This window comes from Marinobacterium lutimaris (genome assembly GCF_900108065.1).
Lineage (GTDB): Bacteria > Pseudomonadota > Gammaproteobacteria > Pseudomonadales > Balneatricaceae > Marinobacterium_D > Marinobacterium_D lutimaris.
On the sequence record NZ_FNVQ01000008.1, the window covers coordinates 56,663 to 112,603 of the forward strand.

Consider the following 55,941-nt stretch of genomic DNA (forward strand, 5'->3'; position numbering starts at 1 on the left):
ATCGCCAACGCCCTGTTCGACGCCACCGGCGTCCGCTTTTACGAGGCTCCGTTTACGCCGGAAAGAATTCGCAAACGTTTGGCTGCGGCGAAGGTTTCAACCCGTAGCCAGCCGGTACCGGCCTAAGCCGATAATCCCGGTCCGGCGGTTCGCCCCGCCGGACGCTCGCCGGACTGCGCCCTAAAACAAAAACCGCCCGCCGCCTTGTTCTCTCTCGAGAACTCAGCGACGGGCGGTTTTGTGTAAGCCCGTCTCTAAAAGAGCAGGTTTAGAGGCTCAGCACTTTCTCGCCACGGGCGATACCGGAAACACCCGAGCGCACCACCTCCATGATGCTGGCCATATTGCCCAGCGAGGCGATAAACGCGTCCAGCTTGTCGGAAGCGCCAACCAGCTGCACGGTGTAGGTGTTCGGCGTGACGTCGATGATCTGACCACGGAAGATATCGCAGGTACGCTTGATCTCCGCACGCATCTGGCCGTTGGCCTTCAGCTTGATCATCATCAGCTCTCGCTCGATGTGCTCACCTTCGGACAGATCCACCACCTTGACCACGTCGATCAGCTTGTTCAGCTGCTTGGTGATCTGCTCAACCACGCGATCGTCACCGGTAGTGGTCACGGTCAGGCGAGACAGGGTGGAGTCTTCGGTGGGCGCCACGGTCAGAGACTCGATGTTGTAGTTGCGCTGAGAGAACAGGCCAACTACACGCGACAGCGCACCCGGTTCGTTTTCCAACAGAACTGAAATGATATGACGCATGATCAGGTCCTCTCCGTCTTGCTCAGCCACATGTCACGCATGGCGCCGCGCGGCACCTGCATCGGATAAACGTGTTCGAACGGATCGACCGCGATATCCATAAACACCAGCCTGTCTTTCAGGGAGAACGCTTCGCGCATCGCACCTTCGAGGTCAGCGTACTTGTCGACTTTCATGCCGACGTGACCGTAGGCTTCAGCCAGCTTGATGAAGTCCGGCAGAGACTTCATATAGGACTGAGAGTGACGCGATTCATAGTTCATATCCTGCCACTGACGCACCATCCCGAGGGACTGGTTGTTGAGGCAGAGAATCTTCACCGGCAGATCGTACTGCTTGCAGGTGGACAGCTCCTGGATGTTCATCTGGATACTGCCTTCACCGGTCACGCAGGCTACGTCGGCATCGGGGAAGTTCATCTTCACGCCCATGGCCGCCGGCAGACCGAAGCCCATGGTGCCGAGGCCACCGGAGTTGATCCAGCGGTTGGGCTTGTTGAACTTGTAGTACTGGGCCGCGAACATCTGGTGCTGGCCAACGTCGGAGCAGACATAAGCGTCGCCGCCGGTGACCTTGCTCAGCATCTCGATAACCTGCTGCGGCTTCATCAGCTCTGAGTCAGCGGTTTCATAGCGGCCGCCGTGACGGCTGCGCCACTCTTCGATCTGCTTCCACCAGGTTTCCAGTGCAGCCGCATCCGGCTGCTTCTTGCTGTCCTTGATCTGCTCGATCATCTCTTCCAGTACGACCTTGGACGGACCAACGATAGGCACGTCAGCACGGACGGTCTTGGAGATGGAAGCCGGATCGATATCGATGTGAACGATACGCGCGGTCGGACAGAACTTGTCGACGGCGTTGGTCACACGGTCATCGAAGCGGGCGCCAATGGCGAGGATCAGATCCGCATGGTGCATCGCCATGTTGGCTTCGTAGCTACCGTGCATCCCCAGCATACCGACGAACTGACGGTCGGTACCGGGATAACCACCCAGACCCATCAGAGTGTTGGTAACCGGGAAGTTCAGCATCTTCGCCAGTGCGGTCAGCTCGTCGCTGGCACCGCCAAGAATGACGCCGCCACCGGAGTAGATCACCGGACGGCGCGCCTGCAGCATCATATCCACAGCCTTGCGGATCTGGCCGCTGTGACCGCGGCTGATCGGGTTGTAGGAGCGCAGTTTGACCGACTTCGGATACTCGTACGGGTAGCGATCGGTCGGCGAGGTCATATCCTTGGGGATATCCACAACGACGGGGCCCGGACGGCCGGACTCGGCGATATAGAACGCTTTTTTGATGATCGTCGGGATATCTTCGGCGCGCTGAACGCTGAAGTTGTGCTTAACCACCGGACGGGAGATACCGAGCATGTCGGTCTCCTGGAAGGCGTCTTCGCCGATCAGGTGGCTCATCACCTGTCCGGTGATAACGACCATCGGGATCGAGTCGGTGAACGCGGTCGCGATACCGGTAACCGCGTTGGTGGCACCAGGACCGGAAGTAACCAGCGCGACGCCGGCCTTGCCGGTCGCACGGGCATAGGCATCAGCCATGTGAGTGGCGGCCTGCTCATGGCGCACCAGGACGTGCTTTACATCGTCCTGCTGAAACAGCGCGTCGTACACATGCAGCAGCGCGCCGCCGGGATAGCCATAGATATGTTTCACGCCCTCATCACGGAGTGCGCGAACCACCATTTCTGCGCCTGAAAGTTGTTCCACTTGTATTACCCTCTACTCAGCACCGACAACCCAGTGTGCCGGTGGCAAACAGTTCGATTAAGTTGCGTCTGAAAACACCCGCGAGCGCAGCGATAGTGACGCCTGCGAACGCAAACCGCGCAAAATCAGCCTCGGATGCCCATCGGAATGGACGGTGAATTCGGAGCCGGTCGGTACGGGGATCGCCCACACGGACCTGTTTCTGTTCTGAGCCCTAAGCCGGGTACTGCTTAATTAGCCACAAAGAGTCGTTGGGATCGGGATTTCCTGGCCCCAGCGACAGAAAAGAGCCGGCTATTCTGTCACCCTGTCGTTTTTTGATCAACCGAACAACTCTATTTTCTGCCGCTGTATTAGCGGTTCAGACGAAAGTAGCGCTTAAAAATGCCAGCAGCAGGCGAGCCCTATCGAGTACAGGAGCAGCTCAGGGAACTGACGGGCTGCAAAGAGTAAACATGTATCCAAACGTATACATATTAATCATCTATACCTATAATTTTGCACTCCTACCAATAACAACAGTTCCGCTCCACGCTTCACAATCCTCGCAACCCACATACCAACCAAGGATCATCCCGGGCAATGGACTCTATCACCCGTGCATTCGCAAACCTGAAGATAGCCAAAAAGCTGGGCGCCATACTCTCCCTCATGGTGTTGATCATTATCATCACCAGCCTGTTCAACGGCGCCAATATCCGCGAAATAAAACAAGGCGGAGCAGACCTGGGAACAACCAGCCAGATTTCCAAGCTTATGTCCGATGCCCGGTTCCTGCGCATCCAGTACGTGCAGTCCGGAAACAGTGAGGATTTTTCGGCGCTGCAAAGCAGCGGTAACCAGATCCTCTCTCTACTGCAGGCGGAGGCAGGCAGCGCAGACCAGGCTGATTTGAAGCAGATGTTCAACGCCATGTCGAAGCAACAGCTGAGCTTCGCAGAGACCTTGCACGAGCTGTTCTCTATTCGTGAGCAGAAGCAGTCGATCCGCGCCGGCCAGGTTATCGCTCCCAGCATAAAACTGCGCGAAACTCTGGAGGAGATTCACAGCACTCTTGCGTCTGAAACCAACGACAGCGGCGACTGGCAGCGACTGGCCCAGTTCCGGGTGGCGATAAAGACGATGGCCGACGTGCGCTACAGCATCAAATCCTACATGGCGTCGAGCCTGTTTGAGTCCCAGTCCACCGCCAGCGCCTCGGCTGACAAGCTGTACAGTGACTCACTCGAATCACTGCGCCAGATAAAAACGATCATCAACGACCCAGCCCTGCGCCTTAACACCGCGAAGGTCAGCGCAGCGTCCGCAGCGATCGATACCTATATCAGCGGCTTCACCGCCGTCTATCGGCTCGACGGCCAGATCAAGACGCTCTCTGACGAACTGGGCGTCAAGGGACGTGAACTGGCCGACGATCTTGCCAGGATCTATGAGTTCGAAACCCTGCATCAGCAGGAAACCATCGAAAACGCCCTCTTCATGTCGATCGCTGCCTGCTTGGTCGGTCTGGGCGTCGCTCTGTTGTTCGGCACTATCATGATTCGCGCGATCAACAAACCGCTGCTCGCCAGCGTCAATCTCGCCGAAGCAATCGCAGACGGTGACCTGACCCAGGAGATCGACACCGAGCGCAAGGATGAAGTCGGTCGACTAATGCATGCCATGGCTCAGATGCGCGTCACGCTACGCGAGATGATCATCAACCTGCGGGAGAATATCGACCAGGTTTCCTCCGCCTCCACTCAGTTATCGGCCACCGCGGAACAGAACAGCAGGGGTATGGAGCATCAGCGCCGGGAAACAGACCAGGTGGCTACCGCAATCAACGAGATGACGGCCGCTGTGCAGGAGGTTGCACGTAACGCTGAAGACGCATCCGGCTCTGCCGATCAGGCAGATGAGATCACCCGACAGGGTGTTGCCGGCATTGGCGAGGCATTGACACTGATTACCGAGCTTTCCAGTTCCATCACCCAGACCGCCAATGCGATGGATGATCTCAGTGACCAGAGCAACAACATCAGCCAGTTCGTCGAGGTGATCAGTGGCGTTGCAGAACAGACCAACCTGCTGGCGTTGAATGCGGCGATCGAAGCAGCCCGCGCCGGCGACTCCGGCCGCGGCTTTGCCGTGGTGGCGGAAGAGGTGCGCAAACTGTCGCAGCGCACCCAGGAATCCACCCAGGAGATAGAGTCTCTCGTCATTGAACTGCAGCGCAACGTCAGGACAGCCCAGCAACGCATGGCCAGCAGTCAGGAGCTGAACGCTCGCAATGTAGAAAACGCCAAGGGCGCGGGCGCGAATCTGAACGAGATCGGCCGCGCCGTCAGCCTGATCCAGCAGATGAACCAGCAGATCGCCACCGCCTCCGAGGAGCAGGGAGCGGTCGCCGAGGAGATCAACCAAAGTATCGTCAGGGTGCGCGATGTCACCGAGCAGACCGCCGAGGCGACCAGCGAAACCGTCAGCGCCACCGAAAGCCTGGCGCAGATGGGACAACGACTGAGACAGCTGATCGAACGCTTCAAGGTCTGAGCCTCTGCGGCACGAGCGCCCTGCCCCAGCCAATTCGCTAGCCGGTCAGGCAATAATTCACCTGGCCCGCTGGCGAAAATTGCCGCCACGGGGGTATAGTTCGGGAAACACTGCTTGAGAGGTTTGCCATGAAACCGGTTGAAATCAAACACCCACAGCGCGTAATCGATGAGCTTCTGCGGTTTATCCGCAAGGTGATGAATGAGCCGGAGATCTGCGAGAAGGCCAAGGAGATCGCCCGTCGACACAGCGGTAAAGCCAACGCGGCCCAGCTGATCGCCGAAGAGCTTTCGGCCACCACCAACGTCAACATCCCTATCGAGCACAGCGACGCTGATCGCCTCTTCCTCGAAGTGCTGCAGGAACTGGTCAAAGACGAAAAAGCGCTCTACTGAGCGCTTTTTTAGAAAACATTGGAGCCAGTCAGATCTAGACCGGCTCCCGCAGCCACTCCAGCAACACCGCATCTGCCGTCAGCCCCAGCGCCTTCGCCAGCTCTGGCATCGCCGTTTCCAGCGTTTTATCCAGCTGCCAAGGTGGATTAACGATCAGCATACCTGAGCCGTACATCCGACCGCAGTCTTCATGGGCCACTCGCAGCTCGCTGCGCAGCACCGCGCCATCCACCGCATCGACCACGCTTTTGATCAGGCCCTGCCAGCGGTTGGCCGCCAGCAGCGGGTACCAGATGGCAAACATGCCCACAGGCCAGAGACGCTGTGCCTTACGCAGAAAACGCCCAACCTGCTCATACTCATCCTTCACCTCGTAGGCTGGATCGATCAACACCAGTCCGCGGCGGGGATCCGGCGGAAGCAGTGCTGATACGCCCTCGTAACCATCGCGGTGATGCACGGCAACCCGGTCATCACGTTTAAATACGCTACGCAGTGCTTCCACCTCGGCCGGGTGTAGCTCCATCAGGGAGATACGGTCGTTATCCCGCGCCATGGCGGCAGCGATACTGGGCGAGCCGGGATAGCGGGCCAGCTCATCACCGCTGTTTACACTGCGCACCAGGTCAAGATAGGCCTGGATCAGCGGATCGTTGCTGCCGGCCTGCCAGAGCCTGGCGATACCCTCGCGGTATTCACCGGTCTTCTGCGCCTGATCATCCGCCAGATCATAGATGGCCCGGCCGCTGTGAGTTTCCAGGTAACTCCAGGGCTTGGCCTTTTTGTTCAGGGATGAAAGCAGGCCGACCTGCAGCAGATGCTTGTGCAGGTCGGCAAAGTTTCCGGCGTGAAAGCCGTGCTGGTAGCTGAGCATGTTAAGGAGTTCCGGTTTTACTGCGGCGCAGGATTAACGAATCTTCGGCACCTGCAGATTGGGGAAAAGTGCGGCCATACCGTTAGCCACGGCCTGCAGCAGCGGCCAGCGCTCATCGTACAGCACGGTATCGCCGGACTCAGCGTAGGCACCCATCATACCGGGCATGCCACTGTAAGACTGGTAGAGCGAGCCCTTGGTCTGGCCGCTACATTCAAAGCGCCCAGGACCGGTTTGTGAGAACGCCCAGCCGCTGCCACCCCAGACAGGTGGATTATCCGCCCCTTCGACGGTGCATATACGGGCGTTTTTCAATACCAGGGCATAACCGGGCTGGCCGTTTCTGACCACGTCAAAGGCGTTCATCACCGCACCGGGCTGTACCGACAGAGTCACCATTGCCCAGCGCTGGGTATCATCAAGAGCACGGAACAGAATCACCGCCTGGTTGCCATTGGGAGACTTCATGGCGCCACCGATACGGTAATCGCGGCTGATCTGCATCGGGTTGCTCACGCGGTAGAGTGGCGCCCCCAGATAATGAGACACCAGCGCCAGCGCCAGCTGCTGCTCCTGGCCATAGCCCTGCAACTGGCCGACCTGGAGCGGTTTAGGGGTAACAGAATTTTCAAGCTTGGGCTTAACCGGGGCTTCCGGCGTTTTGCCGGCACAGCCGGCAAGCAGGGCACCGATGACAGCGGTGGAAACAAGGGTTCTCAACAGGCGGCGGCCGGTCATCAATATTCTCCTATCAACGCACGCTGGCGATATATTTCGACAGATGTGCCATCTTGTCCGTATCGTCATCCACGAACTGCACCCTGACATCAACATAGGGTGTATTCTGGCGCGGTTCCACTGCCTGCATCGACAGTACAAAACCGTTGATACGTGCGACCGAATCGCCGGAGAGTTGTTCAATATCGACCACTACCTGATCAAGCAACACAGGGAAGCGCCCTTCGTTCTTGATCACCACGCGCACTTCGCGCAGGTTCAGGTCCCGAATCGCGCACTTGAAGGTGTAATCGGAGCAGCGCAGCTGGGCCAGCCCCTTGGGTTTGGGCATCGACTTGCCGGACGGCGCGCCCATCTCCTTACGGACCTTGTCCTCCTGCAGCATTTTCGACGCACGGGCCTGCTGTTCCGCGCTTAGCGCTCCGCCTTTCGACAGCGCCTTGACCACCTTCTGTACCAGCTGTTCGCTGGTAAACGGCTTGCCGAGGTAGTCATTCACCCCGGCCTGGATTGCCTTGAGCACATACTCGCGCTCGCCACGGCTGGTGACCATCAGGAAGGGGGTGGATTTATAGCTCTCCTGGGCCCGGGTCCACTGCAGCACTTCAAGGCCGCTCATCTCCGGCATTTCCCAGTCGCACAGCAGAACATCATAGTGAGTCTGCTGCATCGCCCGCGTCGCATCCTTGCCGTTCTCGCAGGCGTCGACGGACGAATCGGGAAAAGCTTCGCGAATCATGGCGGTGACCCGCTCACGAATAAACTTCGCGTCGTCGATCACCAGTACTTTGAGTTTGCTCATCTGTCAGGTTTACATCCGCTGCGTCATGACTGTTTTACACTCTCCCATAATCCAGCCCTGGACTGAAGAGTTGACTGTCGTCAAACTGAAACAGATCAGTATTTTATGACGATTTTAGCTGCCGACCGCTTGGCTCGCTCCACCGCCTCTTCCACCGACTCAGCCCGCGCCAGGGCAACACCCAGACGGCGGCTGCCGGCGATCTCAGGCTTGCCGAAAAGACGCAGCTGGGTATCGACGTCAGCCAGCGCCTCGGCCATGCCCTCAAACCTAAGGTTAGTCGACTCTCCGTCACCGAGGATAACCGCTGAAGCACTCGGGCCCCGCTGACGGATCGGGCCGATAGGAAAGCCAAGAATAGCGCGCACATGCAGCGCGAACTCCGACAGGTCCTGGGAGATCAGCGTCACCAGCCCGGTATCATGCGGACGCGGCGAGACTTCGCTGAACCAGACCTGATCGCCTTTAACGAACAGTTCTACGCCATAGATTCCGTAACCGGCCAGGTTTTCCACCACCGCTTTGGCCACCTGCTGGGCGTTTTGCAGCGCCTGTTCGGTCATCGCCTGCGGCTGCCAGGATTCGCGGTAGTCGCCACCTTCCTGACGGTGCCCGATCGGCGCGCAGAACTGAATCCCGTCTACGGCGTTCACGGTCAGCAGGGTGATCTCGTAATCGAAGTCCACGAAGCCTTCGACGATGACGCGTCCACGGCCAGCACGGCCACCCGCCTGAGCATATTCCCAGGCCGGAGCGATATCGGCATCGGCACGCACCAGTGACTGCCCCTTGCCAGATGAGCTCATTACCGGCTTCACCACGCAGGGCAGACCAACGGCCTTGATCGCCTCGTTGTACTCTGCTTCCGTATCGGCAAAGCGATAGGCAGAGGTAGGCAGCCCCAGCTCTTCGGCGGCAAGGCGGCGGATCCCTTCGCGATCCATGGTCAAACGAGCGGCACGGGCGGTCGGTACTACCTTGTAGCCTTCGCTTTCCAGCGCCAGCAGGGTTTCCGTGGCCAGCGCTTCAATCTCTGGCACGATCAGATCCGGCTTTTCAGCCTCGACCACAGCACGCAGCGCAGCGCCGTCGAGCATGTTGATGGTATGGCTACGATGGGCCACCTGCATCGCAGGCGCATTGTCGTAGCGGTCAACAGCGATCACCTCGATGCCGAACCGCTGCAACTCGATAACCACCTCTTTGCCGAGCTCTCCACATCCACAAAGCAGTACACGGGTTGCGTCCGGGGTAAGGGCTGTTCCCAACATTGATCGTCCTCTCGACAAAGCCTGAAATGGCGCCATTGTACCAGCGCCACCGAGGAAAGCACCGACCGCCGGAAATAGAAAAGGCCGATGCACCTGTTGTTCAGGTCCACCGGCCTTTTACGTCAGCTAAGACGTTGGCAGATTCGGGCTAAGCCGGAGATACACCGGCAGAATCAGCGCGCAGACTTCAAAGCCCCGCTAGGCCCTCGTCACAGGATTCCTCAAAGAATCGCAGCCACCTGATCAAACGCGAGGCGCTGACCGCGGGGATGATGGCCACCCTCGGTGGCGTAACCCAGATTGACGATGAAGTTCACCTTCCAGCGACCTTCCGGGAAAAATTCGGCATTCACCTTCTCTTTGTCAAAACCGCTCATCGGACCGCAGGCCAGCCCCAGCGCCCGGGCTGCGGTAATCAGGTAAGCGCCCTGCATGGAACCGTTACGGAAAGCAGTTTCCTCGGCCAAAACGCTGTTTTCACGAAACAGGGGGGCTGCGTCATAGGCGGTAAACTGGGTCGGCAGGTGCTCGTAGAACTCGCTGTCGCTGGCGATAATCACCGTCAGCGGTGCGTTGCGGGTCTTTTCCGCGTTACTGGCGATCATCGCCGGCAGCAGGCGATCCCTGGCTTCGTCACTCTGGATAAACAGGTAGCGGGCCGGCTGGGTATTCATGGAGGTGGGCCCCCATTTCAGCAGCTCGTAAAGCTCGGCGATGATCTCTTCACTGACCGCCTTGTCGGCAAAACTGTTATAGCTGTGAGCCTGGAAGAAGAGCTGGTCAAGCGCCTGCTGGCCAAGAGCGTTGGACATTAAATTCACCTCGAATCGGAAGACATTTCAATGTCGTCACTTTACGGGCCGGGGCGGACAGGAAACAGGCCAAAAACCTAGACTGATTGATTCATTAATCTGATCATCCCGTAAAGGATGGGAGCGCTTAGATTTAATTCATCGATAATTGTAGTGGTCAACTAATCCCGGACACCGTTTTAAGTTTTTCTTCCGCCGCCTGGGGAAACCTGTCCGCATCTATTGTATCTTTGCCGATTGAGCAGAATGCGCGAAAAACCCCGTTTTAGTGCGGGGCTAAGCTATCTTGACGGGATAACGTCAGGGGGAGCGGTGGCAAGGCTTCGCGCTGGCACCAGTCGAGAGTCAACGCGGCCTTGTTCCATTACCTCCCGTCAGAGACGGGAGTCTGTAGTGCGCGGATCGGCGGCTGAGCGTGTAGCTTGGCCTGTGCTAAATCATAATTCACCTGCATGGCAAGCCAAGCGCGGGCGGTACTGACACCGGCCATTTCCAAGCGTAGCGCCAAATCGGGGCTGATGGCTGCTCGACCATTCAACACACGGGACAAGGCCACACGGGACATGGCTAGCCGGTCAGCCGCCTCTGTCACAGACAAGCCAAGCTCGGCGATCACATCTTCGCGTAGCATCTCGCCGGGGTGCGGAGGGTTCATCATGGCGTGGTCTCCTCTAGTGGTAATCAACATAATTGACCAATTCGACATCGACGCCTACAAACCGAAAGGTCACTCGCCAGTTGCCGTTCACCCAGATCGACCAGTAACCGTTCAACTCGCCCTTCAGCGGGTGCAGCTTGAACGAGGGGATATTGAGGTCATCCGCGCCTGCAGCAACGTCCAGTAAAGCCAGAATTCGACGCAGCTTCGCAGCATGTGCTGACTGGATGCCTCGAGTCGTCCCTGTTCGGTAGAAGGCTTCAAGCCCCTTGTGTCGAAATCCGGTAATCATGAGATAAATGTATCGCGTAGCGATACGATATACAAGCAGCATGAAACTCTTTAAACGTTCCCCGGTTGATCACCGACTATATCCTTGAAACGCTGCTCCGCCAGGTAATGGGCAATATCCCTCACCTGGGCAAATTTCCCTCAGCGGTGTTCTAGCTCGAAAACAGGCATTGGGGTCGTTTTGCGACCCAGAGACTGGCTAAAAGTAGCCTTGGAGATATAGCCGAGCACAGTATAAAGCGCCTCGCCGGTCACTTTCACCGGCCCCCCCCACTTCGGTTGTCAGCCCCGTTCAGCGGCGTACGGTGCGGCCACCGCCCTGCCCTAAAGCCAGATATTCCGGCGCTTTGCTGCCAGAGAACCCCGCAAGTTCTAAGGCTTTGTGGACCTCATCCGCGGTTGGTCGCACCCAACCATCAACGGCAGGGCATCAGCATTCAGGGCGGATTCCGTGTGATTCCATGCTTCAAACCTCCACAAAAAAACGGAGCCGAAGCCCGCCAGGGCTACTTTAAGAGCCCACACCTGGCTTATTGGGTTTCTTATACCCAGCCCAGACACGCTTAACCTGGGCTGCGCTGCAGCCAAGAAATCGAGCAGTCTGAGAGATAGAAACGCCCCTTAAACGAAGCTCGATAATCTTCTGATTTTTCTCAGTATCCGGCCTCCTGCCTTTGTACCTCCCCTCACTCCTTGCTATTTCAATCCCCTGACGCTTGCGGCGATCTTCATAATCATCCCTAGCGATCTGTAACGTGACTTTCAGGAGCATCTTTTGCATTCCTTCCAAGACCACCCTTGAAACCCTTCGGTTTCAGCCGACAGCGCCAAAAGATCCATCACCCCGGGACTGCCAGTCCTCGCACCTATCCCTCTAATCACTGCAATAAGCTGTTCAGCGTCATCCAGGGGAAGCCTTGATATTCTGTTCATTTTTTTCGGCGATCACTACATTCCCCGATTGAAGGTCTTCAATCATCCGGAGCAGTTCAGGGCGGCCTGATCTAGCACCTGATGCTGTTTCTCGGTAAATCCCCGCGATGTAGTACCCGGTATTGAGGGCATCATCGATAATAGTTTCTTGTCTTTTGAGATCCTTGCCTTCGGTACTGACCAGGAGGTAAACCCTTGCTACGTTAAATTCACTCTCCCACATAGGCGGTGCCATTTGTAGTCGTTGTTATGTAGTCGTTTCTCACTCTGCTTATCTCGCTCTCTGTCGGGCTTATTAGGCTATGAGCGCCGTAGAATGCCGAAAGCTGCGAACTGCTCGGTGAGGATGTCTGGTTCGCGCACCTGGTCAAGGCCGACACCGACGCCATTGCGAAGCTGGCCCGCAGCGGCACCTCAATCGCTCACTGCCCCACCTCCAACTGCCGCCTGGGCAGCGGCATCGCACCGGTACTGGCGATGCGCGATGCCGGAATGCGGATCACCCTGGGGGTAGACGGTTCAGCCTCGAGCGAGTCTGCCTCGATGATTCAGGAGATGAACCTGGCCTGGCTGATTCACCGCAGCCAGGGCGGCGCCAGCGCCACCCGTGTAGAGGAAGTAATCGACTGGAGCAGCCGCAACGGGGCCGACCTGCTGGAGTTGCACACCGGGCGCATCGAGGTTGGCTATGCCGCCGATCTGGCCATCTACAGCCTGGATTCTCTGCGTTTCAGCGGTATGCACTCGGCGCTGGAAACACCGCTGATGTGCGGCGAGCCGGTAGATCTGAAATACAGTTTCGTCAACGGCCGGATGGTGGTGAGTGATAACCAGGTTCTCGGCGTCGATGAGCAGGTGCTGCGCGCCTCGGTCCAACGCGGGATCGGAAAACTGCTGCAGCGGGCGCCCCACTGCTGAAGCTGGCGGAGGCATCCGCAGCAGACTACCTTGCAAGTGTCGGGTCGGTGCAGTTGCGACTCTCACTCAATCAGCATGTAACCCAACCATATGCAAAGGTACGGATGTTTGACTATGAAAAAACTTCTCGTCACAGCAGGGCTCGCGGCATTTCTGAGCAGCGGCGCTTTCGCCGCATCAGCACCGGAAGGCGCCGAGGCCTACATCATTTTACCGGCTGACGGCGCCACCGTGCCGGCCACCTTCACGGTCACCTTTGGCCTAAAGGGGATGGGCGTGGCCCCTGCCGGTACAGACAAGGAAAACACCGGGCATCACCATCTGCTCGTCGATGGCGAACTGCCACCGATGGATGCCCCCATGGGCGACCAGGTAAAGCATTTTGGTGGTGGCCAGACACAAACCGAACTGACGCTGGAACCGGGGACCCACACCCTACAGCTGATTCTCGGCGATATGGCGCATCAGCCCCACGAGCCGCCCGTGGTTTCGGAAAAGATCACCATCACGGTGGAATAGTCACCTCGGCTTTTATCCCAAGCCCCCGCCAGCGGGGCTTCGCTTCGGCTCAACCTGCTTAAACTTTCTAACCTCCTTACAAGTCGCTTCTCTGACTTGGCAAAGCCAGCAGCGGCGTATATCCTGCGCGCCCTTGTGCTGAAAATAGCCAAAAGCCAGTTCCGCCCGCGCTGCATCTCGTGCTCCCGCACCTGTTCCCCGAAGTGCCCGCCGAGCCAATCCCGTGATCCGGACCCGCTCAGATTCAGCATCACAAAAACCAGACGACGGGACCGCCCCTCAGAAGAGCTGCCTGCCTGTTTAACCCAACTAGCTCGAACCCGGGAGTTCAAATGATTGCCAGAATTACACAACTGTTCCCACTCTGGGCCCTGCTGTTTTCGGTCACGGCCTTCTTCCAGCCTAACCTGTTTGTGGATCTGAAAAGCGCCATCGTGCCGCTGCTGACCATCATCATGCTGGCGATGGGTCTGACTCTGACCCCGAAGGACTTCGTCAACGTGCTGCGCTACCGCTCCGCAATCCTGCTGGGCATTATCCTGCAGTTTTCCGTCATGCCGCTGCTCGCCCTGGGCATCAGCCTGGCCATGGGCTTCAGCCCTGAACTGACGGTGGGGATGATTCTCGTGGGCTGCGTAGCCGGCGGCACCTCCTCCAACGTGATGACTTACCTGGCCGGCGGCAACGTGGCGCTGTCGATCTCCATGACCGCGATCTCCACCCTGATCGGTGTTCTGGCGACCCCTCTGCTGACCGAGCTACTGGCCGGCCAGAGCGTTAACGTGCCGGTCGCCGGCATGCTGCTGAGCCTGGTGAAGATCGTACTGGTGCCGGTCGCCATCGGAGTCGCGCTCAACAAGCTGGCACGGGGCGTCATCAAGCCGCTTGAACCGCTGCTGCCTCTGGTTTCCATGATCAGCATCGTACTGATTATCGCCGCGGTAGTTGCCCTGACCCGCGATAACCTGGCCTCTCAGGGGCTGGCCGTGGCGTTGGCGGTTGTGCTGCACAACGGCTTTGGCCTGGCGCTTGGCTATGGTCTCTGCCGCCTGTTTGGTTTCGATGCCGCGATCAGCCGCACCATCGCCTTTGAAGTGGGCCTGCAGAACTCGGGACTCGCCACCACCCTGGCGATGAAGTTCTTCTCCCCGGTTGCCGCCATGCCGGGCACTCTGTTCTCTGTCTGGCACAATATTTCCGGCTCAATTCTGGCCGGTTACTGGTCACGCAAACCGGTAGAGCAGGAAACTAACGCTGCGCAGGCTCAGTCAGCCTGAGACGCGAGCTATTGAAGCGCTCAGTCTACTAGACGCAAAAAAGCCACCCTGGTCGGGTGGCTTTTTAATTGCTACTTCGGCTTCTATGTTACTTTGGTTTCTATGTTACTTTGGTTTCTATATTGGCCGCTAAAGACAATCTGCGCCGGCATCGACCCTCATCACCAGATCGTCGCTTCGGCACTCCCCAGCCAAAGTGCGGTGAGCCCGGTACGACCGCGAACACCCAGTTTTTTGCAGATTCTCACGCTGTAGGTATGCACGGTGCTGCGGGTGAGATGCAGCTCTTCACCGATCTGAACCTCTGTCTTCCCTGTCAGTAGCTGCGCCATTACACGTTTTTCTGCCGCGGTCAGCGGCTCACTGATCATCATCATGCCCTGATGCAAAGCGATCCGCCGGTGGAACCAGTTCATCGGCCTGGCACAGTACTCAAGCAACGCCCGGTCTTCCTCACTGAAACGCGGCGCGGCCTTGTCGCTGCGCTCAAACGCGAACCAGGACTCGGCAAACGGCCCAAGACGCACGGTGACGTACAACACATCAAGAACCCCAAACGGCTCGAACAGCAGCTTGTAATAGTCGCTGTCAAACCACTCGGGCTCGATTACTTCGTGCAGGGATGTGATCTTGAACTGCTCGGGGCCGCAAAGATTAGCGTACACCGAAATATCGGGATTCCCCTGTTCGAGTCGCCTGAAGCGCTCGACCCGGGCGAGCTTTCGCCCTTCGGTATCGACCAGTCGGATGATCTGACGTGGTCGCCACCCCTGGGCTAGATCATTCTGTCCTCGGTCGGATAAGCGCAGGCCGCCGAGCCAATAGGAGTCGGTTGAATTGATCAGTGAACAGACCGTCTCCTGAAAGTATGTTAACGCCTTTGCAGTATCCACCGCGGGCACTGCAGCCAACTCGTCCCAAAGTTTGTGAATCCGTTCAACCTTTTCCGGCTGCATGAAACTGCTTCTCCACCGTCTACTCGAATCTGTTGCAACTAGCGAAATGTTTCCAGGCCACTGCGGAGCGCTTGGCGCCTCAACGCTATGACAGGATTTTGTTTCCATCAAATCCGCAGCCATCGATACTTTTCGGCCTCTGGACTGAATTACTCAGCGATTCTTTTTATTAGACAAGCGACAGAACAAACTCAGGCGTTAGCCGGCAAATATCCGATTGTCAAAATGGTTTATTACCGGAGGCAAGGACCATAACGCGGGGCACCTCTGCAGTATGCTGCAGTCCTGCCAGGAAAAATACGTCTGGCAAAACACGCCTGTTGGGAGCACCGCTATTAACGCTTTGCGCGTGATTTCCACACCACAAATAAAAAGCCCGTCAGTTCCTGCTGATGGGCTTTTTGCATTGCTGTCACTCCCGTTATTTCGGGGTCATCCGGATCAACGAGCCGGACGGGAGAGACAGATCTGATCACCGTAGTAGTTGTCGCCGTAGTTACACTGACTGCATTGAGTAACCTCAACGGCGGGTTTGGTATCGGCCCTGCGTACAGCGGCTGGACGACTATCTAATACGTAACGAACGATGTGACCCATGGCTAATCTCCCAACGTGCTATTTATCAATATCCAGAGATTAATAAACAGTCACTATTTAGAGAAATTGCTTTTAGCTCAGAGCACCATAGGCAAAAATTATTTACCGATAACCGGCCCCAGAGCTGGCTCTTAGCGAGCCGGCAACGTCCAATGAAAGATACCGGACTGCTTGCGCAGTATGCGAGCGGCTATATGCTCATCGCAGGCGCGGCCAGCCATGCCGTAACAGACATGAATCGGCAGCAGATGCTCTTCGCGCGGATGACAGAAGCGTGCATGGGGCGCGTTCTCCCAGTGCAGCAGGCGCTCGTAGCGCTGCTCTTCGCTGAGTTCTGCGCTGCCACAGGTCTCTTCCAGCCAGTCTTCGAACTCCTGGTTGCCCGCTCTGATAGCCGGCGTTTCCGGCGCAAAGAAAGCACGCATATTGTGGAACGAGAAGCCGGAGCCGATCACCAGCAGGTTGTCATAGTCCAGAGCCTGCAGAGCCTGACCGATCTTTAGATGTGTGTCCGGGTCCAGATTTTTCACCAGCGAAAGCTGCACGCAGGGAATATCCGCCTGTGGATACATCAGTTTCAGCGGTACGAACAAGCCGTGGTCGAAACCGCGCTGTTGATCCAGCTTCACCGCCAAGCCAGCCTGCTCCAGCGCGCCGTGAATCTGCTGCGCCAGGGCGGGTTCGCCAGGTGCCGGGTACTTGATCTCGTAGGATTCCGGCGGAAAACCGTAGTAATCGTAGATCAGCTCAGGGTTGGCACCTGCGGTAATCGTCGCCACGGACTCCTCCCAGTGAGCACTGATCACCAGTATCGCTGAGGGCTTCTTCAGCTTGCCGGAGATCTCAACCAGGCGGTCGACCATCTCCTGGTGATCCGGGTCACCCAGCAGCGGCATCGGACCGCCACCGTGGGAAATGTAGAGAATATCGGTTGCTGTGCTCATAGGAGTTCCTCCTGGACCGGCGCACCCCAATCGGGCACACCCTATCCTGTTAAATTTCGTAGGGTCCGACCGGCACGATGCCGCCCGGGTTTAACGCCTTGACCGAATAATACCCCGCCTTGATATGGTCGATGCGCACGGTTTCAGCAATTCCGTCCAGCGCCAGCACCCGGTGCATATAGGCATGCAGATTGGGCATCGCTTTCAGCGTATTACGGTTGCACTTGAAGATACCGTGGTAAGCAGCATCAAAACGCACCAGGGTGACGAAAAGGCGCAGATCAGTTTCGGTCAGGCGCTCGCCAAACAGATAGCTGCGGCCATCAGACAAGCGGGATTCCAGCTCATCCAGCGTAGCGAACACCTTTGCGTAGGCTTCTTCATAGGCCTGCTGGCTGGATGCAAACCCCGCCTGGTACACACCATTGTTGAGGTTGGCGTAGATATAGCCGTTGAGTGCATCGATCTCGCCAGCCAGATCCGTCGGGTAAAGATCCGGCCCCTGATCGACCAGGCCGCTGAAGGCGGTATTCAGCATGCGCACTATGTCCGCGGACTCGTTATTGACGATGGTGCCGGTCTGCTTGTCCCAGAGCACCGGAACCGTGGCGCGACCGGATATCTGCGGATCGGCACGGGTGTAGAGCTCGTGCATGTAGCGGGCGCCGTTGAGCGTGTCTTCATCGGCGCCGGGATAGTCGCCAAACTGCCAGCCTTGATCGGTCAATACCGGATTTACCACGCAGACATCGATCAGCTCATCCAGACCTTTCAGCTTACGCACCATCAGCGCCCGGGACGCCCAGGGGCAGATATAGGCGACATACAGCTGGTAACGCCCTGCCTCAGCCTTGAACCCGGCATCGCCCGTGGGACCGGCAGAACCATCCGGGGTCACCCAGTGACGGAAGGAGGAGGTCTGACGGATAAAGCGCCCTTCCTCATCCTTGGCCTGTACCGGCTGCCAGTTCTCTTTCCAGATACCCTTGACCAACATCGGCTTCGCGCCTCCTCTCGCAGTGTTGTAAATAAACAGGGCGGCCTCAGCCGCCCTGTTGGAATCAGTTCAATTGCATCAGGAGCGCTTGGCCAGCAGGCTGTCCACGGAGAAGCGTCCACCACCCTGCACAGCCAGTGCGGCAGTCATCGCAAACAGTGCCAGGGCAAATTCGTAACCGTTGTTGGACATGAACAGGCCGTTGCCGATATGGACGCTGAAGATCGCGACCAGCATCGCAAACGCGGTCACCAGGCCCGCCGGGCGGGTCAGCAGGCCCAGCAGCAGCGCGATGCCGCCGAAGAATTCTGCACTACCGGCCAGCAGGGCCATCAGGAAACCAGGCTGCAGGCCAATGCTGGCCATCCACTGACCGGTGCCTTCCAGACCGTAGCCGCCGAACCAGCCAAACAGTTTCTGCGAACCGTGTGCAGCCAGGATGATACCAACAGGCACTCGCAGCACGAGGGAGCCGAAACCGCCGTTAGAGCTGAACAGGAGCTTGGAAAGAGTTGCGTTCATGGGTCGTACCTCACATCGTTTTAACAGGATGCCTGAAGCCCTGTGCTTCAAGTTATGAGGCTAGTCTACTATCGTCATGTTCGCCTAATAAGACAGTAGTTATTGGTATATTATAAACGCAGCATTGTTAATAAACTGATTCGCCTGTAACAGGAGAGCTGTATGGACCGTATCGATGCGATGCGTGCGTTCACCACTGTCGCCACCGAGGGTAGCTTCACCCGGGCCGCCGAGCGGCTGGAGATGTCGCCACAGCTGGTCAGCAAATATGTGTCCCAGCTGGAGCAGCACCTGGGCACCCGCCTGCTGAACCGCACGACACGCAGGGTCCATCTCACCGAGGCGGGCTCGCGCTACTGGCAGGGAGCCCAGCAGATACTCGATGAGATAGAAGCGGTGGAAAGCCAGTTAGGAGATATGCAGGAGAGCGCCCAGGGGCGGCTCCGGATCAGCGCACCGGTCTCCTTTGCGGCCCACCACCTGGCGCCAATGCTATGTGAGTTCCAGCGCCAGCATCCCGCAGTGAGCATCGACCTGCAGCTGAATGACCGCAAGGTCGACATTGTCGAAGAGGGCTTTGATATCGCCCTGCGTATCGGTCATCTACGCAGCTCATCGCTGATCGCCAAACGCATCGCCCCGGTGCGGATTGTCGCCGTCGCCTCCCCCGATTACCTGGATCGTTTCGGCACTCCCACCCGGCTGGAAGATCTGCAGGAACACCACTACCTCCGCTACAGCTACGTTGAAAACGACGCGACCCTGCCGATGCACCGCTGGCTTAAGGAAACGGGGATCAACCCGGCCAATGAGATCGTCTGCAACAACGGCGATGTGCTGGTCCAGGCCGCACTCCAGGGCGGCGGCATCGCCATTCAGCCCACCTTTATCACCGGTCCCGCCATCGCAGAGGGCAAACTCAAGCTGGTACTGCCGGAGCATGAACCCGAGCCGATGGGACTGTACGCGGTGTATGCACATCGTCAGTTGATGGCCAGCAAGGTGCGCAGCTTCATCGACTATATGGATGGCTACTTCGGCGATCAGCCCTACTGGGACCGTTTTTGATAAACGACTCTGCTATATTGCCCAGGCCTCACCCAAGGAACTCTAATGTCCAACTCGCTTCTTTCCTGGCTCAGCGCCTCGTTTACCCGAAAAATCGGCGGCCTGTCGACCATATTGCTCAGCTTTATACTGATCGTAATCCTCTATTCGGTTGTGCAGCTGAACACCATCAGCCGTGAGATGCGCGAACTGGCAGAAATCGATATCCCTCTGACCCAGCTCGCTTCCGAATTCGAACTCAAACAGCTGGAGCAGCATATTCTGCTTGAGCGCATCCGCCTGGCTAGCAGCACCACAGCGTCCGACTCTTCAGGTCAGAAAAACCTGAGCCTGCAGTTGAACGAGCACTCACAACTGGTGCAAACACTGCTGGAACAGGCGGTAACGGTGGCCAGCAACGCACTTAAAACCCACGAGATTCTGGATGGTATACAGGCGCATAAAGAACTGCTGAATCACCTGGAGGCCTACGCACGCAGCCACGAGATTCTGCATGCCCGCATCGCCCAGACCCTGGCGCTGCCGCTGGATGAACAGAACGGCGAAGAGTTCGAGACAGCGGCCGAACAGATGGACCTGGCGACAGAAACCCTGCTTAACCAGATCGAGCAGTTAACCGAAGAGGTCGCCGATATCACCGAGGGGCATGAACAGCGTTTTTTACTGGTCGATACCGCGCTGGGTACTTCAGCCTTTGTGATCGGTATCTACATTACCCTCTATCTGATCGTCAGTTTTCGCCGCCATATGGGTGAAATACAGCGTAAGGTGGACCGCCTCAATCATTCTCTGCAGGGAAGCTCCGCCACGGAAATATCCCTGGAGCCTGCCGCTGGAGATGATGAGCTTGCTCGCCTGGCGGCCAATATCGATGGTGTGCTGGACAGCTTCACCAGTGAAATGAAAAACCGCAGCGAGGTGGAAAAGCAGCTGCTGCAACTGGCCACCACCGACAAACTCACCGGCGCCTTAAACCGTCACAAGTGGGATGAAACCCTGGCCCAGGAGATCCGGCTGGCCAATCGCGGAATGCCGCTGAGTCTCTTGATACTCGACCTGGACAACTTCAAAGGCATCAACGACCGCTGGGGCCATGATGTCGGTGACCGGGTACTGGTTCGCACCGTGGAACTGATTCGTGAAAACGTCAGAAGCAGTGACCTGATCTTTCGGCTTGGCGGCGAGGAGTTCGCGCTACTGTTCCGCAACCATAGCAAGCAGCAGGCCGCTGTGGTCGCGGAAGAGCTGCGCCAGATCTTCGAACAGCTTGAGGAGAAAAACCTGCCGCCATTCACCGCCAGCTTCGGTATCACCCAATACGAGAGCGGCGATTCCCAGGAGAACCTGATCAAACGCGCCGACGATGCGCTTTACCAGGCAAAAACAAACGGCAGAAACCGACTGGAACTGGGCTGATAAGGCCTCAGCGCCCGCCGGCTACATCGAGGATCGTTCCTGTCACATAGGAGGCCTCATCCGATAGCAACCAGGCAATGGCGTTGGCCACCTCTTCTGCCGTACCGCCGCGCTGCATCGGCAGGGTCGGTCCGAGTCGGTCGACCCTGCCCGGTTCGCCACCATCGGCGTGGATATCGGTATAGATCAGCCCCGGGCTGACCGCATTGACGCGGATTCCCTCAGCAGCCAACTCCTTCGCCAACCCCTTGGTCAGTGAGTTCACCGCGCCCTTGGCCGCGGCATAATCCACGTATTCAAACGGCGCACCCAGCTGGGCAGCCACGGATGACAGGTTAACGATGGCGCCGCCCGCCGACATCCGCCGCGCCGCCTCGCGACAGCAGAGAAAACAGCTGGTCGCGTTGGCCGCCATCACACGGTTAAAGCGCTCAAGATCGATATCAGCCAGGCGAGACTGGGTGGACAGCGCACCGGCGTTATTCACCAGGTGCGTAACCGGCCCCAGCCTGCGTTCGGTCTCATCGAAGAGAGAGATAACCTGCGTCTCATCAGACACATCCGCCTGCAGTGCTAGAGCCTCACCGCCGGCCGCCTCGATAGCAGCCACCACTTCAGCCGCAGAGTCCGCACGCTGGCGGTAATTGATGCAGACCGCGTAGCCCCGGCTGGCCAGTAGCCTCGCCGTCGCCGCACCGATCCCTCTTCCGCCGCCAGTTATCAGAACAACTTTCTTCATTTCAACCTCCATGCAGTGAACTTCACTGACTTCAATCGAGACTCACGAATCACTCTCACTGCAACATAAACCGCTTATTCTCGTGCCGGATCAAGTCCTGTTAACCAAATGGTCAGGATAGGTGAATAAAACTTCATCAAACGTATATTTTTTATACTTTGATATTGACGAGCAAAACCAGGATCATCCACCGCATATAGATTTACTAAGCAGTCATTTAAGCTGCATAACGAGCGATAAACATAAAATATCGCCACAAAATAGATCAGAGGCCCCTCTAATGTCCGTATATGACCTGAACGTCAATGCACGTAGTTTGCAGCACCCATTCAACCAGGAAAGCAAAGCCGAAAAACAGCGCCCTCAGTGGCAGCAGTCGCTGATCCAGCGCTTTGAAGAGTGGAAGTATCGCCGTTCCCTGGTGAAGCTGCTCGACCTGGACAACGCTATCCTCGAAGACATGGGTACCAACCGTGGCGAACTGATCGCCGCCCTGGACTTGCCGCTGACTCAGAACGCCAGCAAAGCCCTGGCCCAGTGGCGTGCAGAGCGCAAAATTACCGGCTGATACGGCTATGCGAAAAAACGGCTGCTGAGCTCCCGCCAGCGGCAGATATAAAGAAGGCCCATCTCCTCAGGAGGTGGGCCTTTTTCTTTGAGCGGAGCGATTTGAATGACGCTGTGCCAGGTTCAATCGACGAGACGCGCCACCTACCAAGCTCATTTCAAGTAGGAGCGACGCCCCCGTCGCGATCAACCACTGCGGGCTGAATTAACCGCTATGCCCGGTTCAATCGGCGGGAAGTGCGTCTCCTGTAAATGTTACCCGTTAGCCGCCGCCCGGGCCGCACGCGCCGCGTGCAGCTTCTTGTAGCTTTCGATCAGGCGCAGGTGTCGGTCCAGTCCTTCCAGCTTCATGCTGGTGGGCTCGAGACCGTGGAAACGGACTTCACCGGAGACGGAGCCAACCACCGCGGCCATGCGCTCTTCACCGAACATACGGCTGAGGTTGGGCAGGAAGTCGTCCAGCTCCAGCTCGTCATCCAGCACGATCTCCAGCACCGCGTTGACCGCCTGGTAGAACAGGCCGCGATCCACGGTGTTGTCGTTGTACTGCAGGAAGGCTTCGACCAGCTCCAGCGCTTCGTCATGGCGCTGCAGCGCCAGGCTGATCAGCAGCTTCAACTCGAGAATAGTAAGCTGTCCCCAGTTCGTATTCTCGTCGAACTCGATACCGATCAGGGTTTTGATATCGGTGTAGTTATCCTGCTGGCTCTCTTCGAGACGCTCTACCAGGTCGGCCAGGGCATCGTCGTCGAGGCGGTGCAGATTGAGGATATCCTCACGGTAATCCAGCGCCTTGTTGGTGTTATCCCAGACCAGGTCTTCCACCGGGTACACCTCGGAGAAACCAGGCACCAGGATACGGCAGGCCGGCGCGCCCAGCTCTTCAAAATGAGCCACATAGGCCTCCTTACCGAGGGACTCGAGAATGCCGTAGAGTGTGGCGGTTTCATGTTCGTTATCACCGCTGAAGTCCCACTCACAGAACTCGAAATCGGACTTGGCGCTGAAGAAGCGCCAGGAGACCACACCGGTGGAATCGATAAAATGCTCGACGAAGTTGTTCGGCTCGGTCACCGCCATGGAGTTGAATGTGGGCGGCGGCACATCGTTTAGGCCTTCAAAACTGCGACCCTGCAGCAGCTCGGTGAGGCTGCGCTCCAGCGCCACATGGAAGCTCGGATGCGCGCCAAAGGAGGCAAACACACCGCCGGTACGCGGGTTCATCAGGGTGACACAGGCCACCGGGAACTGGCCGCCCAGGGAGGCGTCCTTCACGAGCACCGGGAAGCCCTGGGCCTCCAGCGCTTCGATCCCTTCGACGATACCCGGGTACTTGGCGAGCACCTCGGCAGGTACGTCCGGCAACGCCAGTTCCTGCTCCAGGATTTCGCGCTTCACTGCCCGCTCGAAGATCTCCGACAGGCACTGCACCTCGGCTTCATACAGGGTGTTACCGGCGCTCATACCGTTACTGAGAAACAGGTTCTCGATCAGGTTTGACGGGAAGTACACCGTTTCACCATCGGAGTGACGCACGAACGGCAGCGAGCAGATACCACGATCGATACGGCCGGAGTTGGTATCGATCAGGTTAGAGCCGAACAGCTCGCCTTCCGGGTTGTAGATCTCCAGGCAGTGCTCGTCGAGGATCTCTGCCGGCAGTTCGTCTTCAGGGCCTGGCTGGAACCACTTCTCGTTCGGGTAGTGCACAAACTCGGCGTTGGCGATCTCTTCCCCGAAGAACTGGTCGTTATAGAAGAAGTTGCAGCTCAGGCGCTCGATAAATTCACCCAGCGCCGAGCAGAGCGCACTCTCCTTGGTGGCACCCTTGCCGTTGGTAAAGCACATGGGCGACGCGGCATCGCGAATATGCAGCGACCAGACATGGGGCACAATATTGCGCCAGGAAGCGATCTCGATCTTCATCCCCAGGTCCGCCAGGATGCCGGTCATATTGGCGATGGTCTGCTCCAGCGGCAGGTCCTTGCCCTCAATCCAGGTGGCGGAATCGCCGTCGCTCTCGCCCATCAGCAGCGCCTGGGCGTCTTCATCCAGGTTTTCCACCACCTCGATCTGGAACTCAGGACCGGTCTGCACCACCTTTTTCACCGTACACCGCTCGATGGAGCGCAGAATCCCCTGGCGATCCTTGTCGGAGATATCTTCCGGCAGCTCCACCTGGATCTTGAAGATCTGGTTATAGCGGTCGTTCGGATCGACGATGTTGTTCTGCGACAGGCGGATATTCTCCGTCGGGATATCCCGCGCGTTGCAGTACAGCTTAACGAAGTACGCCGCGCACAGCGCCGATGACGCCAGGAAGTAGTCGAACGGACCCGGTGCCGAACCATCGCCCTTGTAGCGAATCGGCTGGTCGGCGATCACGGTGAAGTCATCAAACTTGGCTTCAAGCCGGAGGTTGTCGAGAAAGTTGACCTTGATTTCCATGGGTGATGTACCGGATTGGGTGGTGATTGGGTGGATAGCAGCGGGGCTGGCGTTGAAAGGCGGTATTATCCAGATTTTGACCACCGCCGTCTTGGCCCCGCTAAAGGAAAACCGGTCGATACTGTTTAATACACGGTTAAGTCACGGACGTTAAAAACAAGAAAAGTAGATCAGGAATACATATTTCCCGCAGATAGAAGCTCCATCCGGCCAACAGCTCTTTATAATTTCAGGCTGAAATCACCGCACAGAGGATAATCCTTGAGATCCCGTTTCCGTGTTCTTTCCATTCTTGCCCTGCTGCACGCCTATATCGGCTGGCGGCTCTGCACTGGCCTGGAGTTGGGTATCGCCAGCTCAATACTGGTCGCCTTGGGCCTTGTCCTCTCCTGCACACTGATGCCGCTGGCGGTGTTTGTGGACCGCATTCACGACCGGATCGCCTGGGCCGGCTACCTGATGATGGGACTGTTCTCCTCCCTGCTGGTGCTGACGCTGCTGCGTGACTTGGTGCTGGGTGGGCTGTGGATATTCTCTCTGCTGACGCCTGAGATATCGTTCTACTCCGCTCTTGCCGTGGTTACGCTCGGGTCACTGACCAGCCTGATCGGTTTGGTTAACGCCCGCCGCCTGGCCAGGGTGGTTCATGTGGATGTGCCGCTGAAGAACCTGCCGACTGCGCTGCAGGGCTTCACCATCGCGCAGATCAGCGATATCCATATCGGACACACCCTCAAGCGGGGCTTTCTGGAAGCGGTGGTTAACCGGGTCAACGGCCTGAACCCGGACCTGATCGCCGTTACCGGCGATGTGGTGGATGGCGATGTGGAGCGTCTTGGCGCCCATACCCAGCCGCTGGCGGGCCTGAAAGCGCGCTACGGCAGCTACCTGGTCACCGGCAACCATGAATACTATTCAGGCGTGCATCAGTGGACCGAAGAGTTCCGCCGCCTCGGCCTTAGCGTACTGCTTAACGAACATGTAACCCTGGAGCATCAGGGCGCCACGCTGCTGGTGGCTGGCGTCACTGACTTCAGTGCCGCGCGTTTCGATCCCACTCATCGCAGCGATCCGCACGCGGCGCTGGCCGGCGCGCCGGAACATGCCAGCCACAGAATCCTGCTGGCCCACCAGCCGCGCTCGGCGCATGAGGCGGAAAAGGCAGGTTTCCACCTGCAGATATCGGGACACACTCACGGCGGCCAGTTCTGGCCCTGGAACCTGTTCGTACCTATGCAGCAGCCGTTTATTGCGGGGCTGGACCGCCTCAACGACCTGCTTATCTATACCAGCCGCGGCACCGGTTACTGGGGCCCGCCGAAGCGCTTTGGGGCGCCGTCGGAGATTACGCTGCTGAGACTGGTGTCCGCGTAGGAGGTCTGCACCACAGTCATTCAAAACCCCGTATCAAAAAGGCCCCGCAGGATTATCCGGCGGGGCCTTTGTCGGAACGGCTCTAGCTGATCAGGACTTAGTACCGGTACTGCCAAGCGACGCCAACGATATCCTGGCTCATCTCCAGGTCGGCTTCACCACCCCCAAAGCTGGCAGGGATAGAGTTGTTACCCTTCACCTTCTCTTCCAGCGCACGGGTGTAAGAAACAGAAATGCTCTGTTCCGGGCTAAGCTCCCAGGTTGCGCCCAGACTGACGTGATCCTGGATCACGCCCGGCGCCAGAATGTTCATAAAGGTCTGGCTCGACGGGACCGGCTGATCCGCATGGCTGACGCCGGCACGCAGGGTCAGGCGGTCGCTGGCGGCATAGATCACGCCCAGTTTGTAGACATCGATATCGTCCCAGCCGAAGCCAGCAGCATTATCTGCACCCAGCGGGGCAAGCATCGAGAAAGAGTTACCCACAGAGTGCACATCGCTGTATTCGATCCGCTCCCAGTCACCGGCCAGGGTCCACTGCGGATTGATCTGCCAGGCAAAGCCAACACCGTAATTTTCCGGCACGTCGAAACCGCCCTGCTCAGCGAACAGGCCACGATACTTGTTGAAGGAATCGGTATTGATGCGCGATGACCAGCTTGCGCCCAGGGTCAGCGTATCGGTGACCTGCCCCTGCCAGCCGAGCTTCAGACCCCAGCCGTTGCTGCTGTCTTCACCCTTGTTGCTGACCGCATCGCCATCGCTGCTCATGGCGGCAAAGTTCTGAATACCTTTCGCTTCAAAGCGCTGGTAGACGTAGGTAACGCCAACGCCGAGGCTATGTCGTTCGCTCACTTTGTAAGCCAGCGAGCCGGTCAGAAATGCCTGAGACAGATCCACACCCGCTTCGCCAGAGCCAAACACCATCGGTGCAACCTCATAGGAGGTATTCATGCCGCCGTTGGCGTATACCGCCAGGCCGTAGGCCAGCCGGTCGGAATGCATGCGGGCGAAACCGCCTTCCGGCATCCAGAAGTCACGCTCGCCGTTGCCATCGTAATGGCCATCCAGGCTGTAACCGCCGCCCATATCATTGCCGCTGATATCGGCGCTGCGCTTCGGCTTGAAGTAGGTCACACCCAGATCATACTGACTGCCCAGAGCAATCAGCGACGCCGGGTTGCTGGCTGCCTTGATGCTGTCGTGTGCCAGCGCAAAGCTGACGCCTGCCATACCCTGAGCCTTTACGCTGCTGCCATGCATGAAATAGCCGTTGGTAGCCTGGGCTGCCAGCGGGAAAGCGGCCAGTGCGAGAGTAAGGGCGGTACGGGTTGTAGCAGTCATGATGGCTCTTTTTAATCAAAAATTGGTTAAGGGCTGCGCATATTAGATCAACTAGATATAAAAATTAAATAACATATATTAATTAAGATATAACTAATTAAGACCTTTGCGTTTAAGGCGCCAGATAACGATAATCGTCCCAAGCGTTCCATCCCTCATAAAAGGTCTACCAGACTCATGGAAATCGTCAATTTCACGCCAGTGCCCGCGCTGATCGGTGGTGCACTGATTGGGCTTTCGGCCGCCTTTCTGCTGCTTGCCAGGGGAAATATCGCCGGTATATCGGGGATTGCCGGCGGCATCATCTATCCGGAGCAGAGCAGCGATATCAACTGGCGCGTTTTGTTCGTTATCGGCCTGGTTCTCGGCGGTTTTATCTATCAGTGGCTCGGCATAGGCGCTGGCGTCGAGCAGATTCAGGCGATGGTAAGTAAGCCGATGCTGGTGCTGGCGGGCCTGCTGGTGGGTATCGGCACCCAGATCGGTACCGGCTGTACCAGCGGCCACGGCATCTGTGGCCTGGCAAGACGCAGCCCCCGCTCCCTGGTGGCCACTCTCTGCTTTATGGGCAGCGCGCTGGTTACTGTATTTATCGTTCGTCACCTGCTGGGAATCAGCGCATGAACAGCACACTTCGCCTGCTGGCGGCACTGGCCGCCGGCACCCTGTTTGGTTTCGGCCTCTCCGTGGCACAGATGATCGACCCGGCCAAGGTGCTGAACTTCCTTGACCTGTTCGGCACCTGGGATCCGTCTCTGGCTTTCGTGATGGGCGGAGGATTGGCGGTCAATGCGCTGCTGACACCGCTGATACTGAAACGCAGCAAGCCGCTGCTGGCGGAATATTTCCAGCTGCCGAAGAAGGTTCAGATCGATAAACGCATCGTCTTTGGCGGCATCATCTTCGGTGTCGGCTGGGGCATCGCTGGTTACTGTCCGGGCCCGATGATCACCTCACTGAGCTTCGCCAACAGCGATATTCTGACGGTGTTTGCAGCGTTTGTGGTGGGTACCTTCGCAACGCGATGGATGCTGGCACATCGCGGGTGAGCATTGAAGGGCATCGAAGCCATCTCAGCGTTGATGAGCTTCGATGCGGCTTTGTCCTCTACAGCTACAGCCAACCCAGCCCCAGGCCAACCCTTCGACTTGCCCACGGATATAACGTCTCTGATAAGCATCGAATTTACATATAATCAATCGTTATTTCAGAGCTATTGTTTTAAAATCTCAGGCCATTAAAATAATACCCAAATAAAATAGTCGGAAATAAAAACCCCGCATCCGACTTCTGATAAATATTCGCCGTAAACATCCCGCTTGTTCTGTGCATGTCCGCGTTGGACGCTGCAGGACTTTCAACGTTGTAAGAAGAGTCCCATGATCAAACCCAAGGAACATTTGAGCGGCTTCGTGCTGCTTCTCGTCGTTGTAACGCTGGGCGGCACTCTGCTCGACTCAGCTATCTTTTTCCGCCTGCTCGTCGGCATGGGTCTTGGCTATGCGCTCAGCCGCGCATCACTGGGCTTTGCCGGCAGTGTGAACCGCGCCTACCGCGCCGGCTCCACCCGTCTGATGCGTGGCCTGATGCTGCTGTTCACCGCTTCAGCCATCGCCACCACCGCCTTTCTCTACAATCAGGACCCGACGCAGCTGAACCTCTGGGTCAACCCGATCAACGCAGGCCTGATTCTCGGCGGTCTGCTGTTCGGCTTTGGCATGTCGTTCGCCGGTTGCTGCGCTACCGGTGTGCTGACCTACTTCTCCAGCAACCTGATCCGCCCGGCGCTGGTGCTGCTCAGCTTTGGCGGTGGTGTCTTTCTCGGCTTCCCGCTGCAGGCGCAGGCACCCTGGATTCGTGAGACCTGGATCTCCAGCGCTACCTACGAAGGCCGCGGCGTATTTCTGCCGGACCTGTTCGCCAACGACCCGCTTAACGGCTACTTCGGCGCGATCCTGCTGACCGCCGCCTTTGCCGGTATTGTCGCCTGGCTGGCACACCGCTATGAGCACAAACGCCGGAACAACGACACCTATATCGGCGTCTCCTCCGAGCATGAGCAGCTTGAAAGCAAACCGATCAACCTGGCTGAACACCGCTTTTTCAGCCGCGAAACCTACGAGGCGCTGTTTATCCGCCGCTGGTCGATGACCACCGGCATCGCCATCATCGTGGTGCTGTTCAGCCTGTTGATGGGTGTTACCGGCTCCGGTTGGGGTGCGTCCTCGCCGTTCGGCTTCTGGTTCGGCCGTATGCTGATCGCCTTCGGTATGGAGCCGGCCAGCATCGCCGCCTTCACCCACCGCCCGGAGCAGGTGTTCACCATGCCCTTCTTCAGCCATCCGGTGAATGTGCAGAACCTGGGCATCATGGCCGGCGCCATTATCGCGCTGCTGCTGGCGGGCCGTTTCGGCAAGGGTATCTCCCGCCTGGGGCTTGGCTGGAAAGAGGGCGCGATGCTGATCATCGCCGGCCTGTGCATGGGCCTGGGCACCCGTTTCGCCAACGGTTGCAACGTGGGTGCGCTGTACACCCCGATCGCCAACTTCTCGCTGTCCGGCTGGATCTTCCTGATCTTCATGGTCAGCGGCGGCGTTATCGGCAACCTGCTGGGTAAAAAGGTCGCCGCGGCCTGAGCCCGCTGACCGACCACAAAAAAACCGCTGCCTGGGCAGCGGTTTTTTCGTTTCGGCCCGTTAACACCTAATAGCGGGCCAACCCATCCAGCGTCACTTCATAGCGCTTCGCCATCGCATCGAAGTGCACACCGTAGCTGGTGGGATAGGCAAAATCCTTATGATAGGCCTGCGGCTGCTTCACCGGCATTGACATGTCTGGCCGGGATTTCAGGTAATCCAGCGTCATCATCGGCTCCATGAAAATCACCTTGCCGTCGTAGAAGCCGTAGATAAAGGTGGTGGTAAAGGGTTCTCCGTTAAACTCGCCGCTGGCCGGATCGATGGCGTGAGCCCCCATGTTCGGTACTTCGGTGCCTGGCGGCAGCGCGTATCCTGCGGGCATGTAGCCTTCTTCCGGGGCCTTGCGGGCCATCTCCAGGCTGGCGGCGTCCAGTGTAATCTCTTTACGCGCCGCGTGATCGATGGCGTAGAAATGGAAATCAAAGTGTGGAGTGTCGTATACCCCCGGAGGGATGTGCCCGTGCGGATTCCAGTCCAGCATCACATGATCGTAGCCAAGCGCCGCGGCCTCGGCCGGCAGCTCCAGGTCATACTCCCAGGCACCGTGTTCCGATAATTCGGTGGGTAATCCTGTAAGGGTTTCTTCGCTGAAGCGTATACCCAAAGTACGGGCCGCACCCTGCTCATCCAGGGTGACGAAGGTCCAGGCTTGGCCTTGCCCAATCGCCACCGGCGGCCCTTCAAAGGTACCGCTCATCTGTGCATCTTTAGGCGAGGTGGAACAGCCGGCGAGAATAGCCGTAAGCGCGATAGCCACCGGCACCAGGCCGGGAGCGGGTAAACCAGAACGTATCATTGGAGAACCCTCTTATTTTTCTTCTATACCGGTGCAGACAACCCGCCGGCAGGCCTGCTCAAGCATGGTTCCTAACCCAGGATTGCGCCAGTTGCCGGGTTAAACAGTTGCTCAACGCCAACAGTGAAGTCAGACGATAAAAAAGCGACCGCCGTTACCGGGGTCGCTTTTTCAGATACTTGCGCGGTGTAGCTTAAAAGATCCAGGCGATCATCAGCCAGAAGATCAGGAAGAACACAAAGAATCCGGCCAGCATAAACTGAAGCTCGCCCAGCAGACCGTCGCCGGAGGCGATAGCAAACACCAGCAGCGTCGCCACGGTAACAAAGAAGGCGATCACTGCGGCGCTTTTCAGCCCGAGGCCAGGTTCAAAATGCACCGCGATAATCTCACCCAACGCCGGCAACATCAGCGCTATCGCCACGCCCACCAGCAGCACCAGCGAGATCAGAATAATCGCGATCTTGCGGGACTCGTTCTTGTCCTTGTTGTCGCTTTCACCAACCATGCCGCTTACCCGCCGTTCTGACGCGTCTTGATCAGCTCGCGCACCCGGTTCGGGTCGGGCAGGCCTTTCACGGAGATCTCCGGATCATCGCCGGCAGTATAAATATCGATGGCACCGACACCGAAAATTCGGTTGAAGAATGACTGTCTCACGGTAACCGTGCGTACACCGGTGATGCCGACCTCAGACCTCTCCTTACTCAGCAGGCCTTTCTCATAGAGGATATCGTGCTCGGTGACGGAGAGTTTGGATGCCTTGGTCTGCAGATACCAATACAACAGAATGATAATGCCGATACCGAACGCCGGAATTAACAGGATAGAAAGGATAAACCCGAGCGGATTGTTCTTGAACATCACCGGATTTGCGGAGTAAAGCTCACTCATTTTTATCTCCTTGAGCGCCCATGTCTGTGTTCCCCGACAGAGTCTGTGACTGAGGAACCCACCCAGAGAGTGGCAAGCCAATACTGTCCGAGTTGTGGGCGCTTGTCACGCCGCAAGCGCCCGGCAACTGCCGCCCGGTACGCAGATTTCAACTTTTTTGCAGCTGCGTAACGCCGCTTTGATCAGGCTGGTCTAAAGTCAAAGAGGTGCCGCAGAGAGCGCACCGGATCTCACACCTTTTTTGCATGACATCTTTGACCTACTCATAAAGGGACTAAACGATGGCTTACGTAACCATTGACGGTAACAAATACGAAAAAGAGCTGCTTGATCTGGCCACAGCCCACACCACCGGTCGCGGTGAAGGCAAGATTTCCAAGGACGAAGCGGCAGACCTGCTGAAGTCGGCCAGTGATGGCCAGGGGGTAACCGAAACAGAGATGGCCACGCTGAAATATATCCGTGGCGCCTTCGACTTTACCGATGCAGCGGCCAGCTACTTTGATGGCGAGCTGGCAAAGCTCTGAGCAAGCGTCCGAAAACAGGCCCGCAGTGTTCGCACCCCGGGCCTTTTCTTTTCGAGCCAGTCCGGCTCGTAAATTCGTTTAAATCCGAGGATCTGTCATGAGCCTGCTTAATATGGCGGCCCAGCTGTTTATCAACAAGCTCGGCGGCAACGGTAACGACCTTGACCAGAGCAGCGTCGCCTCCGCACTGCAAAACCTGCTCCCAACCCAGGGCGGCGAACTCGATCTGGGCGCACTGATCTCCCTGTTCACCGAAAACGGCGCGGGACTGGCCAGCCTGGCCAGCACCTGGCTCGGCAGTGGCGATAACGCCGCTATCTCCCCCGCCACCATTCTGGAACTGCTGGGCAGCGATCAGGTAGCCGCCTTTGCCAGCAAACTGGGCCTGGGGCAGGAAACCGCCGCCGAAGGCCTGGCTGAGACAATTCCAGAACTGATCGACAGCAATAGCGAAGATGGCGCTCTGGCCATGGGCGATATGGCGAAAGGGATGCTGGGTAAGTTGTTCTAGATTGGGTGGGCAATCGCGGCGAGGGCGCCGCTCCTACGCTTGGAACGGCACCCGGTAGGAGGTGCGCCCCCGCACCGATTGAACCCGGCACGAGGGTGATTTAAAACCCCGGCGGGTGATCGCGACGGGGGCGTCGCTCCTACTAGCGGAACACGAACTCTCCGGCTTCCACATCCACACCCACCTCGTCGCCCGGCGCGTAATCGCCGGAGAGGATCTTCTGCGCCAGCGGGTTTTCGATCCACTGCTGGATCGCACGCTTGAGCGGACGCGCACCGTAGATCGGCTCGAACCCGACCTCGACCAGCTTGTCCAGCGCGGTGCTGGTCAGGCTCAGGGTCAGATCGCGTTCGGCCAGACGTTTGCGCAGGCGCTCCAGCTGGATGTTGGCGATACCGGCCACCTGGCTCTTGCGCAGGCTGTGGAAAACCACCACCTCGTCGATACGGTTGATCACTTCCGGACGGAAGTGAGTACCCACCGCTTCCATCACAGCGCTCTTCATCAGGCTGTAATCATCATCCTCGGTGAAGTTCTGGATCAGATCCGAACCCAGGTTGGAGGTCATGACGACGATAGTGTTGCGGAAGTCCACGGTACGGCCCTGGCCATCGGTCAGGCGGCCATCTTCAAGCACCTGCAGCAGGATGTTGAACACATCCGGATGCGCCTTTTCCACCTCATCGAGCAGCAGCACAGAGTACGGCTTGCGACGCACCGCTTCGGTCAGGTAACCGCCCTCTTCGTAACCGACATAGCCCGGAGGTGCACCGATCAGTCGAGCCACGGAGTGTTTCTCCATGAACTCGGACATATCGATACGCACCATCGCCTCTTCCGTATCGAACAGGAAGCTCGCCAACGCCTTGCATAGCTCGGTTTTACCCACACCGGTGGGGCCGAGGAACAGGAAGGAGCCGTTCGGACGGTTCGGGTCGGCAAGACCTGCGCGGGAGCGGCGTACCGCGTTGGAAACCGCGGTGATCGCTTCCTCCTGACCGACCACGCGCTGGTGCAGCGCATCTTCCATACGCAGCAGCTTTTCGCGCTCGCCTTCGAGCATCTTCGCCACAGGAATACCGGTCCAGCGGGAGACGACCTCGGCCACCTCCTCTTCGGTCACCTTGTTACGCAGCAGCGTGGTTTCGGCCTGTTCATGCTCTGCACTGTCGGCGGCCTCGAGCTGCTTTTCCAGCTCAGGGATCTTGCCGTACTGCAGCTCAGACATCTTGCCGAGGTCACCGGCACGACGCGCCTGCTCCATCTCGACACGGGCCTGGTCGAGCTGCTCTTTTACCTGGGCTGCGCCCTGCAGGGTAGCCTTCTCGGCTTTCCAGATCTCTTCGAAGTCGGAGTACTCTTTTTCCAGCTCGCCGATATTCGTTTCCAGCTCACCAAGACGTTTGCGCGAAGCCTCATCCTTCTCTTTCTTCAGCGCTTCGCGCTCCATCTTCAGCTGGATCAGGCGACGGTCGAGACGGTCCATCTCTTCCGGCTTGGAGTCCATCTCCATACGGATGCGGGAAGCGGCTTCGTCAATCAGGTCGATCGCCTTGTCCGGCAACTGACGGTCAGTGATATAGCGCTGGCTCAGTTTGGCCGCCGCGATGATCGCCGGGTCGGTAATGGTCACCGCGTGGTGCACTTCGTAGCGCTCTTTCAGGCCACGCAGGATAGCGATGGTGTCCTCCTCGGACGGCTCATCGACAATCACCTTCTGGAAACGGCGCTCAAGAGCCGCGTCTTTTTCCACGTACTGGCGGTACTCATCCAGGGTAGTGGCGCCGACGCAGTGCAGCTCGCCACGCGCCAGCGCAGGCTTGAGCATGTTGCCCGCATCCATGGCGCCCTCGCCTTTACCGGCGCCAACCATGGTGTGCAGCTCGTCGATAAACAGGATGATCTGGCCTTCCTGCTTCGACAGTTCGTTCAGCACGCCTTTGAGGCGCTCTTCGAACTCACCACGGAACTTGGCGCCCGCGATCAGCGAGCCCATATCCAGCGCCAGCACGCGTTTGTGTTTCAGGCCTTCCGGCACCTCACCGTTGACGATACGCTGCGCCAGCCCTTCGACGATGGCGGTTTTACCCACACCGGGTTCACCAATTAACACCGGGTTGTTCTTGGTACGGCGCTGCAGTACCTGGATGGTGCGGCGGATCTCTTCGTCACGGCCGATCACCGGGTCGAGCTTGCCGGACTCAGCACGCTCGGTCATATCGATGCAGTACTTATCCAGCGCCTGACGGGTCTCCTCGGCGTTAGCATCCATCACCGCTTCACCGCCGCGCACATTCTCGATGGCGGCCTGCAGCGACTCGCGGGTCACCCCTGCCTCTTTCAGTACCTTGCTGGCGTCGCCCTTGTCTTCCAGCATCGCCAGCAGCACCAGTTCGCTGGCGACAAACTGGTCGCCGCGCTTCTGCGCCATCTTGTCGGTGAGGTTAAACAGGCGCGCCATGTTCTGGGACAGGCGGATCTCGCCATCGGGGCTGGAAACCACCGGCAGGCGATCGATCGCTTCACCGACCTTACGCGCCAGCGCGCCGGTTTCTGCACCGGCCTGCTTCAGCAGCGGACGTACGGAACCACCGCGCTGCTCAAGAAAGGCAGCCAACAGGTGGATGGGTTCGATCATGTTGTGGTCTTTGCCGATCGCCAGCGACTGGGCATCGGCCAGGGCTTCCTGGAGTTTGGAAGTGAATTTATCGGGACGCATAGAATCTCCTTCTGAAACCATCTGCGCCGGAGGACTCCGGTGTTTCTGTTACCACAATAAATAAGGGTGTTTTTTCCGGGTTCAAGTGTCTGGTGATTAAAAATTAGACAACGCTGATATAAATACCGGAGAAACCATCCTCCGAGAGGGCTACACTGAGAGCACATTTCATATCGACAAGGAGTCAGCGATGAGCCAGGCCATTCACCCTTTTCATCTGGCATTTCCGGTGCGGGATCTGGAGGAAGCGCGGCAATTTTATGGCGAGGTGCTGGGCTGCAGCGAGGGCCGCAGCGCACCGGGTAAATGGTGCGACTTTAACTTTTACGGCCACCAGATCGTGGCCCATGTGGCGCCTGAAGAGTGCGGCTGCGAAGCGCTGAGCAATGTGGATAATCATAAGGTGCCCGCCAAGCACTTCGGCATCGTGTTGCCGATGGATGAATGGCAGGCGCTGGCCGACCGCTTGGTGGCCGTGGGCACCAAATTCGTGATCGAACCCTATATCCGCTTCAAGGGTGAAGTGGGCGAACAGGCCACCATGTTCTTCCTCGATCCCTCCGACAACGCCATCGAGATCAAGGCGTTCAAGAACATGGAATCGCTGTTCGCCAAATAAAGGCCATCTGCGTAACCATTAAGCAAATGAGGCACGATCCAGTTTAGTGCTCTTCTTTAGCGCCAGTTTCGCCTGCAGGCGAGTAAAGGTACTTGTGCGGACAAGTACCTTTACAATCCCAAGCCGCCCCTAAGCCTTGGTCGGCTGCGCCGACTCCCCTGTGCTTCTCGTCTGAAAGAGCGGGGCCGGAAACTCGGCTGCGCCTCAGACAGCCGGCCCCTCATTTCTCTTTCAGCCTGCGATGCTCGGCTGCGCCAAAGGGGAACGATGGGTGCGCTCAGCTAGAAATTAGAAAACCTAGACCCGGTTAAACAATTTCCAGATCACCAATAAGTTATCTGAAATCAGCCCTTGATATACCAGCCCCAGGGGCCGCCGTGATAGCTGGTGATCTGCTTGGTTTCGAGGTACGCCTCGAAGCCCCAGCGACCCAGCTCGCGGCCGATGCCTGAGCGCTTGTAACCGCCCCAGGGCACCTCAATAAATGTAGGCTGTGAGCAGTTGATCCAAACGATACCAGCGCGCAGCCCTTCGGCCACCCGGTCGCAGCGTTCCAGATCTTTCGACATCACCGCTGCGCCCAGACCGAACTCACTGTCGTTGGCTTCGCGCAGCGCTTCCGCTTCGCTATCAAAGGGGTTGATACAGACCACAGGCCCAAAGATCTCCTCCTTCCAAATCGACGCATCCGTGGGTACATCGGCAAAGATGGTCGCTTCCAGGTAATAGCCCTCGGACAGGTGCGCCGGAGCCTTACCGCCGCAGACCAGCCGCGCGCCGCTCTCCTTACCCGATTCGATAGCCGCCAGAATCTTGCGATGCTGCGCCTCGTTGACGATGGCACCTAACAGCACATCCTCATCCATGCCGTAACCGATCTTCAGCTTGGCGCACTCTGCGGATAACCGTTCCAGCAGGGGTTCATACATCTCGCGCTCAACCAGCACCCGCGAGGTCGCCGAGCAGACTTCGCCCTGGTTCCAGAAGATGCCGAACATGATCCACTCCACCGCCGCTTCCAGGTCACTGTCGGCAAAAACGATAAACGGCGACTTGCCGCCGAGCTCGAGGGAGATGGTTTTCACATCCTGGGCCGCGGCCTGCATGATCTTGCTGCCGGTGGGCACCGAGCCGGTAAAGGCCACTTTATCCACAAGCGGGTGCTCGCTCAGCGGCGCGCCCACTTCCGGGCCGAAACCGGTGAGGATATTCAGTGCTCCGGCGGGCAGGCCTGCCGCTTCGGCTATTTCGCCATAGACCAGCGCGGTCATCGGCGTCACTTCCGAAGGCTTGAGCACCACCGTGCAACCGGCCGCCAGTGCCGGCGCTACTTTCCAGGCAGCCATCAGCATCGGGAAATTCCAGGGCACGATAGCCCCCACAACACCCAGGGGTTCCTTGCGTACACGGGAGGTAAAGTCATCGGCGCCGACTGACACAGGCTGACTTTGCTCAGAGGCAAAGCCCTCCGCCATGTCGGCGTAATACTCAAAACAGCCCACCACATCCTCGATATCCCAGCGCGCTTCCGGTAGCGGCTTGCCGTTATCGCGCACCTCCAGCTCGGCCAGTTCATCGATGCGATCACTGATCAGCGCCGCCATTTTACGCAGCACGGCGCCACGCTCGGCAAAGCTCAGCTTTGGCCAGGGTCCTTCATCAAAGGCCCTGCGAGCTGCCTTGACCGCCAGATCCACATCCGCCGCACCGGCCCGGGCCACCTCGGCAAAGGGTTTACCTTTACCGGGGTCGATCACATCAAACGTCTCGCCGCTGACGGGCGCTACCCACTGACCATCGATAAAGAGCCGAGCTGTCATTCAAGCCTCCTGGACTGTCTGTTTGCTGTCACCTCAATGTACGTATAAGGCCAAATAATAGAAACCCTGCAGGGAAAGTAATTTAACCAAGAATAAATTATCCGACCCAGAATAAGAGAGGATCAGCTCGTCAGCTGGCGGACGTTACCCTGGCAATGTCTTATTGATGTCACATAAGGCTGGTATCTATTGCGGATCCAATTTTCAGGTAACACCAGAAGGAACTAAACATGAGCCACCATGAGATGCTTGAGGACGAAGATCGCGTCGAGCTGGAACACAGCGACTTTGACCGCATGGTGCAGAAGGGACTGAGCCGTCGTGGCTTTCTCAAGGGCAGCGCCACCGCCATGGGCCTGTTCCTGGCCGCATCGCCGCTGGCGCAAGCGGTTGCCTCTGTTACCGAAAGCAAACTGATGGGCTTTACCCAGGTACCAGCCAGCACGGCCGATACCTTTGTGGTGCCTGAGGGGTACATTGCCGAACCGCTGATATCCTGGGGCGATCCGATCCTGGCCGACGCACCTGAATTCGATGCATCGGGCTCACAGAGTGCCGCGGCCCAGGCCGGCCAGTTCGGTGATAACACCGATGGCATGAGCTTCTTCCCGCTGAGCGCCAATCACGCCGTGCTGGCGGTGAACAACGAATACACCAACTACGAATATCTGTTCTCTCACCAGGGCAAGGAAGCGCTGAGTGCCGAAGATGTAAAGAACGCCCAGGCCGCCGTCGGTATTTCCATCTTTGAAATCAAGCGTAACGATCAGGGTCAGTGGAAGGTCGAGAAAGGCGCCAAGCTGAACCGCCGTATCACCGCTACCACCGAGATGCAGCTGACCGGTCCGGCCGCCGGCCATGACCTGGTGAAAACAGCTGCCGACAGCAGCGGCACCCAGGTACTGGGTACCTTCAACAACTGCGCTAACGGTCAGACTCCCTGGGGCACTTACCTGACCTGCGAGGAGAACTTCAACGGCTTCTTCGGTGCGTCTGCTGAAGGCTTCACCCCCAACGCACAGCAGAAACGTTATGGCCTGAAGGACAAGAGCAGCTACCAGTGGTTTACCCACGACTCGCGCTTCGATATGTCGCAGAACCCGAATGAGCCGAACCGTCATGGCTGGGTGGTAGAGATCGACCCGATGGATCCGACCTCCACACCGAAGAAGCGCACCGCTCTGGGTCGCTTCAAGCATGAAAACGCCGCAGTGACTGTCGATGACAGCGGCCACGTTGTGGTTTACCTCGGTGATGACGAGCGTGGCGAGCATCTTTACAAGTTCGTCTCCCGCAACACCTACAACCCGGACAATATGGCGGCCAACCGCGACCTGCTCGAAGATGGCACCCTGTACGTGGCGAAATTCAGCGCTGCCGATGGTGAAATCAAGGGCCATGGCGAGTGGCTGGAGCTGACTTACGGCAAGAACGGCCTGACCGCCAAGAACGGCTTCAACAGCCAGGCGGAAGTGGTGATCTACGCCCGCGAAGCAGCCACTCAGGTGGGCGCTACCACCATGGACCGTCCGGAATGGGTCGCCGTGCACCCGAACCGCACTACCGTGTTCTGCACCCTGACCAACAACAAAAACCGCGGAGGCGAGGGTATGAATCAGCCGGTCGGCGGCCCGAACCCTCGCGCCAAGAACAACTACGGCCAGATCGTTCGCTGGTGGCCGCGCGGTGGTGACCACACCGGCACCCGCTTTGACTGGGATCTGTTCGCTATCGCCGGCAACCCGACGGTACAGGAAGGCCTCTACGCAGGCAGCGACAACATCAACGCAGACAACATGTTCAACAGCCCGGACGGTGTTGGCTTTGATGACTCTGGACGACTCTGGATTCAGACCGACGGTAAGTATTCCAACGAGGGCGAGTTTGCCGGCATGGGCAACAACCAGATGCTTTGCGCTGACCCACAGAGCGGTGAGATCCGCCGCTTCGCCACCGGCCCGATCGCCTGCGAGATCACCGGCCTTGCCTTCTCACCGGATCAGCGCTCGGTCTTCATCGGCGTTCAGCACCCGGGCGAAGAACTGGCTCCCTCCCACTTCCCGGCAGGCGGCGACAGCAAGCCGCGCTCTACCATCATGGTAGTGCGTCGCCAGGATAACGGCGTGATCGGGGCTTAAGCCCCGAAGGCTAAGAGTTAAAGGCGTGTAAGACGGACACTTACACGCCGCACAGGATGTGCACCCTACAGGGATGTCCCCATTTGAAAGCCCGCCTCTTATGGAGTGCGGGCTTTTTTCATGCCCCTTCTTTATTTACGCGCGCCCTTGCTAGCGGCTTCGGTTCTACCGCCGCAAAGCAATAGAGCCCATCATTCTAATTTTGTTATGTTATAACAATAAAATTCAATTGGATATTCAACGCCCGGGATGCGGAAATAGCACCTCTTTGGAGGGAAGTCTCTGCAAGCCTCCGCCTGATCCACAGGCCCTTTAAGCACGCGTCGCGGCTTCGCTTAAACAGGTTTGAGTTTCCCTTTGCCGCTTTTCGAAACCTAAATAAGGAACGTTTATGAGCGATATTCAGCAGACCGCGCTGGTGGTAAGCGCCCACTCCGCCGACTTTGTCTGGCGTGCCGGCGGCGCCATCGCCAAACACGTTAAACAGGGTTGGCGGGTCAAGATCGTTTGCTTATCGTTCGGCGAGCGCGGCGAGTCCGCCAAGCTCTGGAAACAGCAAGGGATGACACTGGGACGGGTCAAGGCTGCCCGCCAGGAGGAGGCGCAACAGGCCGCCGATATTCTCGGCGGTGAGGTGGAGTTCTGGGATATCGGCGATTACCCGATGCGCGTGAACGACGAGATTCTGTTCCGCATGGTGGATATCTACCGCGAGCTCCAGCCCTCTTTCGTGCTCAGCCACTCGGTGAAGGACCCATACAATTTCGATCACCCGCTGGCGATGCACCTGGCACAGGAAGCGCTGGTCACGGCCCAGGCCATGGGTCACAACCCGGGTCAGAAAATTATCGGCGCTCCGCCGGTCTACGCCTTCGAGCCGCATCAGACAGAGCAGTGCGAGTGGATTCCCAACACCTTCCTGGATATCACCGATGTCTGGGAGACAAAACGCAGGGCGATCGAGTGCATGGCCGGTCAGGAACACCTCTGGCACTACTACACCCGTGTCGCCCAGCAGCGCGGCGTGCAGGCCAAGCGCAATATCGGTATCGCCAGTAAGCGCGATATCGAATACGCCGAAGGCTATATGCGCCTGGCGCCTTCGGTGGTCGATACGCTGTAACGTTGACCGTTCAGCGATTCCGCGAGCGAAAGTGATCTCTCGTTTTACCGGGCACGGCCAACTTCGACCGGCCCGGCGTATGCCTGCAGTCGAGGCGTAACCACGATGATCAAACCAGCCGGCTTATTCAGCCAGCCACTCCGCCACCTGCTTGGTGTAGTAGCTGACGATCATATCGGCACCGGCACGCTTGCACGCGGTCAGGGTTTCGAACACCACTGCGCGCTCATCCAGGGCTCCAGCCTGGGCGGCGAACTTGATCGACGCGTATTCTCCGCCCACCTGATAGCAGGCCAATGGCAGCAGGGTGCGTTCGCGCAGTCGCGCCAGCACATCCAGGTAAGCCAGCGCCGGCTTCACCATCAGGATATCGGCGCCCTCCTCCTCATCGAGCATGGCATCGGCCAGAGCCTGACGGCCGTTGGCGTAATCGAGCTGATAGCCCTTGCGGTCGCCATCCAGCTCGCTATCTACAGCGACACGGAACGGACCGTAGAAAGAGGAGGCAAACTTGGCGGAGTGGGCCAGAATCGCCACGTTCTCGAAACCAGCGGCGTCCAGCCCTTCACGCATGGCGCGGATCTGGCCATCCATCATCGCCGAGGGCGCCAGCATATCGGCACCGGCACGGGCGGCGGTCACGCTCTGCTTGACCAGGTTTTCCACTGTTGCATCGTTACAGACGTGGTTCTCTTCGAGCACACCGCAGTGACCGTGGGAGGTGTACTCACAGAAACAGATATCGGGAATCACCATCATCTGCGGGCAGGCCTGCTTGATGGTGCGCACCATCCGTGCCAGCAACCCCTCGTCGTTCCAGGTGTCACTGCCGGTCTCATCCTTATGGTGCGAAATACCGAACGGCATCACATAGCGAACGCCCAGATTCCAGAGTGCTTCCACCTCGGCGGCCAGGGCTGACTCGGGCAGACGCTCGATCCCCGGCAGGCTGCTGATCGGATGCGGAGCGGAAATTCCCTCCTCGATAAACAGAGGGCAGATCAGGTCGTTAAGGGACACCTGAGTTTCGCGAACCAGATCACGCATCACTTCGTTGCGGCGCAGACGACGAAAACGCTTGAGCATCAAACCTCTCCTTTCAGATAACAGCCGGCGACCTGAGGATGGCCAGCTTAGAACGGCCCCTAAAATACTCTTTTTTGCCGCTAAACTGCAGCCGAAACAGCGCGACACTGCTGTGCATAAAATCAACGCCCGCCATTAATCTGCCTATCGTTTTGCCGCCCAATGAGCTTCGACCGTTTTTATCGAAATACTGACGCAGAACCATAAATATACGGAAAACCATATATACATTTTTCCATATGCATATCAAAATAGGCATATAAGGTCGTTTCTATATACGGCGCTCACAGACAGCTTTGATAGACCAATGCAATGAAACCACGTGTCCTTTTTCTCTGCACCGCCAACTCCGCACGATCGCAGATCGCCGAAGTGCTGCTGCGCGATCAGGCCGGTGACCGCTTCGAGGTTTTCAGTGCTGGCTCCTCGCCACAGAGTATCGCCCCCGGTGCGCTGGAAGCGCTGCGTACCTACGGCGTAGAGCCCGAAGGGCTGGAATCCAAGGCGATCGAGACCTTCAGGGACCAGCGCTTTGATTACATCATTACCCTGTGCAGCAGGGCGCAGCAGGAGTGCCAGAACTGGCCCGGCCACGGCGTGGTGATGAACTGGGATTACGACGATCCCCGTGAAAGTTCAGACCCCAAGGCGTATATCAAGACGCTTCACGCCATTAATGAGCGGATCAAACTCTTTATCGAGCTCAACAGCAAAGCGGGTAGCAACCTTACCGGCTCGCTCGGCGCTGTGGAGTTTTACAAGGCGCTGGCGGACGAGATCCGTCTCACCAGCCTGCTGCTGATTCTGCAGCAGGGCGAGCTCTGTGTCTGTGAACTGACCTGTGCGTTGGAGCAGTCCCAGCCGAAGATCTCCCGCCACCTTGCGCAGCTGCGTAAAAGCGGTCTGTTGCTGGACCGCCGCCAGGGGCAGTGGGTCTATTACCGCCTGCATCCGCTGCTTAACGACTGGATGCTGCGGGTACTGCAGGAAACCGCCGAACACAGCCCCGAGCTTCTTACCAATGCGACCGCGCGTCTGGAGCAGATGGCAGACCGGCCAACCGCCTGTACGCCAGCTAATAGATCCCCTGATACAAACAAGGCAAATTGATATGAGCGATAACGGACTTCCCAACCTGGAGCAGACCTGCTTCCAGATACCGGCACAGGCAGAGGGCGCAGCGCCACCACGTATTCTGCTGCTTTACGGATCCCTGCGTGATCGCTCGTTCAGCCGCCTGGTCAGCGAAGAGGCCGCCCGCCTGCTGCAGGCAATGGGCGCAGAAACCAAGACCTTCAACCCCAGCGGTCTGCCGCTGCCGGATGACGCCGACGCCAGCCATCCGAAAGTGCAGGAGCTGCGCGAGCTGGTGCAGTGGTGCGACGGCATGGTCTGGTGCTCGCCGGAACGTCACGGCTCGATGACATCGATCATGAAGGCGCAGATCGACTGGATTCCACTGAGCATCGGAGCGGTGCGCCCAACCCAGGGCAAGACCCTGGCGGTGATGCAGGTCAGCGGCGGCTCGCAGAGCTTCAACGCCGTTAACCAGCTGCGCATCCTCGGCCGCTGGATGCGACTGCTCACCATCCCGAATCAATCGTCCGTGCCCAAGGCGTTTATGGAGTTCGACGATAACGACCGGATGAAGCCCTCGCCCTACTACAACCGCATCGTCGATGTGATGGAGGAGCTGGTCAAATTCACCCTGCTGACCCGCGACCAGAAGGATTACCTCACCGACCGCTACTCCGAGCGGGTCGAAACCGCGGACGAGCTTTCCAAACGGGTTAACCAGCGCTCCATATAAGGACCGGACGAAGCAGGATATGAAGGATTAAACCATGGGCATTTTTGAACGTTACATGACTCTCTGGGTCGGCCTATCGATTCTCGCCGGCGTGCTACTCGGTAACCTGGCGCCGGGCCTGTTCGCCGCCGTGGCCGGGCTGGAGTTCGCCCACGTCAACCTGGTGGTTGCACTGTTTATCTGGGTGATGATCTACCCGATGATGGTGCAGATCGACTTCAGCGCCGTGAAGGATGTGGGCAAACGCCCCAAGGGGTTGGTGCTGACCCTGGCGATCAACTGGCTGATCAAGCCGTTCACCATGGCCTTTCTCGGCTGGCTGTTCTTCCGCGTGCTGTTTGCCGACTGGGTAGACCCGGAAAGCGCCAGCGAATATATCGCCGGCATGATACTGCTGGGCGTGGCGCCCTGCACCGCCATGGTGTTTGTCTGGAGCCAGCTGACCAAGGGCGACCCGAACTACACCCTGGTGCAGGTCTCGATCAACGACATCATCATGGTGTTCGCCTTCGCGCCGATCGCGGCCTTTCTGCTCGGCGTCAGCGATATTCAGGTGCCCTGGGAAACGCTGCTGCTGTCGGTAATACTCTATGTAGTGCTACCACTGGTGGCCGGTATCTGGACCCGTCACCGGCTGGAAAATGGCGGCGATGGGCAACGCCTCGAGCAGTTCACCCACCAGCTCAAGCCCTGGTCGATTCTGGGCCTGCTGGCCACCGTGGTACTGCTGTTCGGCTTTCAGGCCAACACCATCATTTCCCAGCCACAGACCATCGCCCTGATCGCCATCCCGCTGCTGATCCAGACCTACGGTATTTTCGCCCTGGCCTACGGCACCGCCCGCTGGCTGAAACTGCCGCACAACGTGGCGGCACCGGCGTGCATGATCGGCACCTCCAACTTTTTCGAACTGGCGGTGGCCGTGGCGATCTCGCTGTTTGGCCTGCACTCGGGCGCGGCGCTGGCTACCGTGGTGGGTGTGCTGGTTGAAGTACCGGTGATGCTGTCGCTGGTAGCCTTCGCCAACCGCACCCGGCATTGGTTTAAGGGTTAGATTTTAAGGGCTAATTTTTAAGGGCGAGGGTTCAAGGCTCAAGGAGAGCTAAACCATGTTCGAGATCTTTACCCGCTTGGCCGACTGGCTGGTTTACCAGCTGATGGGGCTTTCAGCGGATACCAAGCTCGGTGACGCACTGCATTTCTTCGTCGAGGATGTCAGCAAGATCTACGTCCTGCTGGTGGTGATGATCTATGTGATCGCCCTGGCCCGTGCATCGCTGAATGTGGAGCGGGTGCGGGATTTTCTCGCCGGACGTAACCGCGGCTTTGGCTATCTGCTCGGCTCAGGTTTTGGCGCCATTACGCCGTTCTGCTCCTGCTCCAGCATCCCCGTGTTTCTCGGCTTTACCTCCGCCGGGATTCCGGTGGGGATCACCATGGCGTTTCTGCTCACCTCGCCGCTGATCAACGAGGTGGCGGTACTGCTGTTGATGAGCCTGCTGGGCTGGAAGTTCACCCTGCTCTACGTGATCGTCGGCATGGGCGTGGGCATTCTCGGCGGTGTTTTCCTGGATCAGATCCGCGCCGAACGCTGGCTGCAGTCCTTCGCCCGGAAGGCGCTTGAACGAGGGCAGCAACAACCCTCACAAACGCAGCAAAGGGTTCAGAGCGGCCCGGCTGAAAAACTCAGCTTCGCGGAGCGCCACCAGTTCGCCAAGGGCGAAACCGCGGAGATCTTCGGGCGTGTCTGGAAATGGGTGATCATCGGTGTGGGTCTCGGCGCTGCCCTGCACGGCTTTGTGCCGGATGGCTGGATCGAGTCTCACCTCGGCGATGGCCAGTGGTGGTCCGTACCGGCTGCAGTGATATTGGGTATTCCGCTCTACTCCAACGCCACCGGCGTGATTCCGGTAATGGAAAGCCTGATCGTTAACGGCCTGCCGATCGGCACCACGCTGGCGTTCTGCATGAGCACCGTTGCGGCCAGCTTCCCGGAATTTATCCTGCTCAAGCAGGTGATGCAGTGGCGCCTGCTGGCGATTCTGTTCGCGGTACTGCTGGCGGCATTCACGCTGGTAGGCTGGATTTTCAATCTGCTGACGCCGTTTATCTGAGCGCCGGCAAATCAGAGGGCTAAGGCCATGAAAACCATAAAAGTACTGGGTAGCGGCTGCAGCAAGTGCATCAAGACTGCAGAGATCATCGGCAAAGTAGCTGCCGAGCTGGGCGCCGAGGTGGATGTCATTAAAGAGACCGATCCGGAAGCGATCATGAACTACGGCGTGATGAGTACACCCGCGGTGGTGATCGATGACGAGGTTGTCCACAGCGGCAGTATACCCAGCCAAGACGCGATCCGCGGCTGGCTGAGTAACTAAAAGGCCAGGGTGCGCTCAGCGCCCGGCTTGCCGAATTTTAACAAGAGTAAACACGAGTATTTTCATGGCCAAGATCAAGATCGGCATCAACGGTTTCGGGCGCATGGGTCGCCTGACCTTCCGCGCCGCCTGGGAACAGGGCGATATCGAGTTCGTGCATATCAACGACCCCGCCGGCGATGCCGCCACCCTGGCGCACCTGCTTAATTTCGATTCGGTGCACGGTCGCTGGAACCATGAGGCCAGCGCCGACGGCGACAGGATTCTGATCGATGGCCAGGCCATAACCACCAGCCGTAACAAAACCATCGGCGAAACCGACTGGTCCGGCTGTGACCTAGTGATCGAAGCCTCCGGCAAGATGAACAAAAAAGCGCTGCTGCAGGCCTATCTGGATCAGGGCGTAAAGCGCGTGGTGGTCACCGCGCCAGTGAAAGAGGAAGGTGTACTGAACCTGGTAATAGGCGTGAATGACGACCTGTACGATCCGGCGCAGTACCCTATCGTCACGGCGGCGTCCTGCACTACCAACTGTCTGGCGCCGGTGGTGAAAGTGATCCATGAAGCCCTGGGCATCAAGCACGGCTCCATGACCACCATCCACGATATCACCAACACCCAGACGATCCTCGACGCGCCACACAAGGACCTGCGCCGCGCCCGCGCCTGCGGCCAGAGCCTGATCCCCACCACCACGGGATCGGCCACGGCGATCACCCATATTTTCCCGGAGCTCAAGGGCAAGCTGAACGGTCACGCTATCCGTGTGCCCCTGGCCAACGCCTCGATCACCGACTGCGTGTTTGAAGTCGCCCGCGAAACCAGCGCCGAAGAGGTCAACGCACTGCTCAAGGCGGCGTCGGAAAACGAGCTGAATGGCATCCTCGGTTACGAGGAGCGCCCGCTGGTCTCCATCGATTACAAGACCGATCCGCGCTCCAGCATCATCGATGCGTTGTCCACAATGGTGGTCAACGGCACCCAGGTGAAGATCTACGCCTGGTACGACAACGAGTGGGGCTACGCCAACCGCACCGCGGAGCTGGCACTGAAGGTGGGACGTCTGGATAGATGCTGAGCCAGCTTTCCCCGGCGATCCGCCAGTACCTGATCGTCACCGGCAACTACTGGGCGTTTACCCTCACCGATGGCGCCCTGCGGATGCTGGTGGTGCTGCACTTTCACAGCCTCGGCTATTCGCCGCTGGATATTGCGCTGCTGTTTCTGTTCTACGAGATCTTCGGCGTGATCACCAACCTGGTGGGCGGCTGGCTCGGCGCGCACCTTGGCCTCAACCGCACCATGAATATCGGTCTTGGGCTGCAGATCCTTGCCCTGGGGATGCTACTGGTACCGGCGGCGATGCTGACTGTTCCCTGGGTGATGGCGGCACAGGCGCTGTCCGGTATTGCCAAGGACCTGAACAAGATGAGCGCGAAAAGCTCGATCAAGCTGCTGGTCCCCGCCGATGCCCAGGGTATGCTCTACAAATGGGTAGCGCTGCTGACCGGGTCGAAAAACGCGCTCAAGGGGATCGGTTTCTTCCTCGGTGGCGCCCTGCTGATGTGGCTCGGCTTCGCCGGGGCCGTGGCGTCCATGGCGGCTGCACTGCTGCTGATCTGGATCGCCAGCCTGATCACCCTGCGCAAGGATCTGGGCAAGGCGAAATCCAAGCCGAAATTCCGCGATATCTTCTCCAAAAGCCGGGCGATCAATATTCTGTCCGGCGCCCGCCTCTGCCTTTTCGCGGCCCGTGATGTCTGGTTCGTGGTCGCTCTGCCGGTGTTTCTGTCACAGACACTGGGCTGGGATCACTGGCAGACCGGTGGTTTTCTCGCCCTTTGGGTGATCGGTTACGGCATGGTGCAGGCGTTTGCGCCGCGTATCACCGGCAAGGCCCGCGGCCGGGTACCCGGTGGCCGGGCGGCACTGATCTGGGCAGCGGTGCTCACCGCTGTACCGGTGCTGATAGCCCTGGGGCTCGGCAGCCCTATCGATACCGCCACTCTCTTGATCGGCGGACTGCTGCTGTTCGGGGTGCTGTTTGCGATCAACTCCTCGCTGCACAGCTACCTGATCGTCAGCCTGGCCAGGGCCGATGGCGTCTCCCTCGATGTGGGGTTTTACTACATGGCCAACGCCATGGGCCGGCTGCTGGGCACGCTGCTTTCGGGCTGGCTGTTCCAGGCCGCGGGGCTTGGCGCCAGCGGACTGGCCGCCTGCCTCTGGGTCTCCGCTGCACTGCTACTGCTCACCACCTTGATTTCCCTTGCGCTGCCTCAAGAGAGTTAAAGATAGGACGAAGAGACAGAAAGCGGTCGGCTGGCATTCCCGTCCGGCTGACATATTCTTTAGATGAATACGCCATGGGGCGGTTCTCTTCTCTGGAGACACCGCCTGCTCATCGCCCACTTTTCACCTACACAAAGGGGATGGCGTAAAGGAGGCAAGCATGCAGATCGATACGTTTCGCGACATCATCCATTGGACGCGCGCCTACCATCAGCAGTTATCCGAATGGCTGCGCAACAGCAGCAGCGCCCAGCAGGATGAAAGAGCGCAGATGCTGCTCGATTACCTGGCCGACCATGAGGCGAAACTCTCCCGGGCGATCACCGCTTTCGAGGCGACAGACAACCTTAACGCCCTGGATACCTGGGTGATGGAGTTTCTCGACAAGAAGCCCCTGCTACCCTCAGCGAGTCTGGGCGCGCCTTTTGCGGATATGAACGCCGACGAGATCATCGCTAAGGTCGAGGATGAACATAACCAAATCGTCGAGCTGTACCGTTTTCTCGTCAGCCGGGTGAATACCACACCCGCCGCAGACCTGCTGGAAGAGCTGGCAAACCTTGAAAAACATGAGGCAATGCGGCTCTCCCAGGCGGCGAATCGGCTACACGATATCTGAATAATTGCAGTAACAGAGAACAGCATATTCACCACAAGTTTGTCCGGAGGCAGCACCACCGGACAAACTTTCTCCCTTCGCCCGTCACCTTCGTGATTAACACCTATAATCAGTGCGTCTTTCGATAACGAGCATACTATCTCGAAGGAGCTGATCATGAACAAACAACATGGCATTCGTTTGGCAACACTGCTGTGTTGCGCCCTCAGCGTGGGAGCCATGGCCGCAGGCCAGGGCGGCAATATGCAGGGCGGCCAGGGAATGGGCTCCGGCCAGCAAGGCCAGATGCAACAGGGACAACAAGGACAGCAACAGGGTGGGCGTTACGGCGACTTTGACCGGATGAACCGGCTGATGGAGCAGATGCACCGCACCAATGATCCACAAAGCCATTATGAACTGATGCGCCAGCACTGGCGTGAAATGGAGCGCTCCATGGAACAACTCGGCCGTGAGCCCTCCATGGATCTTCCCCGTGATCGCTTGCGTGATCGTGATCGAACCATGGAGCAGCTGCGCGACCAGATGCGACTGCACCAGGAGGAGTTCGATCGTATGGAATACCACCGGGGAATGATGCGCTAAACCGGGGAAAGGCTATACTTGGGTTAGGCGGCGGTTGCAAAGCTCACCCGGCTTCGGGGTCCCCAGCCAATACTGAGGGGAAACAGCAGCAACCGCCTCTAACCTTCCTTGAAACGCTAATCCGATACAGCCCCACACTCCCCTGCCAGGCTAAACCGCATCAATGAAAGTATCTTGAGCGGGTCTGCAGCCCCTCCCACTCGGCACTGAGATCAGTCAGTCGTCCGGCAATCACATGGATCAGGCTGCCCTCGCGCTCCAGAATGCCATCAACCTGCAGGATACGACTGCCAAGCAGCGCCTTGCGCTGGGCCCGGGCGGTGGCCTGCCAGACCACCAGATTGATCTGACCATACTCATCCTCAAGGGTAACAAAGGTGATTCCGGTGGCCGTGCCCGGGCGCTGCCGGTTAGTGACCAGGCCCGCCACCCGCACCGGCCGCCCCGGTTCAACGCTATCTAGCCGGTTGGACGGCACGACCCGTAGCAACCGCGACTGTTCACGCAGCAGCGCCATGGGGTGGCGCCCCAGCGTTAAACCCAGGTGCCGGTAATCCGCCTCCATCTCGGCGCATTCATCCGGTGCCGGCATCTGCACCACCGGCTCATAGACACGGCTGTGATCGGTCTCGGCTGGCTGGTCATCCAGCGCCAGCTCGATCTCTTCACGCAGCAGCTCCCAGCGCGCCTGGTGCCTATGCCCCGCCACGGCCGCCAACGCATTGGCTGCCGCCAGTGCATCCTGATCACCACGACCGAGCCTTGCCCGGCTGCGCAGATCCGATACCGATGTGAAGCCTGCTGCCGGTCGCGCCGCTACCAAACGTTCGGCGCCCTCCCGTGACAGGCCTTTGACCAGTCGCAGTCCCAGCCTCAGCACGCCCTGAACTCCCTTACGGGAAACGTCCCCGTCATACTCCAGCGAGCAGTCATAAGCGCTGGCATTGATACAGACCGGCCGAACTTTAACGCCATGAGCGATCGCGTCCTGTACCAGCTGCGATGGCGAGTAGAACCCCATCGGCTGGCTGTTGAGCAGCGCACAGCAGAACGCCGCCGGCTCGTGATACTTGAGCCAGGCAGAGAGATAAGCCAGCAGCGCAAAGCTGGCGGCGTGGGATTCAGGGAAACCGTACTCGCCAAAGCCCTCTATCTGACGGCAGATCCGCTCGGCGAACTCGGCGGTGTAGCCCCGCGCCGTCATCCCCTCGCGCAGCTTCTGCTGGTACACCGCGATGGTGCCGCTACGACGCCAGGCGGCCATGGCCCTGCGCAGCTGGTCCGCCTCGCCGGCGCTGAACCCGGCGGCCACCATCGCCAGACGGATCACCTGCTCCTGAAAGATCGGTACCCCCAAGGTCGGCGCCAGCACCTCGCGCACCTCGTCGCTGGGGTAGTCCACGCTCTCCTTGCCCTGCCGGCGCAGCAGATAGGGGTGCACCATATCGCCCTGAATCGGGCCCGGCCGCACGATCGCCACCTGTACCACCAGATCGTAGTACTTTTCAGGCTTCAGCCTTGGCAGCATGTTCATCTGCGCCCGGGATTCCACCTGGAACACGCCCACGGAATCCGCCTCGCTGAGCATGGCGTACACCTGTTTATCCTCGCGGGGGATATCCTGCATCTGCCAGGGGTGCTGATCGCGCTCGCCCAACAGGTGCAGGGTCCGACGCAGGGCGCTGAGCATACCCAGCGCCAGGATATCGATTTTCAACAGCCCCAGGGCTTCCAGATCATCCTTATTCCACTGGATCAGGGTACGATCCTGCATGGCGGCGTTTTCCACCGGCACCAGTTGATGCAGCGGGCCAGATGAGATCACAAAGCCGCCCACATGCTGAGAGAGATGGCGGGGAAAATGCAGAATCTGCGGTACCAGCGCCAGCAACTGACGAAACGCCAGCGCTGGTTTTTTACCGCCCAGGGTACGCAGCTGCTCCAGCCAGGGCTGCTCGGTATCACGCCGATCCAGCTGGCTGATCAGCCAGCCCAGGTATGCCTCATCAAAGCCCAGCGCCCGCCCCACATCGCGGATGGCGCTGCGGCTGCGGTAGCTGATCACGGCGGCGGCGAGCCCTGCGCGTTCGCGGCCGTAACGGCTGTAGATATACTGGATCACCTCTTCGCGGCGCTGGTGTTCAAAGTCCACATCGATATCGGGCGGCTCGTTGCGCTCCTTCGACAGAAAACGCTCGAACAGCAGGTTCACCTGGCGCGGATCCACCTCGGTGATCCCCAGGCAGTAGCAGACCACGGAGTTGGCCGCCGAACCGCGCCCCTGGCAGAGAATGTCGTTATCCCGGGCGAAGCGGACGATATCCTCGATGGTCAGGAAATAGGGTTCGTAGCGCAGCTCCGCGATCACTCTCAGCTCATGCTCGATCAGCTGGCGGACCTTCTCCGGCTCGCCCTGCGGGAAACGGCGTTTGACGCCTGCCTCGGTGAGATTGCGCAGGTGGATCTGGGGTGTAAGCCCCGGCGGTACCAGCTCGGCGGGATATTCGTAACGCAGCTCATCCAGTGAGAATTCGCACAGCGAAGCGATCTTCAGCGTCTGATCTCTCAATGTCTGTGGATAAAGCTGCGCCAGCGCATCGAGAGCGCGCAAATGCCGTTCGGCGTTGGCGCCCAGCAGCCAGCCCGCTTTCATCACCGTGGTTCTCAGGCGAATCGCCGTCAGCAGATCCTGCAGCGGCTGACGCCCCGGCTCATGCATACGCACATCACCGGCACAGACCAGCGGCAGTTGGTGCTGCGCCGCCACTTCCAGCAAGCGCTGGTAACGCCAGCTGTCGTCACTGTCGAGCAAACGCTCCAGCAGCAGCCAGCTGTGTTCAGGGTGGTGCCGCGTCAGCCACTGCAGATCGCTCTCCAGCAGCGCCCTATCCGGCCCCGGCTGGAACAGCAGCAGACAGCGGTCCAACCCGGTTTCAAAATCCTCCAGCGTCAGCGAGTACTCACCTTTTTTCGCCCGTCTGCGACCGGTGGTGATCAGCGAACAGAGTTGGGCATAGCCGCTGCGATCCCGCGCCAGCAATACCAGCACCCGGCCATCGAGGCGGAATTCGCTGCCGATCAGCAGCTTGATCCCCAGCTCCTTCGCCTCCTGGTGGGCACGCACGACGCCGGCCACCGAGCACTCATCGGTCAGCGCCAGCGCCCGGTAACCCAGCGCCGCGGCCTGGGCGACCAGCTCCTCCGGATGGGAAGCGCCGCGCAGAAAACTGAAATTGGAGATCGCATGCAGCTCTGCATAGCCGCTCTCCAAGGCTGAAATAACCACCTATGCACACCAATATACTGTTTATATATACAGTATATTGGCGCAAAAAAATGCCTTCCTCAAGCGTCTGTGCGATCAACGACACAGAGCCTGGGAAGGCGAAACATTACGCTGGAGAACGTAAGGGGAAATTCGTTAAGCGACGCTACTGTCCGGCAGCCGGCACAACCATCAGTTCGATATCCTCGCCGGCTCTGCGGTTCAGGCCATCCACCAGGCTGCCGTGCAGAATATGGGCAAGGGTGCGCTCTGGACCGCGTCCCAAAATTACACCGGCGGGTTTCAGCCGCTCGATCTGCTCGAGAATACGGGTGGTCAGGTGTACGGCCGCCGCTTCCAGCACCTCGACACTGACGCTCAGGCCCGCCTGTTCAAGACGCGCGCGGGCAGTACTGACCAACTGCTCAGAGCGAGCCAGGCTCTCTGTATCCAGCGCCCCTTCGGCCAGAGCCTCAAAGGTGCGCACATGCAGCACCCGCACCGGCTGACGCGATTGAGTGGCCACCTGTATCGCCCGCTCCAGCACCGCGTTATCGGTGCTATCGCCGGCCAGGGCGACGATCAGCTCATCTTTATGGACATCACCAGCGGTCTGCTGCTCACCGCCGTAATGGCCCAGTGAAGAGCGGCGTACAAAGAGCACCAACGGTGCGACCAGGGCCGCGGCCGCAGCCACATAGAACGCCAGCGCAGTACCGAAGTGTTCCGCCAGCAGCGGCACCACAAAAGGCGCGACCACACCGGCGAACCAACGTACGAAGTTGTAGCCGGCGGAAGCCACCGGGCGCGGCGAATCGGACACCTCCAGCGCGATCTCGGTGTACACCGTATTGCAGATACCGTTCACAGAACCGGAAAGCACCACGCAGACGGCGATCCCTTCCACCGACAACTGGGTCATGGCGACCAGCAGCAGCGCCTGAATAGTCAGACAGACCGAGACAATCTGCAGAGCGCTGAAACGGGATTGCAGGCGCGGCGCCACAAATACGGAGAACAGCGCCAGCATCAGACCCCAGCCGAAGAAAATCAGCCCCACCGCATGGGCCGACATCTGCAGCACGAACGGCACAAAAGCCAGAATGGTGAAGAACGCGAAGTAGTAGAAAAACGCGCTGCAGGATGCGGTCAGCAAACCACTATGACCCAGGGCACGGATCGGAGCGGTCAGCGAGGTTTTCTGCGCAGGCTTCGGCTGCTCCGGCAGCCAAAGTGCTATCGCCACGAACGCGATCGCCATCAGGGTAGCGGTACCAAAGAAGGGATAGCGCCAGGAGTGAGCCCCCAGGGCCGCGCCCAGCAGCGGACCAACAGAGATGCCCAACCCCAGAGCCGCTTCATAGATCAGGATTGCGGTCATGGTGCCGCCGCGGGAAGCCGCCACGATCACTGAGAGCGCAGTCACCACGAAAAAGGCGTTACCCAGCCCCCAGCCGGCGCGGAAGCTCACCAGCTCCGCCACCGAATCCGAGGTGCCGGCCAGGGCCGAAAAGATAACGATAAGCACCGCACCCAGCAGCACCGTCTTGCGGCCGCCCAGGCGGCTGGAAACAAAGCCGGTGATCAGCATCATGATCGAGGTGACAAAGAAGTAACTGGTGAACAGCAGCGAAACCTGGCTCGGTGAGGCATTGAGCCCTTCCGCGATGGAGACCAGGATCGGGTCGACCAGGCCGATCGACATAAAACCGACCACGCAGGCAAAGGCCGTGGCCCAGACCGCTTTAGGTTGATCGAAGAAATTTGCCTTCTGTTCACTCATTCCGATCTGACTCCTGTCATTGCATCAGTTATCGAACGGCATTTATCTGTAATATACAGACAATAGCAACTAGCAACGCGGGCAACAACCTGTATTATGCAGACAGATATCGATATCAGCGGAATAACAATGAGAGAAACCGACTCCATATCACGTCTGGAATACCAGCTGGCCAACCTGGCCCGCACGCTAGAAGCTATTAATCGCCGCCGCAAATACCCACTGGAGCGGGCGCACTACCTGTTGCTGCTGCATCTGCGCAAGGGCGCACTCAGCGTCGGTGAACTGGCCGCCAAACTGGCACTGGATAACTCCACGGTCACGCGCCAGCTTAATGCCATGGAAAAACGGGGCCTGATTATCAAACGTCCCAACCCCGCCGACGGCCGCAGCGCGCTGATAGAGCGCACGAAAGAGGGGTGCCAACTGGCGGAAGCGATGCATGACCAGCGCACCCAGCGGATCGAGCGGATGCTGGAAAACTGGACCCAGGAAGATATAGAAACCTGTTCGAAGCTGACCGCCCGCCTCACCGATGCCCTGAACCGCAGCATGGATGAGCCGGACTAGCCGAGCCCTGCTCAGCCGAACCAGCCGTGGATAAACCAGCCACCGCTGCTGTCGCGGAACACCCAGCCACAGCGGCCATCGGGCCAGCGTGCGACATAATAGTCACGTGTGACCGGCCCATCCCACCAGCCGCTGCTGATCCGCTCAGGGCCACGCAGCCAATGCAGTGTGCGCTGGTCGCTGGGAGCCAGGCGCTGCGGCCTGGAGAGCAGCCAGCCCGGTCG

55 protein-coding genes and 1 pseudogene (2 of these 56 only partly in view) are annotated in these 55,941 nt (G+C 58.6%); 28 read left to right on the plus strand and 28 right to left on the minus strand.

Annotation, left to right across the window (positions count from 1 at the left end):
- Positions 1–126, plus strand: partial view of a xanthine dehydrogenase family protein molybdopterin-binding subunit gene (locus C4S72_RS23980; protein ID WP_104005743.1) — the 3' end only. 2,154 nt of this gene lie to the left of the window's left edge; 126 of the gene's 2,280 nt are visible here — the last part of the coding sequence; its start codon lies off the left edge, out of view; its stop codon occupies positions 124–126.
- 142 nt (positions 127–268) lie between these two features.
- On the opposite strand, the gene ilvN is transcribed toward C4S72_RS23980, so the two are convergent.
- Complete coding sequence (gene ilvN, locus C4S72_RS23985; RefSeq protein ID WP_104005744.1) at positions 269–763, minus strand: acetolactate synthase small subunit; 495 nt, start codon at positions 761–763, stop codon at positions 269–271.
- Between the two features lie 2 nt (positions 764–765).
- The gene (locus tag C4S72_RS23990) at positions 766–2,487 is read right to left on the minus strand and encodes an acetolactate synthase 3 large subunit (RefSeq protein ID WP_104005745.1); all 1,722 of its coding nucleotides are present in this window, start codon (positions 2,485–2,487) and stop codon (positions 766–768) included.
- A gap of 582 nt (positions 2,488–3,069) precedes the next feature.
- Here C4S72_RS23990 and C4S72_RS23995 point away from each other — a divergent pair.
- Both C4S72_RS23995 and C4S72_RS24000 read left to right on the plus strand, forming a co-directional pair.
- Positions 3,070–5,022 (plus strand): methyl-accepting chemotaxis protein, encoded by a 1,953-nt coding sequence (locus C4S72_RS23995; RefSeq protein WP_104005746.1) that lies wholly within the window; start codon positions 3,070–3,072, stop codon positions 5,020–5,022.
- Positions 5,023–5,150: 128 nt separating this feature from the next.
- The gene (locus tag C4S72_RS24000; RefSeq protein WP_104005747.1) at positions 5,151–5,417 is read left to right on the plus strand and encodes a hypothetical protein; all 267 of its coding nucleotides are present in this window, start codon (positions 5,151–5,153) and stop codon (positions 5,415–5,417) included.
- A gap of 34 nt (positions 5,418–5,451) precedes the next feature.
- On the opposite strand, the gene C4S72_RS24005 is transcribed toward C4S72_RS24000, so the two are convergent.
- The 9 genes from C4S72_RS24005 to C4S72_RS26265 form a co-directional block, all read right to left on the minus strand.
- Entirely contained in the window at positions 5,452–6,291 is an 840-nt protein-coding gene (locus tag C4S72_RS24005; RefSeq protein WP_104005748.1) for a 23S rRNA (adenine(2030)-N(6))-methyltransferase RlmJ, read from the minus strand.
- A 33-nt stretch (positions 6,292–6,324) separates the two neighbouring features.
- Positions 6,325–7,029 (minus strand): hypothetical protein, encoded by a 705-nt coding sequence (locus C4S72_RS24010; protein ID WP_104005749.1) that lies wholly within the window; start codon positions 7,027–7,029, stop codon positions 6,325–6,327.
- A 13-nt stretch (positions 7,030–7,042) separates the two neighbouring features.
- Complete coding sequence (locus C4S72_RS24015; protein WP_104005750.1) at positions 7,043–7,831, minus strand: response regulator; 789 nt, start codon at positions 7,829–7,831, stop codon at positions 7,043–7,045.
- A gap of 95 nt (positions 7,832–7,926) precedes the next feature.
- Positions 7,927–9,102: a formate-dependent phosphoribosylglycinamide formyltransferase gene (gene purT, locus C4S72_RS24020; RefSeq protein WP_104005751.1), complete on the minus strand. Its 1,176-nt coding sequence runs from the start codon at positions 9,100–9,102 to the stop codon at positions 7,927–7,929.
- A gap of 221 nt (positions 9,103–9,323) precedes the next feature.
- Positions 9,324–9,914: a malonic semialdehyde reductase gene (locus C4S72_RS24025; RefSeq protein WP_104005752.1), complete on the minus strand. Its 591-nt coding sequence runs from the start codon at positions 9,912–9,914 to the stop codon at positions 9,324–9,326.
- Positions 9,915–10,278: 364 nt separating this feature from the next.
- Positions 10,279–10,572, minus strand: coding sequence for a HigA family addiction module antitoxin (locus tag C4S72_RS24030; RefSeq protein WP_104005753.1), 294 nt, complete (start codon positions 10,570–10,572; stop codon positions 10,279–10,281).
- Between the two features lie 13 nt (positions 10,573–10,585).
- The gene (locus tag C4S72_RS24035; RefSeq protein ID WP_235009252.1) at positions 10,586–10,906 is read right to left on the minus strand and encodes a type II toxin-antitoxin system RelE/ParE family toxin; all 321 of its coding nucleotides are present in this window, start codon (positions 10,904–10,906) and stop codon (positions 10,586–10,588) included.
- A gap of 468 nt (positions 10,907–11,374) precedes the next feature.
- Complete coding sequence (locus tag C4S72_RS26260) at positions 11,375–11,644, minus strand: helix-turn-helix domain-containing protein (RefSeq protein ID WP_456085549.1); 270 nt, start codon at positions 11,642–11,644, stop codon at positions 11,375–11,377.
- Between the two features lie 120 nt (positions 11,645–11,764).
- A complete protein-coding gene (locus tag C4S72_RS26265; RefSeq protein WP_235009254.1) occupies positions 11,765–12,031 on the minus strand; it encodes a recombinase family protein in 267 nt (88 codons plus the stop codon).
- 95 nt (positions 12,032–12,126) lie between these two features.
- Here C4S72_RS26265 and C4S72_RS24045 point away from each other — a divergent pair.
- The 3 genes and pseudogenes from C4S72_RS24045 to C4S72_RS24055 form a co-directional block, all read left to right on the plus strand.
- Positions 12,127–12,714, plus strand: a pseudogene (locus C4S72_RS24045) (amidohydrolase family protein); the annotation flags it as partial.
- Positions 12,715–12,828: 114 nt separating this feature from the next.
- Positions 12,829–13,233: a DUF4399 domain-containing protein gene (locus C4S72_RS24050; protein ID WP_104005755.1), complete on the plus strand. Its 405-nt coding sequence runs from the start codon at positions 12,829–12,831 to the stop codon at positions 13,231–13,233.
- A 332-nt stretch (positions 13,234–13,565) separates the two neighbouring features.
- Positions 13,566–14,510, plus strand: coding sequence for a bile acid:sodium symporter family protein (locus C4S72_RS24055; RefSeq protein WP_104005756.1), 945 nt, complete (start codon positions 13,566–13,568; stop codon positions 14,508–14,510).
- A 161-nt stretch (positions 14,511–14,671) separates the two neighbouring features.
- Here C4S72_RS24055 and C4S72_RS24060 read toward each other — a convergent pair whose 3' ends face one another.
- From C4S72_RS24060 to C4S72_RS24075, 5 genes are all read right to left on the minus strand, one after another.
- On the minus strand, positions 14,672–15,466 hold the full coding sequence (locus C4S72_RS24060; protein WP_160115584.1) for a helix-turn-helix transcriptional regulator: 795 nt from the start codon (positions 15,464–15,466) through the stop codon (positions 14,672–14,674).
- A gap of 441 nt (positions 15,467–15,907) precedes the next feature.
- Entirely contained in the window at positions 15,908–16,063 is a 156-nt protein-coding gene (locus tag C4S72_RS25835) for a hypothetical protein (RefSeq protein WP_160115585.1), read from the minus strand.
- Positions 16,064–16,194: 131 nt separating this feature from the next.
- The gene (locus C4S72_RS24065) at positions 16,195–17,007 is read right to left on the minus strand and encodes a DODA-type extradiol aromatic ring-opening family dioxygenase (protein ID WP_104005758.1); all 813 of its coding nucleotides are present in this window, start codon (positions 17,005–17,007) and stop codon (positions 16,195–16,197) included.
- A gap of 49 nt (positions 17,008–17,056) precedes the next feature.
- Positions 17,057–18,004, minus strand: coding sequence for a glutathione S-transferase family protein (locus C4S72_RS24070; protein ID WP_104005759.1), 948 nt, complete (start codon positions 18,002–18,004; stop codon positions 17,057–17,059).
- A gap of 78 nt (positions 18,005–18,082) precedes the next feature.
- Positions 18,083–18,526: a DoxX family protein gene (locus C4S72_RS24075; protein WP_104005760.1), complete on the minus strand. Its 444-nt coding sequence runs from the start codon at positions 18,524–18,526 to the stop codon at positions 18,083–18,085.
- Between the two features lie 162 nt (positions 18,527–18,688).
- Here C4S72_RS24075 and C4S72_RS24080 point away from each other — a divergent pair, with 162 nt between their 5' ends.
- Both C4S72_RS24080 and C4S72_RS24085 read left to right on the plus strand, forming a co-directional pair.
- On the plus strand, positions 18,689–19,594 hold the full coding sequence (locus tag C4S72_RS24080) for a LysR family transcriptional regulator (protein WP_104005761.1): 906 nt from the start codon (positions 18,689–18,691) through the stop codon (positions 19,592–19,594).
- Between the two features lie 45 nt (positions 19,595–19,639).
- Positions 19,640–21,010, plus strand: a complete 1,371-nt coding sequence (locus C4S72_RS24085) for a GGDEF domain-containing protein (RefSeq protein WP_104005762.1) — start codon at positions 19,640–19,642, stop codon at positions 21,008–21,010.
- Positions 21,011–21,017: 7 nt separating this feature from the next.
- Here the strand turns inward: C4S72_RS24085 and C4S72_RS24090 are convergent, their stop codons facing one another.
- Positions 21,018–21,749: a glucose 1-dehydrogenase gene (locus tag C4S72_RS24090; RefSeq protein WP_104005763.1), complete on the minus strand. Its 732-nt coding sequence runs from the start codon at positions 21,747–21,749 to the stop codon at positions 21,018–21,020.
- 280 nt (positions 21,750–22,029) lie between these two features.
- Between C4S72_RS24090 and C4S72_RS24095 the strand changes: the two genes are divergently transcribed.
- Entirely contained in the window at positions 22,030–22,317 is a 288-nt protein-coding gene (locus tag C4S72_RS24095; RefSeq protein WP_104005764.1) for a hypothetical protein, read from the plus strand.
- A gap of 254 nt (positions 22,318–22,571) precedes the next feature.
- Here C4S72_RS24095 and C4S72_RS24100 read toward each other — a convergent pair whose 3' ends face one another.
- Positions 22,572–24,764, minus strand: a complete 2,193-nt coding sequence (locus C4S72_RS24100) for an OsmC domain/YcaO domain-containing protein (protein ID WP_104005765.1) — start codon at positions 24,762–24,764, stop codon at positions 22,572–22,574.
- A 261-nt stretch (positions 24,765–25,025) separates the two neighbouring features.
- Between C4S72_RS24100 and C4S72_RS24105 the strand changes: the two genes are divergently transcribed.
- Positions 25,026–26,138, plus strand: coding sequence for a metallophosphoesterase (locus C4S72_RS24105; RefSeq protein WP_104005766.1), 1,113 nt, complete (start codon positions 25,026–25,028; stop codon positions 26,136–26,138).
- Between the two features lie 97 nt (positions 26,139–26,235).
- Here the strand turns inward: C4S72_RS24105 and C4S72_RS24110 are convergent, their stop codons facing one another.
- Positions 26,236–27,483, minus strand: coding sequence for an OmpP1/FadL family transporter (locus C4S72_RS24110; protein ID WP_104005767.1), 1,248 nt, complete (start codon positions 27,481–27,483; stop codon positions 26,236–26,238).
- 150 nt (positions 27,484–27,633) lie between these two features.
- Between C4S72_RS24110 and C4S72_RS24115 the strand changes: the two genes are divergently transcribed.
- The 3 genes from C4S72_RS24115 to C4S72_RS24125 all read left to right on the plus strand — a co-directional run bounded on the left by C4S72_RS24115 (position 27,634) and on the right by C4S72_RS24125 (position 30,119).
- Entirely contained in the window at positions 27,634–28,107 is a 474-nt protein-coding gene (locus C4S72_RS24115; RefSeq protein ID WP_268807743.1) for a YeeE/YedE family protein, read from the plus strand.
- The gene (locus C4S72_RS24120) at positions 28,104–28,532 is read left to right on the plus strand and encodes a DUF6691 family protein (RefSeq protein WP_104005769.1); all 429 of its coding nucleotides are present in this window, start codon (positions 28,104–28,106) and stop codon (positions 28,530–28,532) included. The genes C4S72_RS24115 and C4S72_RS24120 overlap by 4 nt, the downstream gene beginning before the upstream one ends.
- 330 nt (positions 28,533–28,862) lie before the next feature.
- On the plus strand, positions 28,863–30,119 hold the full coding sequence (locus tag C4S72_RS24125; protein WP_235009255.1) for a YeeE/YedE family protein: 1,257 nt from the start codon (positions 28,863–28,865) through the stop codon (positions 30,117–30,119).
- 67 nt (positions 30,120–30,186) lie between these two features.
- Here the strand turns inward: C4S72_RS24125 and C4S72_RS24130 are convergent, their stop codons facing one another.
- From C4S72_RS24130 to C4S72_RS24140, 3 genes are all read right to left on the minus strand, one after another.
- Positions 30,187–30,978: a DUF5602 domain-containing protein gene (locus tag C4S72_RS24130; RefSeq protein ID WP_104005770.1), complete on the minus strand. Its 792-nt coding sequence runs from the start codon at positions 30,976–30,978 to the stop codon at positions 30,187–30,189.
- 193 nt (positions 30,979–31,171) lie between these two features.
- Positions 31,172–31,486 carry a hypothetical protein gene (locus tag C4S72_RS24135; protein WP_104005771.1) on the minus strand — a complete coding sequence of 105 codons (315 nt, stop codon included), beginning with the start codon at positions 31,484–31,486 and terminating at the stop codon, positions 31,172–31,174.
- Positions 31,487–31,491: 5 nt separating this feature from the next.
- A complete protein-coding gene (locus tag C4S72_RS24140; RefSeq protein WP_104005772.1) occupies positions 31,492–31,872 on the minus strand; it encodes a PH domain-containing protein in 381 nt (126 codons plus the stop codon).
- Positions 31,873–32,153: 281 nt separating this feature from the next.
- Between C4S72_RS24140 and C4S72_RS24145 the strand changes: the two genes are divergently transcribed.
- Together C4S72_RS24145 and C4S72_RS24150 are read left to right on the plus strand one after the other, a co-directional pair.
- Entirely contained in the window at positions 32,154–32,399 is a 246-nt protein-coding gene (locus C4S72_RS24145) for a hypothetical protein (RefSeq protein WP_104005773.1), read from the plus strand.
- A 97-nt stretch (positions 32,400–32,496) separates the two neighbouring features.
- Positions 32,497–32,910: a YidB family protein gene (locus C4S72_RS24150; RefSeq protein ID WP_104005774.1), complete on the plus strand. Its 414-nt coding sequence runs from the start codon at positions 32,497–32,499 to the stop codon at positions 32,908–32,910.
- 142 nt (positions 32,911–33,052) lie between these two features.
- Here the strand turns inward: C4S72_RS24150 and clpB are convergent, their stop codons facing one another.
- Entirely contained in the window at positions 33,053–35,629 is a 2,577-nt protein-coding gene (gene clpB / locus C4S72_RS24155; protein WP_104005775.1) for an ATP-dependent chaperone ClpB, read from the minus strand.
- 190 nt (positions 35,630–35,819) lie between these two features.
- Here clpB and C4S72_RS24160 point away from each other — a divergent pair, with 190 nt between their 5' ends.
- Entirely contained in the window at positions 35,820–36,248 is a 429-nt protein-coding gene (locus C4S72_RS24160) for a VOC family protein (protein WP_104005776.1), read from the plus strand.
- A 344-nt stretch (positions 36,249–36,592) separates the two neighbouring features.
- On the opposite strand, the gene C4S72_RS24165 is transcribed toward C4S72_RS24160, so the two are convergent.
- On the minus strand, positions 36,593–38,068 hold the full coding sequence (locus C4S72_RS24165; RefSeq protein ID WP_104005777.1) for an aldehyde dehydrogenase family protein: 1,476 nt from the start codon (positions 38,066–38,068) through the stop codon (positions 36,593–36,595).
- Positions 38,069–38,298: 230 nt separating this feature from the next.
- On the opposite strand from C4S72_RS24165, the gene C4S72_RS24170 reads away from it, so the two are divergent.
- Together C4S72_RS24170 and C4S72_RS24175 are read left to right on the plus strand one after the other, a co-directional pair.
- Positions 38,299–40,206: a PhoX family protein gene (locus C4S72_RS24170; RefSeq protein WP_104005778.1), complete on the plus strand. Its 1,908-nt coding sequence runs from the start codon at positions 38,299–38,301 to the stop codon at positions 40,204–40,206.
- A 391-nt stretch (positions 40,207–40,597) separates the two neighbouring features.
- On the plus strand, positions 40,598–41,329 hold the full coding sequence (locus C4S72_RS24175; protein WP_104005779.1) for a PIG-L deacetylase family protein: 732 nt from the start codon (positions 40,598–40,600) through the stop codon (positions 41,327–41,329).
- 123 nt (positions 41,330–41,452) lie between these two features.
- Here the strand turns inward: C4S72_RS24175 and hemB are convergent, their stop codons facing one another.
- Positions 41,453–42,415 (minus strand): porphobilinogen synthase, encoded by a 963-nt coding sequence (gene hemB, locus C4S72_RS24180; protein WP_104005780.1) that lies wholly within the window; start codon positions 42,413–42,415, stop codon positions 41,453–41,455.
- A 312-nt stretch (positions 42,416–42,727) separates the two neighbouring features.
- Between hemB and C4S72_RS26165 the strand changes: the two genes are divergently transcribed.
- The 9 genes from C4S72_RS26165 to C4S72_RS24230 all read left to right on the plus strand — a co-directional run bounded on the left by C4S72_RS26165 (position 42,728) and on the right by C4S72_RS24230 (position 50,099).
- The gene (locus C4S72_RS26165) at positions 42,728–43,525 is read left to right on the plus strand and encodes a metalloregulator ArsR/SmtB family transcription factor (protein WP_104005782.1); all 798 of its coding nucleotides are present in this window, start codon (positions 42,728–42,730) and stop codon (positions 43,523–43,525) included.
- A gap of 1 nt (position 43,526) precedes the next feature.
- Positions 43,527–44,225, plus strand: coding sequence for an arsenical resistance protein ArsH (arsH, locus tag C4S72_RS24195; protein ID WP_104005783.1), 699 nt, complete (start codon positions 43,527–43,529; stop codon positions 44,223–44,225).
- 34 nt (positions 44,226–44,259) lie between these two features.
- Positions 44,260–45,279: an ACR3 family arsenite efflux transporter gene (gene arsB / locus C4S72_RS24200; protein ID WP_104005784.1), complete on the plus strand. Its 1,020-nt coding sequence runs from the start codon at positions 44,260–44,262 to the stop codon at positions 45,277–45,279.
- 55 nt (positions 45,280–45,334) lie between these two features.
- Positions 45,335–46,339 carry a permease gene (locus tag C4S72_RS24205; protein ID WP_104005785.1) on the plus strand — a complete coding sequence of 335 codons (1,005 nt, stop codon included), beginning with the start codon at positions 45,335–45,337 and terminating at the stop codon, positions 46,337–46,339.
- A 27-nt stretch (positions 46,340–46,366) separates the two neighbouring features.
- A complete protein-coding gene (locus tag C4S72_RS24210; protein WP_104005786.1) occupies positions 46,367–46,603 on the plus strand; it encodes a thioredoxin family protein in 237 nt (78 codons plus the stop codon).
- Between the two features lie 64 nt (positions 46,604–46,667).
- A complete protein-coding gene (locus C4S72_RS24215; RefSeq protein WP_104005787.1) occupies positions 46,668–47,681 on the plus strand; it encodes an ArsJ-associated glyceraldehyde-3-phosphate dehydrogenase in 1,014 nt (337 codons plus the stop codon).
- Entirely contained in the window at positions 47,675–48,895 is a 1,221-nt protein-coding gene (gene arsJ / locus C4S72_RS24220) for an organoarsenical effux MFS transporter ArsJ (RefSeq protein WP_104005788.1), read from the plus strand. The genes C4S72_RS24215 and arsJ overlap by 7 nt, the downstream gene beginning before the upstream one ends.
- A 160-nt stretch (positions 48,896–49,055) precedes the next feature.
- Entirely contained in the window at positions 49,056–49,514 is a 459-nt protein-coding gene (locus tag C4S72_RS24225; RefSeq protein WP_104005789.1) for an ATPase, read from the plus strand.
- A gap of 156 nt (positions 49,515–49,670) precedes the next feature.
- Positions 49,671–50,099 (plus strand): hypothetical protein, encoded by a 429-nt coding sequence (locus tag C4S72_RS24230; RefSeq protein ID WP_104005790.1) that lies wholly within the window; start codon positions 49,671–49,673, stop codon positions 50,097–50,099.
- 160 nt (positions 50,100–50,259) lie between these two features.
- Here C4S72_RS24230 and C4S72_RS24235 read toward each other — a convergent pair whose 3' ends face one another.
- Positions 50,260–53,385: an error-prone DNA polymerase gene (locus C4S72_RS24235; RefSeq protein WP_235009256.1), complete on the minus strand. Its 3,126-nt coding sequence runs from the start codon at positions 53,383–53,385 to the stop codon at positions 50,260–50,262.
- Between the two features lie 145 nt (positions 53,386–53,530).
- Positions 53,531–55,147: an MFS transporter gene (locus C4S72_RS24240; RefSeq protein ID WP_104005792.1), complete on the minus strand. Its 1,617-nt coding sequence runs from the start codon at positions 55,145–55,147 to the stop codon at positions 53,531–53,533.
- A 129-nt stretch (positions 55,148–55,276) separates the two neighbouring features.
- Here C4S72_RS24240 and C4S72_RS24245 point away from each other — a divergent pair, with 129 nt between their 5' ends.
- Entirely contained in the window at positions 55,277–55,717 is a 441-nt protein-coding gene (locus tag C4S72_RS24245) for a MarR family winged helix-turn-helix transcriptional regulator (protein ID WP_160115586.1), read from the plus strand.
- Positions 55,718–55,728: 11 nt separating this feature from the next.
- Here C4S72_RS24245 and C4S72_RS24250 read toward each other — a convergent pair whose 3' ends face one another.
- A protein-coding gene (locus C4S72_RS24250) for a Y-family DNA polymerase (RefSeq protein ID WP_104005794.1) crosses the window boundary here: on the minus strand, positions 55,729–55,941 show its final stretch. The gene runs 1,212 nt beyond the window's last position; the window shows 213 of its 1,425 coding nt (coding positions 1,213–1,425); its start codon lies off the right edge, out of view — the gene reads right to left on this strand; it ends in the stop codon at positions 55,729–55,731.

What these genes read in the sequence shown, in the direction of transcription:
- C4S72_RS24100 (WP_104005765.1), bottom strand. Translation starts at nt 24,764, where the DNA reads ATGGAAATCAAGGTCAACTTTCTCGACAACCTCCGGCTTGAAGCCAAG.
- C4S72_RS24015 (WP_104005750.1), bottom strand. Translation starts at nt 7,831, where the DNA reads ATGAGCAAACTCAAAGTACTGGTGATCGACGACGCGAAGTTTATTCGT.
- arsH (WP_104005783.1), top strand. Translation starts at nt 43,527, where the DNA reads ATGAGCGATAACGGACTTCCCAACCTGGAGCAGACCTGCTTCCAGATA.
- C4S72_RS24060 (WP_160115584.1), bottom strand. Translation starts at nt 15,466, where the DNA reads ATGCAGCCGGAAAAGGTTGAACGGATTCACAAACTTTGGGACGAGTTG.
- C4S72_RS24110 (WP_104005767.1), bottom strand. Translation starts at nt 27,483, where the DNA reads ATGACTGCTACAACCCGTACCGCCCTTACTCTCGCACTGGCCGCTTTC.
- clpB (WP_104005775.1), bottom strand. Translation starts at nt 35,629, where the DNA reads ATGCGTCCCGATAAATTCACTTCCAAACTCCAGGAAGCCCTGGCCGAT.
- C4S72_RS24065 (WP_104005758.1), bottom strand. Translation starts at nt 17,007, where the DNA reads ATGAGCACAGCAACCGATATTCTCTACATTTCCCACGGTGGCGGTCCG.
- C4S72_RS26265 (WP_235009254.1), bottom strand. Translation starts at nt 12,031, where the DNA reads ATGGCACCGCCTATGTGGGAGAGTGAATTTAACGTAGCAAGGGTTTAC.
- C4S72_RS23995 (WP_104005746.1), top strand. Translation starts at nt 3,070, where the DNA reads ATGGACTCTATCACCCGTGCATTCGCAAACCTGAAGATAGCCAAAAAG.
- arsB (WP_104005784.1), top strand. Translation starts at nt 44,260, where the DNA reads ATGGGCATTTTTGAACGTTACATGACTCTCTGGGTCGGCCTATCGATT.
- C4S72_RS24245 (WP_160115586.1), top strand. Translation starts at nt 55,277, where the DNA reads ATGAGAGAAACCGACTCCATATCACGTCTGGAATACCAGCTGGCCAAC.
- ilvN (WP_104005744.1), bottom strand. Translation starts at nt 763, where the DNA reads ATGCGTCATATCATTTCAGTTCTGTTGGAAAACGAACCGGGTGCGCTG.
- C4S72_RS24035 (WP_235009252.1), bottom strand. Translation starts at nt 10,906, where the DNA reads ATGCTGCTTGTATATCGTATCGCTACGCGATACATTTATCTCATGATT.
- C4S72_RS24240 (WP_104005792.1), bottom strand. Translation starts at nt 55,147, where the DNA reads ATGAGTGAACAGAAGGCAAATTTCTTCGATCAACCTAAAGCGGTCTGG.
- C4S72_RS24165 (WP_104005777.1), bottom strand. Translation starts at nt 38,068, where the DNA reads ATGACAGCTCGGCTCTTTATCGATGGTCAGTGGGTAGCGCCCGTCAGC.
- C4S72_RS25835 (WP_160115585.1), bottom strand. Translation starts at nt 16,063, where the DNA reads ATGGGTCACATCGTTCGTTACGTATTAGATAGTCGTCCAGCCGCTGTA.
- C4S72_RS24050 (WP_104005755.1), top strand. Translation starts at nt 12,829, where the DNA reads ATGAAAAAACTTCTCGTCACAGCAGGGCTCGCGGCATTTCTGAGCAGC.
- hemB (WP_104005780.1), bottom strand. Translation starts at nt 42,415, where the DNA reads ATGCTCAAGCGTTTTCGTCGTCTGCGCCGCAACGAAGTGATGCGTGAT.
- C4S72_RS24215 (WP_104005787.1), top strand. Translation starts at nt 46,668, where the DNA reads ATGGCCAAGATCAAGATCGGCATCAACGGTTTCGGGCGCATGGGTCGC.
- C4S72_RS24025 (WP_104005752.1), bottom strand. Translation starts at nt 9,914, where the DNA reads ATGTCCAACGCTCTTGGCCAGCAGGCGCTTGACCAGCTCTTCTTCCAG.
- C4S72_RS24085 (WP_104005762.1), top strand. Translation starts at nt 19,640, where the DNA reads ATGTCCAACTCGCTTCTTTCCTGGCTCAGCGCCTCGTTTACCCGAAAA.
- C4S72_RS26260 (WP_456085549.1), bottom strand. Translation starts at nt 11,644, where the DNA reads ATGCAAAAGATGCTCCTGAAAGTCACGTTACAGATCGCTAGGGATGAT.
- C4S72_RS24075 (WP_104005760.1), bottom strand. Translation starts at nt 18,526, where the DNA reads ATGAACGCAACTCTTTCCAAGCTCCTGTTCAGCTCTAACGGCGGTTTC.
- C4S72_RS24135 (WP_104005771.1), bottom strand. Translation starts at nt 31,486, where the DNA reads ATGGTTGGTGAAAGCGACAACAAGGACAAGAACGAGTCCCGCAAGATC.
- C4S72_RS24090 (WP_104005763.1), bottom strand. Translation starts at nt 21,749, where the DNA reads ATGAAGAAAGTTGTTCTGATAACTGGCGGCGGAAGAGGGATCGGTGCG.
- C4S72_RS24225 (WP_104005789.1), top strand. Translation starts at nt 49,056, where the DNA reads ATGCAGATCGATACGTTTCGCGACATCATCCATTGGACGCGCGCCTAC.
- C4S72_RS24080 (WP_104005761.1), top strand. Translation starts at nt 18,689, where the DNA reads ATGGACCGTATCGATGCGATGCGTGCGTTCACCACTGTCGCCACCGAG.
- C4S72_RS26165 (WP_104005782.1), top strand. Translation starts at nt 42,728, where the DNA reads ATGAAACCACGTGTCCTTTTTCTCTGCACCGCCAACTCCGCACGATCG.
- C4S72_RS24005 (WP_104005748.1), bottom strand. Translation starts at nt 6,291, where the DNA reads ATGCTCAGCTACCAGCACGGCTTTCACGCCGGAAACTTTGCCGACCTG.
- C4S72_RS24070 (WP_104005759.1), bottom strand. Translation starts at nt 18,004, where the DNA reads ATGTTGGTCAAGGGTATCTGGAAAGAGAACTGGCAGCCGGTACAGGCC.
- C4S72_RS24010 (WP_104005749.1), bottom strand. Translation starts at nt 7,029, where the DNA reads ATGACCGGCCGCCGCCTGTTGAGAACCCTTGTTTCCACCGCTGTCATC.
- C4S72_RS24145 (WP_104005773.1), top strand. Translation starts at nt 32,154, where the DNA reads ATGGCTTACGTAACCATTGACGGTAACAAATACGAAAAAGAGCTGCTT.
- purT (WP_104005751.1), bottom strand. Translation starts at nt 9,102, where the DNA reads ATGTTGGGAACAGCCCTTACCCCGGACGCAACCCGTGTACTGCTTTGT.
- C4S72_RS24125 (WP_235009255.1), top strand. Translation starts at nt 28,863, where the DNA reads ATGATCAAACCCAAGGAACATTTGAGCGGCTTCGTGCTGCTTCTCGTC.
- C4S72_RS24150 (WP_104005774.1), top strand. Translation starts at nt 32,497, where the DNA reads ATGAGCCTGCTTAATATGGCGGCCCAGCTGTTTATCAACAAGCTCGGC.
- C4S72_RS24160 (WP_104005776.1), top strand. Translation starts at nt 35,820, where the DNA reads ATGAGCCAGGCCATTCACCCTTTTCATCTGGCATTTCCGGTGCGGGAT.
- C4S72_RS24210 (WP_104005786.1), top strand. Translation starts at nt 46,367, where the DNA reads ATGAAAACCATAAAAGTACTGGGTAGCGGCTGCAGCAAGTGCATCAAG.
- C4S72_RS24205 (WP_104005785.1), top strand. Translation starts at nt 45,335, where the DNA reads ATGTTCGAGATCTTTACCCGCTTGGCCGACTGGCTGGTTTACCAGCTG.
- C4S72_RS24130 (WP_104005770.1), bottom strand. Translation starts at nt 30,978, where the DNA reads ATGATACGTTCTGGTTTACCCGCTCCCGGCCTGGTGCCGGTGGCTATC.
- C4S72_RS24000 (WP_104005747.1), top strand. Translation starts at nt 5,151, where the DNA reads ATGAAACCGGTTGAAATCAAACACCCACAGCGCGTAATCGATGAGCTT.
- C4S72_RS24230 (WP_104005790.1), top strand. Translation starts at nt 49,671, where the DNA reads ATGAACAAACAACATGGCATTCGTTTGGCAACACTGCTGTGTTGCGCC.
- C4S72_RS24120 (WP_104005769.1), top strand. Translation starts at nt 28,104, where the DNA reads ATGAACAGCACACTTCGCCTGCTGGCGGCACTGGCCGCCGGCACCCTG.
- C4S72_RS24175 (WP_104005779.1), top strand. Translation starts at nt 40,598, where the DNA reads ATGAGCGATATTCAGCAGACCGCGCTGGTGGTAAGCGCCCACTCCGCC.
- C4S72_RS24095 (WP_104005764.1), top strand. Translation starts at nt 22,030, where the DNA reads ATGTCCGTATATGACCTGAACGTCAATGCACGTAGTTTGCAGCACCCA.
- C4S72_RS24055 (WP_104005756.1), top strand. Translation starts at nt 13,566, where the DNA reads ATGATTGCCAGAATTACACAACTGTTCCCACTCTGGGCCCTGCTGTTT.
- C4S72_RS24170 (WP_104005778.1), top strand. Translation starts at nt 38,299, where the DNA reads ATGAGCCACCATGAGATGCTTGAGGACGAAGATCGCGTCGAGCTGGAA.
- arsJ (WP_104005788.1), top strand. Translation starts at nt 47,675, where the DNA reads ATGCTGAGCCAGCTTTCCCCGGCGATCCGCCAGTACCTGATCGTCACC.
- C4S72_RS24030 (WP_104005753.1), bottom strand. Translation starts at nt 10,572, where the DNA reads ATGATGAACCCTCCGCACCCCGGCGAGATGCTACGCGAAGATGTGATC.
- C4S72_RS24140 (WP_104005772.1), bottom strand. Translation starts at nt 31,872, where the DNA reads ATGAGTGAGCTTTACTCCGCAAATCCGGTGATGTTCAAGAACAATCCG.